Origin of the sequence: Pedobacter alpinus (assembly GCF_042684645.1) — a bacterium.
GTDB classification, from domain to species: Bacteria; Bacteroidota; Bacteroidia; order Sphingobacteriales; family Sphingobacteriaceae; genus Pseudopedobacter; species Pseudopedobacter alpinus.
The window spans coordinates 1-57,671 of sequence record NZ_JBHULV010000015.1; the positions used below are offsets into that span (position 1 = coordinate 1).

The 57,671-nt window shown below is 33.4% G+C and carries 47 protein-coding genes and 1 tRNA gene (1 of these 48 running past the window's edge); 16 read left to right on the forward strand and 32 right to left on the reverse strand.

The annotated features are described in order from the left end of the window. The first annotated feature begins 78 nt into the window (after positions 1 to 78). From ggt to ACFSSE_RS05225, 3 genes are all read left to right on the forward strand, one after another. Positions 79 to 1,755 (forward strand): gamma-glutamyltransferase, encoded by a 1,677-nt coding sequence (gene ggt, locus ACFSSE_RS05215; RefSeq protein ID WP_379042294.1) that lies wholly within the window; start codon positions 79 to 81, stop codon positions 1,753 to 1,755. Between the two features lie 818 nt (positions 1,756 to 2,573). Then, on the forward strand, positions 2,574 to 4,157 hold the full coding sequence (locus ACFSSE_RS05220) for an ice-binding family protein (RefSeq protein WP_379042292.1): 1,584 nt from the start codon (positions 2,574 to 2,576) through the stop codon (positions 4,155 to 4,157). 116 nt (positions 4,158 to 4,273) lie between these two features. Further along, the gene (locus ACFSSE_RS05225) at positions 4,274 to 6,151 is read left to right on the forward strand and encodes an OmpA family protein (RefSeq protein WP_379100778.1); all 1,878 of its coding nucleotides are present in this window, start codon (positions 4,274 to 4,276) and stop codon (positions 6,149 to 6,151) included. A 76-nt stretch (positions 6,152 to 6,227) separates the two neighbouring features. Here the strand turns inward: ACFSSE_RS05225 and ACFSSE_RS05230 are convergent, their stop codons facing one another. The 25 genes from ACFSSE_RS05230 to ACFSSE_RS05350 all read right to left on the reverse strand — a co-directional run bounded on the left by ACFSSE_RS05230 (position 6,228) and on the right by ACFSSE_RS05350 (position 33,033). Next, positions 6,228 to 6,587, reverse strand: coding sequence for a helix-turn-helix domain-containing protein (locus tag ACFSSE_RS05230; RefSeq protein WP_379042289.1), 360 nt, complete (start codon positions 6,585 to 6,587; stop codon positions 6,228 to 6,230). Then, positions 6,571 to 6,882, reverse strand: coding sequence for a type II toxin-antitoxin system HigB family toxin (locus ACFSSE_RS05235; protein ID WP_379042287.1), 312 nt, complete (start codon positions 6,880 to 6,882; stop codon positions 6,571 to 6,573). Before ACFSSE_RS05235 ends, ACFSSE_RS05230 begins: the two co-directional genes overlap by 17 nt. A gap of 55 nt (positions 6,883 to 6,937) precedes the next feature. Continuing rightward, on the reverse strand, positions 6,938 to 8,506 hold the full coding sequence (locus ACFSSE_RS05240) for an N-acyl-D-amino-acid deacylase family protein (RefSeq protein WP_379042285.1): 1,569 nt from the start codon (positions 8,504 to 8,506) through the stop codon (positions 6,938 to 6,940). A 260-nt stretch (positions 8,507 to 8,766) separates the two neighbouring features. After that, positions 8,767 to 10,008, reverse strand: coding sequence for an aminotransferase class I/II-fold pyridoxal phosphate-dependent enzyme (locus ACFSSE_RS05245; RefSeq protein ID WP_379042283.1), 1,242 nt, complete (start codon positions 10,006 to 10,008; stop codon positions 8,767 to 8,769). A gap of 155 nt (positions 10,009 to 10,163) precedes the next feature. Continuing rightward, positions 10,164 to 11,825 carry a cell division protein FtsZ gene (gene ftsZ, locus ACFSSE_RS05250; RefSeq protein WP_379042281.1) on the reverse strand — a complete coding sequence of 554 codons (1,662 nt, stop codon included), beginning with the start codon at positions 11,823 to 11,825 and terminating at the stop codon, positions 10,164 to 10,166. 125 nt (positions 11,826 to 11,950) lie between these two features. Then, positions 11,951 to 13,300 carry a cell division protein FtsA gene (ftsA, locus tag ACFSSE_RS05255; RefSeq protein WP_379042279.1) on the reverse strand — a complete coding sequence of 450 codons (1,350 nt, stop codon included), beginning with the start codon at positions 13,298 to 13,300 and terminating at the stop codon, positions 11,951 to 11,953. 1 nt (position 13,301) lies between these two features. Further along, positions 13,302 to 14,171, reverse strand: coding sequence for a cell division protein FtsQ/DivIB (locus ACFSSE_RS05260; RefSeq protein ID WP_379042277.1), 870 nt, complete (start codon positions 14,169 to 14,171; stop codon positions 13,302 to 13,304). Continuing rightward, a complete protein-coding gene (gene murC, locus ACFSSE_RS05265; RefSeq protein WP_379042296.1) occupies positions 14,164 to 15,519 on the reverse strand; it encodes a UDP-N-acetylmuramate--L-alanine ligase in 1,356 nt (451 codons plus the stop codon). Before murC ends, ACFSSE_RS05260 begins: the two co-directional genes overlap by 8 nt. Continuing rightward, the gene (murG, locus tag ACFSSE_RS05270) at positions 15,519 to 16,622 is read right to left on the reverse strand and encodes an undecaprenyldiphospho-muramoylpentapeptide beta-N-acetylglucosaminyltransferase (protein WP_379042275.1); all 1,104 of its coding nucleotides are present in this window, start codon (positions 16,620 to 16,622) and stop codon (positions 15,519 to 15,521) included. The genes murC and murG overlap by 1 nt, the downstream gene beginning before the upstream one ends. Positions 16,623 to 16,710: 88 nt before the next feature. Beyond that, entirely contained in the window at positions 16,711 to 17,883 is a 1,173-nt protein-coding gene (locus ACFSSE_RS05275) for an FtsW/RodA/SpoVE family cell cycle protein (RefSeq protein WP_379042273.1), read from the reverse strand. A 2-nt stretch (positions 17,884 to 17,885) separates the two neighbouring features. After that, positions 17,886 to 19,280, reverse strand: coding sequence for a UDP-N-acetylmuramoyl-L-alanine--D-glutamate ligase (murD, locus tag ACFSSE_RS05280; protein WP_379042272.1), 1,395 nt, complete (start codon positions 19,278 to 19,280; stop codon positions 17,886 to 17,888). Between the two features lie 57 nt (positions 19,281 to 19,337). Continuing rightward, complete coding sequence (gene mraY / locus ACFSSE_RS05285) at positions 19,338 to 20,636, reverse strand: phospho-N-acetylmuramoyl-pentapeptide-transferase (protein WP_379042270.1); 1,299 nt, start codon at positions 20,634 to 20,636, stop codon at positions 19,338 to 19,340. A gap of 12 nt (positions 20,637 to 20,648) precedes the next feature. After that, positions 20,649 to 22,115, reverse strand: a complete 1,467-nt coding sequence (locus tag ACFSSE_RS05290; protein WP_379042268.1) for a UDP-N-acetylmuramoyl-L-alanyl-D-glutamate--2,6-diaminopimelate ligase — start codon at positions 22,113 to 22,115, stop codon at positions 20,649 to 20,651. A 4-nt stretch (positions 22,116 to 22,119) separates the two neighbouring features. After that, positions 22,120 to 24,222, reverse strand: coding sequence for a penicillin-binding protein (locus ACFSSE_RS05295; RefSeq protein WP_379042266.1), 2,103 nt, complete (start codon positions 24,220 to 24,222; stop codon positions 22,120 to 22,122). Positions 24,223 to 24,225: 3 nt separating this feature from the next. Further along, positions 24,226 to 24,624, reverse strand: a complete 399-nt coding sequence (locus tag ACFSSE_RS05300; protein ID WP_379042264.1) for an FtsL-like putative cell division protein — start codon at positions 24,622 to 24,624, stop codon at positions 24,226 to 24,228. Then, complete coding sequence (gene rsmH, locus ACFSSE_RS05305; protein ID WP_379042262.1) at positions 24,621 to 25,526, reverse strand: 16S rRNA (cytosine(1402)-N(4))-methyltransferase RsmH; 906 nt, start codon at positions 25,524 to 25,526, stop codon at positions 24,621 to 24,623. The genes ACFSSE_RS05300 and rsmH overlap by 4 nt, the downstream gene beginning before the upstream one ends. Beyond that, positions 25,516 to 25,986, reverse strand: coding sequence for a division/cell wall cluster transcriptional repressor MraZ (gene mraZ, locus ACFSSE_RS05310; RefSeq protein WP_379042261.1), 471 nt, complete (start codon positions 25,984 to 25,986; stop codon positions 25,516 to 25,518). The genes rsmH and mraZ overlap by 11 nt, the downstream gene beginning before the upstream one ends. A 535-nt stretch (positions 25,987 to 26,521) precedes the next feature. After that, positions 26,522 to 26,749: a Txe/YoeB family addiction module toxin gene (locus ACFSSE_RS05315; protein ID WP_379042259.1), complete on the reverse strand. Its 228-nt coding sequence runs from the start codon at positions 26,747 to 26,749 to the stop codon at positions 26,522 to 26,524. Beyond that, positions 26,725 to 26,946: a DUF2683 family protein gene (locus ACFSSE_RS05320; protein ID WP_379042257.1), complete on the reverse strand. Its 222-nt coding sequence runs from the start codon at positions 26,944 to 26,946 to the stop codon at positions 26,725 to 26,727. The genes ACFSSE_RS05315 and ACFSSE_RS05320 overlap by 25 nt, the downstream gene beginning before the upstream one ends. A gap of 248 nt (positions 26,947 to 27,194) precedes the next feature. Further along, positions 27,195 to 28,385 (reverse strand): phosphoglycerate kinase, encoded by a 1,191-nt coding sequence (locus ACFSSE_RS05325; RefSeq protein WP_379042255.1) that lies wholly within the window; start codon positions 28,383 to 28,385, stop codon positions 27,195 to 27,197. A gap of 309 nt (positions 28,386 to 28,694) precedes the next feature. Beyond that, positions 28,695 to 30,098 carry a DUF4403 family protein gene (locus ACFSSE_RS05330; RefSeq protein ID WP_379042253.1) on the reverse strand — a complete coding sequence of 468 codons (1,404 nt, stop codon included), beginning with the start codon at positions 30,096 to 30,098 and terminating at the stop codon, positions 28,695 to 28,697. A gap of 77 nt (positions 30,099 to 30,175) precedes the next feature. Beyond that, positions 30,176 to 30,325, reverse strand: coding sequence for a lmo0937 family membrane protein (locus ACFSSE_RS05335; protein ID WP_379042251.1), 150 nt, complete (start codon positions 30,323 to 30,325; stop codon positions 30,176 to 30,178). A gap of 142 nt (positions 30,326 to 30,467) precedes the next feature. After that, positions 30,468 to 31,307 (reverse strand): 2OG-Fe(II) oxygenase, encoded by an 840-nt coding sequence (locus ACFSSE_RS05340; RefSeq protein ID WP_379042249.1) that lies wholly within the window; start codon positions 31,305 to 31,307, stop codon positions 30,468 to 30,470. A 151-nt stretch (positions 31,308 to 31,458) separates the two neighbouring features. Continuing rightward, positions 31,459 to 31,535, reverse strand: a tRNA-Ala gene (locus ACFSSE_RS05345). 346 nt (positions 31,536 to 31,881) lie between these two features. Further along, positions 31,882 to 33,033, reverse strand: coding sequence for a helix-turn-helix domain-containing protein (locus ACFSSE_RS05350; protein ID WP_379047399.1), 1,152 nt, complete (start codon positions 33,031 to 33,033; stop codon positions 31,882 to 31,884). Positions 33,034 to 33,144: 111 nt separating this feature from the next. Between ACFSSE_RS05350 and ACFSSE_RS05355 the strand changes: the two genes are divergently transcribed. The 4 genes from ACFSSE_RS05355 to ACFSSE_RS05370 are packed head-to-tail and all read left to right on the forward strand — an operon-like array spanning position 33,145 to position 43,820. Then, positions 33,145 to 34,041 carry a phage tail protein gene (locus tag ACFSSE_RS05355; protein WP_379047397.1) on the forward strand — a complete coding sequence of 299 codons (897 nt, stop codon included), beginning with the start codon at positions 33,145 to 33,147 and terminating at the stop codon, positions 34,039 to 34,041. Between the two features lie 50 nt (positions 34,042 to 34,091). Next, on the forward strand, positions 34,092 to 42,725 hold the full coding sequence (locus ACFSSE_RS05360; RefSeq protein ID WP_379047394.1) for a LamG-like jellyroll fold domain-containing protein: 8,634 nt from the start codon (positions 34,092 to 34,094) through the stop codon (positions 42,723 to 42,725). A 49-nt stretch (positions 42,726 to 42,774) separates the two neighbouring features. Next, positions 42,775 to 43,692, forward strand: coding sequence for a hypothetical protein (locus ACFSSE_RS05365; RefSeq protein WP_379047391.1), 918 nt, complete (start codon positions 42,775 to 42,777; stop codon positions 43,690 to 43,692). A gap of 2 nt (positions 43,693 to 43,694) precedes the next feature. After that, the gene (locus ACFSSE_RS05370; RefSeq protein WP_379047388.1) at positions 43,695 to 43,820 is read left to right on the forward strand and encodes a hypothetical protein; all 126 of its coding nucleotides are present in this window, start codon (positions 43,695 to 43,697) and stop codon (positions 43,818 to 43,820) included. Positions 43,821 to 43,940: 120 nt separating this feature from the next. Here the strand turns inward: ACFSSE_RS05370 and ACFSSE_RS05375 are convergent, their stop codons facing one another. After that, positions 43,941 to 45,017, reverse strand: coding sequence for an alkene reductase (locus tag ACFSSE_RS05375; RefSeq protein ID WP_379047385.1), 1,077 nt, complete (start codon positions 45,015 to 45,017; stop codon positions 43,941 to 43,943). A 647-nt stretch (positions 45,018 to 45,664) separates the two neighbouring features. Here ACFSSE_RS05375 and ACFSSE_RS05380 point away from each other — a divergent pair. After that, positions 45,665 to 46,024, forward strand: coding sequence for a hypothetical protein (locus ACFSSE_RS05380; protein ID WP_379047382.1), 360 nt, complete (start codon positions 45,665 to 45,667; stop codon positions 46,022 to 46,024). 134 nt (positions 46,025 to 46,158) lie between these two features. Continuing rightward, a complete protein-coding gene (locus ACFSSE_RS05385) occupies positions 46,159 to 46,689 on the forward strand; it encodes a hypothetical protein (RefSeq protein ID WP_379047379.1) in 531 nt (176 codons plus the stop codon). Between the two features lie 124 nt (positions 46,690 to 46,813). Here the strand turns inward: ACFSSE_RS05385 and lpxB are convergent, their stop codons facing one another. From lpxB to surE, 4 genes are all read right to left on the reverse strand, one after another. Continuing rightward, positions 46,814 to 47,923 carry a lipid-A-disaccharide synthase gene (lpxB, locus tag ACFSSE_RS05390; protein WP_379047376.1) on the reverse strand — a complete coding sequence of 370 codons (1,110 nt, stop codon included), beginning with the start codon at positions 47,921 to 47,923 and terminating at the stop codon, positions 46,814 to 46,816. Between the two features lie 118 nt (positions 47,924 to 48,041). Continuing rightward, the gene (locus ACFSSE_RS05395) at positions 48,042 to 49,178 is read right to left on the reverse strand and encodes a PDDEXK nuclease domain-containing protein (protein ID WP_379047373.1); all 1,137 of its coding nucleotides are present in this window, start codon (positions 49,176 to 49,178) and stop codon (positions 48,042 to 48,044) included. A 3-nt stretch (positions 49,179 to 49,181) separates the two neighbouring features. Further along, a complete protein-coding gene (locus ACFSSE_RS05400) occupies positions 49,182 to 49,442 on the reverse strand; it encodes a stationary phase survival protein SurE (protein WP_379047370.1) in 261 nt (86 codons plus the stop codon). Further along, complete coding sequence (gene surE, locus ACFSSE_RS05405) at positions 49,435 to 50,208, reverse strand: 5'/3'-nucleotidase SurE (protein ID WP_379047367.1); 774 nt, start codon at positions 50,206 to 50,208, stop codon at positions 49,435 to 49,437. The genes ACFSSE_RS05400 and surE overlap by 8 nt, the downstream gene beginning before the upstream one ends. Positions 50,209 to 50,236: 28 nt before the next feature. Between surE and ACFSSE_RS05410 the strand changes: the two genes are divergently transcribed. After that, positions 50,237 to 52,027, forward strand: coding sequence for a chloride channel protein (locus tag ACFSSE_RS05410; RefSeq protein WP_379047364.1), 1,791 nt, complete (start codon positions 50,237 to 50,239; stop codon positions 52,025 to 52,027). A 447-nt stretch (positions 52,028 to 52,474) separates the two neighbouring features. Here the strand turns inward: ACFSSE_RS05410 and ACFSSE_RS05415 are convergent, their stop codons facing one another. Both ACFSSE_RS05415 and acs read right to left on the reverse strand, forming a co-directional pair. Further along, the gene (locus ACFSSE_RS05415; RefSeq protein WP_379047361.1) at positions 52,475 to 52,660 is read right to left on the reverse strand and encodes a CsbD family protein; all 186 of its coding nucleotides are present in this window, start codon (positions 52,658 to 52,660) and stop codon (positions 52,475 to 52,477) included. A gap of 208 nt (positions 52,661 to 52,868) precedes the next feature. Beyond that, positions 52,869 to 54,776, reverse strand: a complete 1,908-nt coding sequence (gene acs, locus ACFSSE_RS05420; RefSeq protein WP_379047358.1) for an acetate--CoA ligase — start codon at positions 54,774 to 54,776, stop codon at positions 52,869 to 52,871. A 334-nt stretch (positions 54,777 to 55,110) separates the two neighbouring features. Between acs and rpmB the strand changes: the two genes are divergently transcribed. From rpmB to rimO, 6 genes are all read left to right on the forward strand, one after another. Beyond that, positions 55,111 to 55,344, forward strand: a complete 234-nt coding sequence (gene rpmB, locus ACFSSE_RS05425) for a 50S ribosomal protein L28 (RefSeq protein ID WP_379047355.1) — start codon at positions 55,111 to 55,113, stop codon at positions 55,342 to 55,344. A gap of 27 nt (positions 55,345 to 55,371) precedes the next feature. Further along, complete coding sequence (rpmG, locus tag ACFSSE_RS05430; RefSeq protein WP_379047353.1) at positions 55,372 to 55,554, forward strand: 50S ribosomal protein L33; 183 nt, start codon at positions 55,372 to 55,374, stop codon at positions 55,552 to 55,554. Positions 55,555 to 55,589: 35 nt separating this feature from the next. After that, entirely contained in the window at positions 55,590 to 55,757 is a 168-nt protein-coding gene (locus ACFSSE_RS05435) for a DUF4295 domain-containing protein (RefSeq protein ID WP_379047350.1), read from the forward strand. A 67-nt stretch (positions 55,758 to 55,824) separates the two neighbouring features. Continuing rightward, positions 55,825 to 56,790 carry a signal recognition particle-docking protein FtsY gene (ftsY, locus tag ACFSSE_RS05440; protein WP_379047347.1) on the forward strand — a complete coding sequence of 322 codons (966 nt, stop codon included), beginning with the start codon at positions 55,825 to 55,827 and terminating at the stop codon, positions 56,788 to 56,790. A 78-nt stretch (positions 56,791 to 56,868) separates the two neighbouring features. Then, positions 56,869 to 57,252 (forward strand): GxxExxY protein, encoded by a 384-nt coding sequence (locus ACFSSE_RS05445; protein ID WP_379047344.1) that lies wholly within the window; start codon positions 56,869 to 56,871, stop codon positions 57,250 to 57,252. Between the two features lie 171 nt (positions 57,253 to 57,423). Next, positions 57,424 to 57,671 carry the 5' portion of a 30S ribosomal protein S12 methylthiotransferase RimO gene (gene rimO / locus ACFSSE_RS05450; protein WP_379047341.1) on the forward strand. 1,081 nt of this gene lie beyond the right edge of the window, so 248 of the gene's 1,329 nt are visible here — the first part of the coding sequence; its start codon is at positions 57,424 to 57,426; the stop codon falls past the right edge of the window.

Genomic DNA, 57,671 nt, shown 5'->3' on the forward strand with positions numbered 1-57,671 from the left:
TAACTGTAAATCAATTAGTTAATAATTCCGTTTTACGAAATCGGAAATTGTTCGGACAGATATGATAAATTTATAATAATGAAAAATTTATCACTTTCATTTTGGTTACTGTTAGTAACAATAAATATTGCTTATGCGCTACAAAGTCCAATTCCTGTTTACAAAAAAGGCTTAGTAGTATCTGCCCATCCAGAAGCTTCAAAAGTAGGACTAGAAATTTTAAAATATGGAGGAAATGCAATAGATGCTGCGGTGGCTGTACAATTTGCTTTAGCTGTTGTATATCCAAATGCTGGCAATATTGGTGGTGGAGGGTTTATGGTTTACCGAGATTATAAAGGAGCTACTAGCACCTTAGATTTTAGAGAAAAAGCACCAATTAAAGCTTATAAGGATATGTATCTAGATAATTCTGGTAATCCAATTAAAGAGAAAAGTATTTACGGCAGATTATCATGTGGTGTACCTGGTACTGTTGATGGAATGGTTAATGCTCATTTAAAATATGGTAAACTGAATTGGCAAAATGTTTTGCAACCTGCAATTAACCTTGCTAAAAATGGTTTCTCCGTTACTAAAGACCAGGCAGAAGAATTAAACGGACAAAAAAAAATATTTGAAAAATATAATCCAGAAGGAACAGACTTGGTTAAAAACACTAAATGGGTAGCTGGAGATATACTTAAGCAACCAGAATTAGCACATACCTTAGAATTGATAAAAACAGAAGGCAGGGCAGGCTTTTATGCAGGGGAAATTGCAGCACTTATAGTAAAAGAGACGAACAAAGAGCAAGGAATAATTAGTTTAAAAGATTTAGAAAGCTACCAATCCATTTGGCGAAAACCAATAGTTGGTAAATACAAGGATTATACATTAATTACTATGCCGCCACCTTCAAGTGGAGGAATCGCATTGATGCAATTGCTACATTCAGTTGAGCCTTACCCAATTGCTAAATGGGGGCAAAATAAAGATTCGACAGTAAGGTTATTGGTAGAAGCAGCAAGAAGGGTTTACGCAGATCGTTCTGAATATTTAGGCGACCCAGATTTTTATAAAGTCCCACAAAATGCTTTGCTGAATTATGATTATCAGCAAAAGAGAATGGAAAATATGAATTGGGATAAAGCAACTTTGAGTAGCGATATAAAACCAGGAGAGCTAATAAATGAAAGCGAAGAGACTACTCATTTTTCTATTGTTGATAAAAAAGGAAATGCAGTTTCAATTACAACAACCTTAAATGGTTCTTACGGATCTAAGGTTATAGTTAAAGGTGCTGGATTTTTATTAAACAACGAAATGGACGATTTTTCTGTAAAAGCTGGCAGTCCTAATATGTATGGTGTAACAGGTGGTACTGCGAATGAAATTGAACCCGGTAAAAGAATGCTAAGCTCCATGACACCAACCATAATAGAAAAAGATAAAAAACTGTTTATGGTTTTAGGTACACCTGGTGGTTCAACCATTATCACTTCTGTTTTTCAAACGATTTTAAATGTAATAGAATTTAAACAGGATATGCAAACGGCTGTAAATTCAAAACGCTTTCATCATCAGTGGTTACCTGATGAGGTTTTTACAGAAGAAGATGTTTTTGATGTTGCAACTCAACAAAAGCTAAAAGAAAAAGGCTATGTTCTTACTCTAAGAGGAAACATTGGCAGAGTAGATGCGATATTGAAAACTAAAAAAGGCTATCAAGGCGGCGCTGATCCAAGAGGAGACGACACCACAGCAGGTTATTAAACCGCAACATGTAAATGCAAAAACAGTGTAGTTTGCTCCATCCATGTCAATTTCAAAATCAAATTTCTCGTGTTTTAAAATATCCTTTTTTATAGCCTTAAAACCTTATTCTAATTTTAGGCGTCAAGCGACATCTAATCTCGCTGAAATTTCATCGACATTAAAATTCTCCTTTAAGTTTGATAATGTAACTTTTGAAACTCCTCCATGTGCTTTGTTTAAACCCAGATTACGCATTAGAAATTTGATAAAACAAAATGTCACTTCGAATCTTTTGTAGCCAAAAATCCAGACCAACGTTTGACGGTAAGCATAAACATATTAATAGAGAAATTTTAAACAGGTTCTAATAATCAATAGAAAAATATAGGTGAATTCCTTTCTATCTAAAATAGCTTAATAATCATTTTTAAAAAGTTTATTCATCCAGCAACTATTTCTATACTTATCTCAAACAACCAATAAGATTCAAAATAATGTTTCTAATTTTTTGTTATAATCAGAATTATAATTTAAATAATAATAAATAAACCTACACTTATTCCTAATTAAAGGTCAAAAACCAAATAATAATCTACTTATTGACCTATAAATTAAACTTGAATAAGATGAAGTTTACTATTCATAAATTAAGATTAACTAAATAATTAAATAACCAGACACCATTTAAACAGGGTATTTAAATAGAAAAGTAACTCTTTTTAAACAGATGCTTAATATCAAAATTAAATAAGCACTGGATTTGCATACATGCCAATTTTAAGACCTAACGTTTCTCACAAACGGGAATTAATTACAAACACACTTAACTCAAAATCATGAACAAAAAAACTACTTTAAATTTTGATAGTTTAACACTATTCAAAAACAAAAGTTCATTTAAAACATTCCAAATTATAGGCACATTTTTGCTGTTGTTTGGAATTTTCATTTCAGGCTGTAAAAAAGATGATTACACTGGAGAGATTGTTGGCTTATGCCCAACTGTAACTACTAACCCAGCAAATAAAGCGGTAGATATTGCTGTAAACGATTTAGTTACAGCAACTTTTAACACCGCAATGAACGCCACAAGCATCAGCAAAACTACTTTTCTTATCAATGATGGCAACAACAATATTTCTGGTACTGTTGCGCCAACGGCTAATAACGCAGTTTTTACTTTTAAACCTGATGTTAATTTAGATCCTTTCAAAACTTACACCGGAACCATCACAACTGGCGCTAGAGATACCTTACGTACAGCATTACAAAATAATTTTGTATGGACATTTACCACCTTACCAAGAATTTCCATCACAGGAAGCCCGGCAAATGGAGGTACTTTTACAGGAGCCGGAGACTTTAATCAAGGTTCTAATGTTACCGTAAACGCTACTCCAAATACTGGGTTTATTTTTAAAAACTGGACGAATACTAATAATAGTATCGCATCAACAAATGCCAGCTATCAATTTAAAATGGATGGCAACAGAACATTAACCGCTAACTTTATTCCTGTTGCAGTTGGTAAATTTGCTGTAGTTCTTTCATCTAATCCAATAGCAGGAGGTTCTACTAACGGAACTGGTGCTTATGACCCTAATACACCGGCAACAATTACCGCAATACCAAGTGCAGGATATAGTTTTACAGGATGGAGTGGAGATGTAACTAGTGCTGTAAATCCATTAACTATAAATGTAAATTCTAATAAAAATATAGTAGCAAACTTCACATTAACCCCGGCGGGTAATGGTGTTGGCCCAGGCTTGGTTCAACTTGGATATGCCGGAACTTTTACTTCCTTATCTAAATCTGGAATATCAGCTGTACCATCAGCAAAAGTGGTGGGTAACATTGGTGTAAGTCCAATTACAGGTACTGCAATTGTAGGGTTAAATTGTGCCGATGTAAGTGGAAGTATATTTACTGTTGATGCGGCTGGTCCTCCATGTAGAGTAATTGATCCAATATTTTTAACTACTGCTGTAAGTGATATGGAAACTGCTTATAATACAGCCATGGGATTAGTAGCACCTGCTCCTGTAACAGAATTATCTGCCGGTTTATTAGGCAACGGACAAACTTTAGCACCAGGATTATACAAATGGTCTACAAATGTTTCTATAACAGGCGAATTAAGATTGAACGGAAATGCAAATGACACTTGGGTTTTTCAAATAGATCAGAATTTAATTGCCAATAATGCGGCTAAAATCATACTAGGTCCAAACGTTCAAGCAAAAAACATAATTTGGGTGGTAAAAACTAGTGCATTATTAGGTACTACAGTAGATTTTAGTGGAATTATATTAAGTAAAACGCTAATCTCTGTAAACACAGGCACTCAAGTAAAAGGTAGATTACTAGCGCAAACAGCAATTACTTTACAAGCTGGTACCACAATCATTAATCCTTAATTATTTATTTAACTCCGTAGCTTTTGGTTATGGAGTTATTTACTCACCCTTACATAAAATATAACATGAAACTCAATTATAAATTTATAACTAAAAGCATTGTTTGTTCTTTAACAATGATGTTAGCAATTAACACTGCAAATGCGCAAAACTGGATGTTTGGAGTATCGGCAGCTGGAAATTTAAATTACTTAACAGGAACAACACAAAGGTTAGATAATACTTATTTTGTTCCAACAGCTTTTCATAAAGGCACTGATTTTAGACCGTACGGTTCTATTTTAGCAGAATACAATCCAAAAAAAGTTTTTGGGGCAATATTAAATATTGCTTATGATGGCCGTGGAGGAAAGTTTGATGACGTTATTGCACCTTGCGACTGCCCTGCAACTTTAAACTCTAAGCTTTCTTACGTTGCAATTGAACCTAGCTTACGTGTAAATTTAGGTACTGCTTCTAATTTATTTCTTTTTGCAGGACCAAGAGCTGCCTTTAATTTAAGCAAAGATTATGAGTACACTCAGCTACAGCAACAAGATAGATCAGGAGAATTTAGTGCAGTTAAAAAAACTATATTCTCTGGTCAGGTGGGTTTAGGATATGATTATGCAATTACTAATCCTACAAGCGCAACAAAAGTTGTACTTGCTCCTTTTATATCTTACCATCCATACTTTGGGCAAGACCCCAGAACAATTGAAAGCTTATCAATTTCAACAGTTAGAGCCGGTGTAGCCATTAAACTTGGAAAAGGCTCTAAAATTGAAGCTGTAAAAGACAACTCAGTTATTGTTCCTAATAGAGAGGTTGACTTTACAGTTAGAGCTCCAAAAACAATCCTTTTAAAACGCGAAGTAAGCGAAACTTTACCGTTGTTAAATTATGTGTTTTTTGATGAAGGTTCTACAACTATCCCTAACAGATACATACAATTAAATGCCAATAATGCTTCAAACTTTAAAGAAGATCAGTTACAAAAAGCAGTTAATAGTAACATGACAGGCCGTTCTGCAAGACAATTAAATGTTTACCATAACATACTTAATATTATTGGAGATAGGTTGAGAGCTAATCCTAATTCAAATATTAATTTAAGTGGTGCATCAGCAAATGGCGCTGCAGAGGGTACTTTATTTGCCGAAGAGATTAAACAATATTGGGTTTCTAATTTCGGGATAAATGGCAACAGAATTGCAACTCAGGGTCGTACTAAACCTCTAGTTCCATCCGAACAATTAGGCGGAAGCAAAGAATTAGCTTTATTAAGAGAAGGAGATAGAAGAGTAGATATTACTAGCTCTTCGCCAGAATTGGCATTAGAAGTTGGTGGCGGAATGATGAAACCAGTAATGATAGTTTCTGATTTAGAAGATCCTTTAGATAGCCATTTGATTTTTAACGTAGGCGGAGCAAGTAGTTTATTAAAAACTTATACCATTACTACTAAAGACGAAAATGGTACTACCCAAACTTATGGCCCTTACACCAGAGACAAAGAAAGTGTAGCTGGTAAAACAATACTTGGCGAGCGCAACATGGGTGATTACACCATAACCATGAACGGGACTACTAAAAGCGGAAAAGCCGTTAGTAAAGAAGCTAAAGTGCATTTAATGCGCCAAACAGATATGGGGGCAAAAGGATACCGTTATAGTATTTTGTTCAATTTTGATAAAACAAAAACTATTGCTTCTTATGAGAAATTCTTAAATGAAAGCGTTGTTCCTTTAATTTCTGATGGTTCAACAGTAATTATTCATGGCCATACAGATATGATTGGTAACGAAGATTATAACAACAATTTATCTAACGATAGAGCAATGGAAGCGCAAAGAATCTTAGAAAAAGCCTTAAAAAGTGCTGGTAAAACTAAAGTGAAATTTGAAACTTTTGGCTTTGGAGAAGACCCTAATAAAGCACCATTTGATAACAGCACACCAGAAGAACGTTTTTATAACAGAACAGTAATTATAGATATTGTTCCAACTAACTAATTTCTAATAAAAAAACTGAAGGTTAATTTCAGTAAAATTAGGTTTGATTAAAAAGGCGAGTTTAGGCTCGCCTTTTTTAATAATCAGCTATCAAGCTCTGAGCTGGAATACCTAAAATCTCATTAAGTTTTCTAATCATTGCTAAACTCAGTTTTCTTTTCCCACTCAATATCTCAGATTGCCTGCTTCTAGCTCCTAATATTTCAGTAAGTTCCGATGTGGGTTTCCCTAACTGTTCTAATCTGAATTTGATGGCCTCTATTGGTGATGGGGATGAAATTGGATAATGTTCCTTTTCGTAATGTTCAATCAATAAAGAAAGCACTTCTAACTCGTCATATTCTGCAGTGTTTTGACCTAAATCCTTTTGCAATAAATCATATATATGAGACAAAGCATCTTCATACTCCGTTTCAGTTTTAATTACTTTCAACATATTTTACCTCCTTTACATTAATTTTATCGTAAGCAGCATGAGTGCCTACCCAAACTATAAATACCAATCTTAATTTAAATTCAATATCTACAATTAATCTATAATGATTGCCATTAATATTAAAAACAATTCTTTTTCCTGTAATTACATCTGCTGTTGGGTAATCTTTTATAACATCTTCTGGTTTGCTCCAATCTGATTCAGAAATCTCTAGAAACCATGCTTCTAAATTTGCTTTTGCGGAGGCATGCTTTATAAAAAATGTCACTAAAATTTTCTTTGCAATAACTCTCATCTTTCAAAAACAAATATATTACCATTTTGGTAACAATTCCAATTTTATTTTACGATTATTCCTCATGCCTCAAAGCCACCCCATTCCTCACCCTATTATGCACTCCATTTTCCAAAGTTAGCCTTCCGTTTACCATTACATGTTTAAATCCGGTTGATAAAGCATGAGGTTTTGCATAAGTTGATAAATCAATTACTTTATCAGCATCAAAAACTACAATATCTGCTTTCATCCCTTCTTTAATTAAACCACGGTCTTTAATTTGGAATTTTTGGGCAGGCAAGGAAGTCATTCTTCTAACCGCTTCTTCTAAACTTATTACTTTTTCTTCCCTTACATATTTCCCTAAAACTCGAGCATTAGTGCCATACCCTCTTGGGTGAGGGATTCCTGCGCCAAATTCTCTAATCCCCGCATCAGAGGCTGGCATATTAAAAGGATATTGCATTATATTTTTAACGTCATCTTCACTCATCCCATGAAAAACAGCTCCTGCTCCACCATTTCTCATAATATCCAAAATGGTTTCAACTTCGGCTTTAGCTTTGTGTTTTCTACCTTTCATTAAATTAATTTCTTCTATACTTTTACCATTATATGAAGTGTCTAGAGCGTAATAAGCCACTACAGCATAATTATAATGTTTTAATGTTTTTGATTTCAAACTTGATAGCATTTCTCTAACTACTTTCTCTTTTATTTTAGGATTATTTAATCGGGCAATTAGAGAATCCTGTCCATCTGCCAAAACATCATCTGGCAATAAAGTACTGATGGATGTGTTACTAGCTGTATATGGATATTGATCAATGGTTACATCTAAACCTTTTAACCTTGCTTGCTTTACCAAAGCTAAAGTTTGGTCGCTTTGTCCCCAATTTTGCTTCCCTCCTATTTTAAAATGTGAAATTTGTACTGGAATACCAGCTGCTTCTCCTACTGTTATTGCTTCATTAATAGCTTCTTTAACTTTACCAGATTCGCTTCGCATGTGGGTTGCGTATAATCCGTTATGCGGAGCAACTACTTTAGCTAATTCGATTATCTCATCTGTTTTGGTATAAGTTCCAGGTATATAAATTAAACCAGTAGAAAGTCCCATTGCGCCATCTTGCATTGCTTGACTAACTATGGTTTTCATTTGTTGCAATTCTTGAGGATTTGGTTCTCTGTTTGCTCTTCCTATTACCGCTTTACGCACACTATTATGCCCAATTAAAACACCAACATTAATAGATAAACGAACAGAATCTACATAATTAAGATACTTTTTAATATTAACTTCTGATGAACCGCAATTACCAGTTATTACACTTGTAACACCATCGTAAATAAAACTATTTGCAGTAGGTGTTTTCTCTTCATCGTTTTCAATATGTGTATGCACATCTATAAAACCCGGAGTAAGAAACAATCCATTAACATCAATTACTTGCTTTGCTTTTGCAATAATATTAGGAGAAATTTTAGTTATTAAATTACCTTTTGTAGCAACATCTGCTCTGTACCAACTGTTTCCTGTACCGTCTAATACTTTTGCATTTTTAAAAATAACATCGTATTGCTGGGCTTTTAAACTTAGGTTGAGCAATAAAAAGATGGAAAGTATAAACAGAAATCTCATCGCTAAATATTTATTATGCAATATAAGTTTATATTAAGGCTAAAAGCAAAATTCACAAAGCTTAAGGCTAAAAACTTTTATAATAGAATATTTTTTATTGATTGATTAAGAAATTATTTAATTGTCGAATACTTATATTTTATATTCACACTTTAAATCAAATGATAAAAATAGATTCGTAGTAATAATAGAGCTGAGGTTAAAAATAAAAAAGCGTCTCAAACCTAAATCTGAGACGCTTTTAATTGATAAAGACGCACTTAAACTGTTGCTTCTTTTTTATCTTTATAATAACCTTTTTCAAGTTTATCACGTACTTCGCTAAATGCTGATAATGTTCTATCAACGTCTTCTAAAGTGTGCATAGCAGTAGGGATTAATCTTAACATAATTAAACCTTTTGGTATTACTGGGTAAATAACTATTGAACAGAAAATACCGTAGTTTTCTCTTAAATCCATAGTAATTGCTGTTGCTTCGCTTAATTCGCCTTTTAAGAAAACTGGTGTTACAACAGAATTTGTAGTACCTATATTAAACCCTTTAGCTTTTAAGCCCGATTGTAATGCAGTTGCAATTTCCCAAAGTTTAGCTTTTAACTCTGGTTTGGTTCTTAACATTTCTAATCTCTTTTTTAAACCAATAACCATAGGCATTGGTAAAGATTTAGCAAATGTTTGAGAACGCATATTGTATCTTAAGAAATTTGTTATTTCTTCATTTGATGCAATAAAAGCTCCAATACCAGCCATAGATTTTGCAAAAGTACCAAAGTAAACATCAATTCCTTTTACAACATCTTGCTCTTCATGTGCGCCAGAACCAGTTTTACCCATAGTACCAAAACCATGTGCATCATCAATTAAAATACGGAAACTGTATTTCTCTTTTAATGCAACAATTTCTTTTAGCTTACCTTGCGCACCAGACATCCCAAATACACCTTCAGTAATTACTAAAATACCACCGCCAGTTGTTTCTGCTAATTTGGTAGCTCTTTGCAATTGTTTTTCAAGGCTCTCCATATCGTTATGTAAATAAACATAACGTTTGCCCATGTGTAAACGAACGCCATCAATAATACAAGCATGTGATTCTGCATCGTAAACAATTACATCATTTCTATCAACTAAAGCATCAATGGCAGATAATATACCTTGATACCCAAAATTTAATAAAAAAGCATCTTCAAAACCAGTAAATTCTGCTAAAGATTTTTCTAATTCTTCGTGGTGGTTAGAGTTTCCAGACATCATTCTGGCGCCCATTGGGTAGGCCATTCCGTAATCTAACGCTGCTTGCGCATCTACTGCTCTTACCTCTGGATGATTTGCTAAACCTAAATAATTATTTAAACTCCAAACCAAATGTTCTTTCCCTCTAAAATTCATGTGAGGGGCAATTTCTCCTTCCAATTTAGGAAAAGAAAAATATCCATGGGACCACTTTTGGTGCTGACCTAAAGGCCCCATGTTTTTCGCTATCTTCTCAAAAATATCCAATATTTTATATTATTTTATTTTGCGTTTATTTTAAAAACCTTGCAAATTTACGCTTTTTATAAATGATTAACAAAAAGTGACTTTTGTGGTAATACCTTTTTAACAAGAAAGCCATTCTTTATAAGGAATGGCTTTCTTATTTACATCATGTTCTATTAATCTACATTATCATGTAAAAAAGAGTTATTCGGACGAATTTCAGTTTGTCCATCCTCACTGGTTAATGTAAATCTTGAAACTTGAGATTCTGAGGAATGAGGAACTTCTTTTAGTTGCATCTGCTTTCTTTTGTAAGCGGGTTCATTTTCTAATTCTTGTAAACCAGAAGTAGAGCGCAATTTCATACTTAAGTCTTTTAAACGTAAAATACGTTCTTTAGATTTTCTCAATTGCTCTTCCATAGATTCATCTGTTTTATACTCATCTACACTCGCAATAATTTCTTGTTGAGGTTGTTGAAAAGATTGAACTTCTTCGTTTTCTTCCTCTTCTTCTAAGCTATTTAAAGGAGTAAATACTTCTGGCTCAGAAAATTTTAGGTTAAAACCAAAAGTATCTTCTGCATCGTCAGTTTCTTCTTCCTTTTCTGACTCAAATAATTGATGTTTTACAATTTCTGCCTGAGATTCAATTATTGGTTTTTGAGGAGTTGATTTAAACATATCAGCAAATAAATCTGCTGGAGGAGTTGCTGCTTGCTCTCCTGTTTTATAAACCGGAACTTGAACTCTTTCTTCTCTTACGTCTTCAACTACTGGAGCTGGTTTCTTAGAAAACTCATTAATTGGTCTAATAAGAGGCGTATCGGTAGTTAAAAATTGTTTTTTAGGAGCGCTCTGTTTAGTTTGCTCTCTTTCTTCTAAAGTTTGGAAACCGGTAGCAATAATGGTAACTGATATATTATCTTTCAATTCTGGATCGCTACAGTTACCCCAAATTAAATCGGCAGATAAGCCAGCTTGTTCTTGAATAAAGTCTGTAATAATACTTACTTCATCCATGGTAACTTCTTTATCTCCGGAGCTGATATTTAGTAAAATATATCTAGCACCTTCAATCTCGTTATCTTTTAATAATGGAGAAGCTAAAGCACCTTCAACTGCTTTTAAAGCTCTGTTTTCGCCTTCGGCTGCAAAACTACCCATGATGGCAACACCGCTTTCTTTCATAACGGTACGCACATCTTTAAAATCGACGTTTATGTAACCGGGTACAGTGATAATCTCTGCAATTCCTTTTGCTGCGGTAGTTAAAATATCATCGGCCTGACCAAAAGCTGAGCCTAAAGTTAGGTTACCGAATATTTCACGCAAGCGATCATTTGAAATAACTAGGTAAGAATCTACATATTTTTTTAACTCTTCTAAACCTTCTTCGGCTTGCATTCTTCTGCGTTTACCTTCAAAAGAAAATGGAGTAGTTATAATTGCAACTGTTAGGATATCAAGTTCTTTTGCAGCTTTTGCGATGATTGGACTAGCACCTGTACCTGTACCACCACCCATTCCGGCAGTAATAAAAAGCATACGAGTGTTTGAACCTAACATCTCTTTTACATCGTCAATGTTTTCAATCGCCGAGTTTTTACCCACCTCTGGTATAGAGCCAGCACCCATTCCCTCAGTTAAACTTGCACCTAATTGAACTTTATTAGGTATTGGGCTTAATTCTAAAGCTTGAGCATCTGTATTACAAATAATGAAATCAACACCAGTGATTCCTTGTCTGTACATGTGGTTAACTGCGTTACCTCCGCCACCCCCAACACCAATAACTTTGATGATGGATGATTTTTCTTTTAACATTTCGAACTGCATATCCTTAATAATCAGTTGTTAATTTTTATTATGATCGATTTATATCCTCTTGTAATATTAAATAATTTTCCACATAAGTTATCCACAAATGTTAATTGTGTGGAAAACTTATGTTTTGTTGAAAATTATTTTAAAAAATCTTGATCTGAGATATCGTCTTTGATGAATTTCTTTGTTCCATCTAACAATGCTGCAAACAAACCACGGTTCTTTTTGGCACTTGATTCTTGTGGTGTATCTACAGTTTTCACCACTTGGTTATCTTTATAATACTCAGATTCTACTTTTTCTATTCCTTTTATCAATAAACCAATACCTGTTGCATACATTGGACTTTTTAAATCTTCGTAAACGTTTTTTGGTAAAGTTTCATTTTTAGCTAAATGTTCATTAGGGTAGCCAACACGGCAATCTAAACCTGTAACGTATTCTATTAATTGTGGTAAGTGCTTTAATAATGCACCACCACCAGTTACCACAATACCTCCAATTAAACGCTTTTCATATCCAGAAGATTTAATCTCATAATGCACATGGTCTATAATTTCTTCCATGCGAGCCTCTATAACGTTGGCTAAGTTTTTAACCGAAATTTCTTTTGGCTCTCTTCCACGTAAACCCGGTACGCAAATAATCTCGTTGTCTTTATTTTCTTGTGCTAAAGCCGATCCGAATTTCACTTTTAAAAGTTCTGCTTGGTTACGCATTACCGCACATCCCTCTCTAATATCTTCGGTTACGCTATTACCACCAAATGGAATAACCGCAGTATGACGGATGATGCCTTCATGGAAAATAGCAACATCAGTAGTACCACCACCTATATCAACAAGTACAACACCTGCTTCTTTTTCTTCTTCGCTTAATACAGATTCTGAAGAAGCTAATGGCTCTAAAATTAAATCTTGTGTTTCTAAGTTCCCTTGAACCACACATTTCATAATATTTTTAATAGCAGTTACTTGCCCCGTTATGATATGGAAATTTGCTTCTAAACGAACCCCAGCCATCCCAATTGGGTCTTTAACTCCTGGCTCGTTATCAACAGTAAATTCTTGAGGTAAAACATGTATAATTTCTTCGCCCGGACTCATTGCTAGTTTATACATATCGTCTATCAAGCGGTCAATATCTCTTTTAGAAATTTCGTTGCTTAAATCTTTACGCGTTAAAATTCCGCGGTGTTGCAAACTTTTAATATGCTGCCCTGCAATACCTACGTTTACTATTTTAACATCAACATTTGATTGCGAACTACCCTCTTCTACCGCTTGTAAAATACCTTTTACTGTTTTAGCAATATTAGAGACTACGCCGCGGGTAACCCCAGCAGACTCTGCTTTACCTAAGCCTAAAACTTCAATTTTACCATGCTCGTTTCTACGGCCAATAATGACACATATTTTGGTTGTACCGATATCTAAACCGACTACAATTGACGAACTTTTTGACTGCTTAGTTATACCTTTTTCCATGTCAGCGTATATTTTTTGTTGAATCTTGTATTTCTGTATTAATATTTTGTAGGCTATCTACCTTAATTTGTTTTAGCTTTTGCTTGATGATGGTAGAGTCTCTACGCTCGCAAACAATTTGCCCTTTAAACTTTAAGTTGATAGTGCTATAAGTATCCCAACCTACCATTGGAATTGCTTTTTTATAAAAAATCATCAGGTTTCTAAATTTCTCTTCTAAAAATGAGGCGTCTCCAAAAATGATTTGTTGATTGCCTACCCTTGGTACAAATTCTAAATCTTTTATATCATTTACATATACTTGTACTATTTGATCATTCCATAAAGAATCTGCACTAATATATTTTGCCACTTGATACAAATCTTTAGCGGTTTTAGTTCTTAAAGTATCAACCTTACCACTAAATCCCTCAGTTATTTTACCGTTTGCAACCAATACTCTTGCTGTAAAATGATCAGACAATGGCACTTTTAATCCATTTTGGTCTATATAAAAATCCTGACCCGCCATATTCAATATTCGTACCACAGGTACTCTTTGCTTTATTTCTGCATGGATAATTCCATCCATATCAATAAAAACTTTTGCATACTCTATAAAAGGGTTTGCTTTTAACCTGTTTTCCAAATCTTGGATATTGATATTGCTTAATCTTCTACCAATCAATAATCCGTTCTTGCGGTTTAAAATTTCGTCAACTTCTGCCCTTTCAATAAAAAATTGGTTACCAGGCAAAATCACTTGAACTTTATTGCAAGTATTTTCCGCTTTTTTTACTTCAATAAAACCCATTAAAACCACCAAGCCACTTAAGCTAACTACCCAAGCAAAGCAAATAAAAACAAGTTTCCACTTTATTTTTTTAAGCATTGTTTAGCATATTTTTAAATGGTAAAACAAGCGTATCTATATCTCCCGCACCAACCGTCAAAAGTAGTTCGGGTTTTTGGTTATCTATTAATTTCAATGCTTCCTGTTTTCCACAAACCAAAACTTTCTTTGCATCCATTTTAGCTGCTAAAGTATTGCTGCTAATCCCTTCTATAGGTAATTCTCTGGCTGGGTAAATGTCTAATAGCAATAATTGGTCTGCCGTGTTTAAAACTTCTGCAAAAGCACCTAAAAAATCTCTTGTTCTGGTAAATAAATGAGGCTGAAAAACAACTGTTAATTTTTTGTTTGGATATAAAGACCTAACTGCTAAAAAGCAAGCCCTTAATTCTTCTGGATGATGTGCATAATCATCAATATAAATATGATTTGCTGTTTTCACCTGATATTCAAATCTTCTTTTAACACCAGTAAACGAAGCTAAACCAGCTCTAATTAAACTTTGTTCAATATTCATTTGAAAGGCAATTTCTACTGCCGCAACAGCGTTTTCTACATTGTGTTGCCCAGGTAAGCCTAATTCTAAATCTTTAAGAAGTATATCATTATTTTGGAAATCGAAGAAGAATGTACCATTTTCTATCCTCACGTTTAATGCTTTTGCAATTGCAGTTGTTGATATGCCGTAAGTTTCACCATTGTTTAAAGGCAAGCCCTCTCTATAAATTAACTTCCCACCTTCTTTTACTTGGTTTGCAAAAAGCTTAAAAGATTCATGCAATTGCTCTTCGGCTCCATAAATATCTAAATGATCTGCATCCATAGAAGTTATTGCTGCTATATTTGGATGCAATGTTAAAAAAGAACGATCATACTCATCAGCCTCAACTACCATTACATTGCTTGTGCCAATTAGCAAATTGGTATTGTAATTAGATGAAATGCCACCTAAAAAAGCAGAACAATTTATACCACCAACCTTTAATAAATGAGCCACTAAAGTACTTGTAGTGGTTTTACCATGTGTACCTGCAACCGCAACAGTAAAAGAGTCTTTTGATAGTATCCCTAAAACTTGTGACCTTTTATACAGCTTAAAGCCTTTATTGATAAAGTAATTTAACACTTCGCTATTTTTTGGAATAGCTGGGGTATAAATTATCAAAGTTTCTACCGCATTTTCTTGAAACGATATGGGAATTAAACTGCTATCATCTATATAGCTGATGCAAATACCTTCGGTTGATAAAGCTTCCGTTAATGGGGTTACGGTTTTATCATACCCGCAAACAACAAATCCTTTTAAATGAAAATAACGAGCCAAGCCGCTCATACCAATACCGCCAATCCCGATAAGGTACACTCGTTTAATATCGTTTAAATTCATCATTGGTTTGCTATTTTAATTACTTCTTTAGCTATTTGTTCATCCGCATTAGGCAGGCCTAAAGCTGCTATATTTCTTATCAAATTGTCCATCAATTCTTTATCGCTCAATAGCTTTAAAGTTTGATCTACCAACTCAGACTCTGCATGTTTATCAGCTATTAAAACAGCTGCTTTTTTACTAACCAAAGCGTTTGCATTTTTTGTTTGATGGTCTTCTGCAACATTTGGCGATGGCACTAATATTACTGGTTTATTTACTAAACAAAGTTCAGCAATGGTGCCAGCTCCCGCTCTTGATATAATTACATCACTTGCAGCAAAAGCCAAATCCATACGGTTTAAAAATTCATAAATTCTTATTCCGTTATCTTTTGGTTGATTACCGTATCTTTCTATTATACTTTTGTAATAATACTTACCTGTTTGCCATATTAATTGCACATCTGCACTTTGGAAAGTACTTAAACCTGCCATCATGCTGTTATTTAAAGTACCAGCACCAAGACTACCACCAACAACTAAAACTGTTTTTTTTGTGCTATCCAATTCAAAGAAATCCATTGCTTCTTGTCTTTTTCCAATAACATCAATTGCATTTTCCCTTACTGGGTTACCGGTTTTTATCAATTTATCTGCTTTAAAAAAAGCTTGCATGTTATCAAAAGCTACACAAACTTTCTCGGCATTTTTACCCAAATATTTATTAGTTATACCCGCATAAGAATTTTGTTCTTGTATGAGGTATGGCACTTTTTTAAGTGATGCTGCATACAATAATGGTCCTGATGCATAACCACCAACTCCAACTACCGCATCGGGTTTAAAATTCTTTATAATTGACAAAGATTTTAAAATACTGCCAATTATTTTAAATGGAAGAAACACATTTTTTAACAATGAACTTCTTTGAAAACCCTGAATATCTAAACCTATAATTGAATAACCTGCAGCCGGAACTTTTTCCATCTCCATACGCCCCTTTGCACCAACAAATAAAATTTCTGTTTTATCGTCAATTTTCTTTAACGCATTGGCAATAGCAATAGCAGGGAAGATATGTCCTCCGGTTCCGCCACCACTTATGATTATTCTTTTTGCCATCGCTTAATTTAATTTTGAATGAAAGAATTTTGAATGAATGATTAATCTATTCTATCCTTGAATCATTCTCTCCATCTATCATTATTCCTTACCCCATCGCTGGTATTTCTCCTACAATTATCTTTTCTTCATTACCACTATGGGCTTTGTTATCTTCTATATCTTTACTCACCGATAATATAATACCGAAAGCTACGCTTGTAAATAAAATTGATGTTCCGCCCATGCTCACCAATGGTAATGGCACACCTGTTACTGGAAACAAATTAACTGCAACAGCCATATTTGCTAAGGCTTGTATGGTTAAACTAAAACCTAAACCAGCAGCTAATAATGCACCAAATGCTTTTGGTGCTTGTGTTACAATTTTTATGATTCTATACATGAGTAAAATATACAAAAACACAATTGAAGCGCCGCCAAATGAGCCATATTCTTCAATTATAATTGCAAAAATAAAATCTGAATATGGATGAGGTAAAAAGTTTCGTTGTGTACTATTACCTGGACCTTTACCAAAAAAACCACCAGCTGCAACTGCTATTTTAGCTTGGTTTTGTTGAAACGTTTTATCAGAATTTTGCATTTCTGGATGCAAATAAGATTTTACCCTTGAAATATAAACTCCACGACGTGGACCTAATAAAACCACTACCAACAATAAAATAAGTAATCCGCCGCCAACAACGCTTATTTGTTTAAAGCTAACCCTGCCAATTAATAATACCAAAACACCCACGCCTGCAAGCATCATAGCTGTTGATAAATTGGCGTAAGCTATCAATAAAAATATTGTTCCCATTGGCAATAAAAGCCATAAAACGGTAGTTTTAAAATCCTTAATATTTGTTTGTTGTTTGGTTAAAGTTCTTGCTAAATAGGTAATTAAAGCCAATTTTGCTAAATCGGAAGTTTGAAAAGTTAAACCAGTACCTGGGATAGCTATCCACCTACTTGCCTCGTTAACGTGGCTACCAAAAACAAGGGTGTAAACTAATAAAGGAATGGTTACCACCATTAGAATTTTTGAAATTCCGGCGTAGTAGCGGTAGTTGAGTAAATGCGCAAAATAAATTAATACAAAACCTAAAACTATAAACAGAAAGTGTTTCATCATCAAAGACTCTGACCCTACTCCTTTTTTATAAGCTAAAGTACCTGTAGCACTATAAACCGCTAAAACAGAAATCATAGACAGTAGTATGATGATGAGCCAAATCCATCTATCACCTTTTGTTTGGTTTAGTATTGTATTTATCATTATTAAAGTTCTTTTACTGCTGCTTTAAACTGATTGCCCCTATCTTCGTAATTTTTAAATAAATCAAAACTTGCACAAGCCGGAGACAATAAAACTGTACTTCCTTTTTTAGCCAAATGATAAGCAATTTCTACAGCTTCACTTGCCGAAAAAGTATTTACCATTATCTCAACCTCATCTTCAAAAGCGTTATGCAAAGCTTTATTATCCTTACCTAAGCAAATAATAGCTTTTACTTTTTGCTTTACTAAATCTTTTAACATGTTGTAATCATTTCCTTTATCTACACCACCCATAATTAAAACAACATCTGTATTAATACTTTCTAAGGCATACCAAACAGAATTTACATTTGTTGCCTTAGAATCGTTAATAAAAGTAATACCCGATATATTGGCTACAAATTCTAACCGGTGTTCGATATTTTTGTAGCTTCCCATGCTTTCGCGGATGGTACCTTCTCTTAGTTCAAGAATTTTAGCAGCTATACCAGAAGCCATAGAGTTGTAAGTGTTGTGCTTACCTTGCAGAGCTAGGTCGTTAATTGTCATATCGAATTGGTGGGTATTAGTGAGATTTATCATTAGATTTTCGGCGTTTAAATAAGCTCCATTTTCTACTTTATGTTCAATAGAAAAAGGGTGTTTTTGACTTTTAATATCGGCCGTAGCCATATAATTTTTTATTTCGGCATCGTCATCGCAATAAATAAAATGATCTGCCGAAGTTTGATTTTGCGTTATCCTAAATTTAGATTTTACATAATTAGCCATTTGGTAATCATATCTATCTAAATGATCTGGAGTGATGTTTAATAAGATGGCGATGTCTGCTTTGAAGGCAAACATATCATCCAACATAAAACTACTCAGCTCTAAAACGTAAGTATCAAAATTTTCTTGAGCAACTTGTTTTGCAAAGCTGTTACCAATATTGCCAGCTAAACCAACGTTTAAACCTGCTGCTTTTAAAATATGGTAGGTTAATAAAGTTGTAGTGGTTTTACCGTTTGAACCAGTAATGCACACCAACTTTGCTGTGGTGTAGCGAGCAGCAAATTCTATCTCTGATATAATTGGAACACTTAATGCCTTTAATTTTTGAATAATGGCAACTTTATCTGCAATTCCTGGGCTTTTTATAACCTCGTTTGCATTTAAAATTAATTCTTCTGTATGTTTTTCAGATTCAAAAGGAATAGCATATTTTTTCAGTTCTGCTTGGTAATCCTCTTTAATGATTCCGAAATCAGACACAAAAACATCAAAGCCTTTTTGCTGCGCCAAAATAGCTGCACCAACTCCGCTTTCGCCTGCGCCTAATATGACGAGCCTCACCCCAGCCCTCTCCAAAGGAGAGGGAGCGCTGTGTGGAATATTTTGGGGATTACTATTCATGTCTTGATTCTTGTGCCTTGATTCTTGTGTCTTGATTCTTGTGTCTTGATTTTAATCTTATCTCAATTTCAGTGTTACAATGGTTATGATGGCCAATATGATTCCTACTATCCAAAAACGACTTACAATTTTAGATTCGTGGTATCCTTTCTTTTGAAAATGATGGTGCAATGGCGACATTAAGAAAACACGCCTACCTTCTCCGTGTTTTTTGCGGGTGTATTTAAACCAGCTTACTTGTATAATTACTGATAGGTTTTCTATTAAAAACACACCACATAAAATAGGTATCAATAATTCTTTACGAATCATAATGGCAAATACAGCGATGATACCACCAATGGTTAAACTACCAGTATCGCCCATAAAAACCTGAGCTGGATAAGCATTATACCATAAAAAACCAATACAAGCACCCACAAAAGCAGCCGCAAAAATCACCAGCTCGCCTGAATTTGGGATATATATAATCTTTAAATAATCGGCTATGATGGTGTTACCAGAAACGTATGCTAATAGTGCTAACGTAATACCAATAATAGCGGAAGTTCCTGTGGCTAAACCATCAATACCATCCGTAATATTTGCCCCATTTGATACCGCAGTTATAATAACAATAACAAACAGCAGAAAAACCACCAATGAGTACTTTTGATAATCGTCTCCTAAAAATTTTAAAACTTTAGCGTAGTCAAACTCATTGTTTTTATAAAAAGGAATATTTGTAATGGTTGATTTTACATCTTTAGCGTAATAAACTCCATTACTCTTTTCTACCCTAATTAAACGTTCGCCTTTTTCATTAATAATTTCTTCTTTAAAGCCACCAACAGGTAATTTTTCATTTTTAACAATTGACGGAACTTCGCTAATGGTTTGACGCACCAAAATACCAGGGTGAAAAAACATGGTCCAACCTACCACTAAAGACAAACCTACCTGACCAACAATTTTAAACCTACCTGCTAAACCTTCTTTGTTCTTTTTGAATACTTTAATATAATCATCTAAGAAACCAATACAACCCATCCAAACGGTGGTAACAATCATTAAAATGATATAAATATTTTCTAACCTTGCTAAAAGTATAGTTGGTATAAGTACGCCAGCAATAATTATTAAGCCCCCCATTGTAGGCGTACCTTGCTTTTGAACTTGCCCGTCTAAACCTAAGTTTCTTACTGTTTCGCCAACTTGTTTATACCTTAAATAATTTATTAAGCGGTTCCCGTAAACGGTAGTTATCACCAATGAAAGAATCATAGCCATACCAGCTCTAAAAGAGATAAATTGAAAAACACCCGCCCCTGGAAAGTCGAATTGTTTGTCTAAATAATTGAAAAGATGGTATAACATATTCCCTTTAAATTAATTTGAACCTAATTGGATAAAACAATCAGCTAGTATTTCTTTATCGTCAAAATGAGTTCTTACTCCGTTTACTTCTTGATACTTTTCATGTCCTTTACCGGCAATTAAAATAATATCACCAGGTTTAGCTAAATGGCAAGCAGTTCTTATCGCCTCTTTTCTATCAGTAATTGAAAGCACCTTTTTTTGGTTAACTGGCGACACACCAACCTGCATTTCTTTAATTATTTGCTCAGGATTTTCTGTTCGAGGATTATCAGAAGTTAAAATCACTTTATCGCTCCAATCGCAAGCAGTTTGCGCCATTAATGGGCGTTTGGTTTTGTCTCTATCGCCACCGCAACCAATTATGGTAATTACAGTTTCAGTTTTAGACCTAATGTTATCAACTGTACTTAATACGTTCTCAATCGCATCTGGTGTATGTGCATAATCAACAATGCCAATAATACCATTTGGAGAAATGATGTAATCAAATCTTCCTTCGGCGCCGTTAAGCTTACTTAAAATGGTAAGTACTTTTGTTTTATCTTGATCTAGCAATAAAGCAGCACCATAAACTGCCAATAAATTTGAAGCGTTAAAGCTGCCAACTAGTTTAAAATAAACCTCTTGATTATCAATATCTAAGTGTAAACCCGAAAACTGATTTTCTATGATTTTTGCTTTAAAATCTGCAAGGGTTTTTAAACCGTAAGTTTTTTTATGAGCAGCTGTATTTTGCAACATGACCATCCCGTTTTTATCATCAGTATTGGTTAATGCAAAAGCCGATTTATTTAAACCATCAAAAAATGCTTTTTTAGCTTTAATGTAGTTATCAAACGTTAAGTGAAAATCAAGGTGATCATGAGTAATATTGGTAAAAATTCCTCCTGTAAAAGTTAAACCTTCTATACGGTGTTGTGCAATTGCATGAGAGCTTACTTCCATAAAACAATAATCGCAACCTAAAATCACCATGTCATTTAATAAAATATTTAATGCAATTGGGTCTGGTGTGGTATGTGTTGATGGAATTATTTTATCGTTAATTTGATTTTCAACCGTAGAAATTAAGCCTACTTTAAAACCTAATTCTCTAAATAATTTATAAAGTAATGTAGCAACTGTGGTTTTGCCATTTGTACCTGTAATACCTACTAATTTTATTTTTTTTGATGGTTGCTGATAAAAATTAGCAGCCATAATACCTAACGCTTTTCCGGCATCAGCAACTTTAACATATATAATACTATCTTCAAAAGCATTTGGCAAAGTATCACATACAATAACTTTAGCACCTTTATCAATAGCTGTTTTTATAAAAAGATGCCCATCAGATACAGTTCCTTTTATAGCTACAAACAAACTGCCTTCAGCTACTTTTCTCGAATCAAAATGCACAGCAGTAACCTCTACATCTGTAGAACCTACCACATGCTCTAAAGCAACTCCGTATAATATATCTTTTAATACTGCCACTTAATTATTCTAATTCTATTAATATTCTTGTTCCTTTATAAATTGGTGTTCCAGCTATTAAAGACTGTGTTTTAACCTCTCCTTTTCCTTTTACAACTGGCGATAAACCTGAATTTCCTAAAACATATAAAGCATCTTTTAAACCCATGCCTTCCACATTAGGAACTAAACCTTTATTCATTTTCACCTCTTTATACGCTATGCCACTATTGGTATCAATACCTAATTCTTCTTGATTGTTAGAAGCCAATAATGCCTTTACGCCAAAAGCTTTGTAAACATTTTGGGTAGATTTTTTATACTTTCCTTTCACCTCTGGCATTCTTGTATTACCTACTAACTGTGGTATTTTGCTTTGGTTATCCATTTCTAAATCGCTACCAAAAACAACATCGGCAACTTCTCTAAAAACTGGCCCAGCAACAGATGCTGCATAATAAGAACCTTTTGTTGGGTTTTGCACTACAACAATCATTGAATATTTTGGGTTATCAGCAGGAAAGTAGCCACAAAAAGAAGCTTGATATTTCCTTTTGCCCTTGTATCCATTTGCCCCATCGGCAACTTGCGCTGTACCTGTTTTACCTGCAATTTTATATAGCGGATTATTGATGGTACTTGCTGTACCTTCTTCAACCACACCTTCTAACATTTCTTTTAACAGGTTTAAAGTATTATCAGAACAAATTTTATCTTTAATTACGCGAGCTTTAAAAAGCTCAACTGTATTACCTAACCTTCTAATTTCATGTACAAATAATGGCGCTATCATTTTACCATTATTAGCAACCGCATTATAAAGCGTTAAAATTTGGATTGGAGTCATTTTTAACTCGTAACCATAAGCCATTTGTGGCAGGGTTAAACCGCTCCACGATTTGCTTTTTGTAGTTTTAATTAATGGCGTTCCCTCTCCTGATATTTGTAAACCTAATTTTTCGCCTAAATGCAAATCATGTAGTTTGCTGGTAAACTCATCAGGATTATCTTTGTAATTTTTATAAATCTGTTTTACAATTGCAACGTTAGATGATCTTTCAAAAGCCACTTTCATGGGTATAACACCCTCATTTTCATGATCTCTTATAGTGTGACGGTAAAGCTTATAATTGCCACCTTCTGTGTCCATAATATCATTTACTCCAAATTTACCGTCGTCCATAGCCACCATATATGATGCTAATTTGAAGGTAGAACCAGGTTCTGCGCTCTGTGCAATTGCATAATTGTAGGTTTCTTTATATTCGTCTTCTCCTACTTTGGTAAAATTTGCAATGGCTTTAATTTCACCCGTTTTCACTTCCATTACCAACACACAACCAAAATCTGCAGCAGATTTTATCAATTGCTTTTTCAAAGCATTTTGAGCCAAATCTTGCATATTAACATCAATGGTTGAGATGATATCGGCACCAGCTTTTGGAGCAATTTCTGCATCATCATTAACAGGCATCCAAACACCACCAGCAATTCTTTGAACTAATCTTTTACCACTTTCACCATTAATATAATCCCCGTAAGCACCTTCAAGGCCCACAGTGGTATTAGATTTCATGTTATAGTAACCAATAGTTCTGTATGCTAAATCTCTAAAAGGCAAAATCCTTTTATTCTCCTGCACAGCAATCATCCCACCTTTATATCTCCCTAAATTGAATATTGGGAACTTTTTAAGTGCTTTTAAATCTTGATAACTGATATTTCTTTTTACTAAAAAATAACGCTGTTTATCTTGCCTTGCATTTCTTAAAGCTCTTGAATATTCACTCTCAGATTTATCTTTAAAATAATTAGATAGCTTAGCTGCTAAAGAATCTACTTTACTGTAAAAAACATCGTTATCTTCTATTCCACCAGCCATAAGATCCATTCTGATATCATACTCAGGAACAGATGTAGCTAACAAACTGCCATCAATAGAATAAATATTTCCTCTTGATGCTTCAACCTCGGCATATTTTGTACTTAGGCTATCAGCCATTGCTCTGTACTTATCTCCTTGTACCACTTGCACATGAAGCATTTTTGCAACTACAGCTACAGCAAAAAGTATGATGAGCCCAAAGGCTGCATACGCTCTTAAAAGAATATTGGTTCTGATATTCATTTTCTAATTTGCTTTTAACTTAATTGGTGGCTGTACTGATACTTTTAAACCAAGCAACGAGTCCACTTTTAATATTACTTCTGTTTGGCGGCTTTTAAACATTAAATCTGCTTTAAGCGTTTTAAAATCCCAGCTCAACTCTTTTACTTCTTTATTTAAACCATCAATTTTTCTGATGTTGTTTTCTGCACTATGTCTGTTGCCAATGTAAACCATGCCTAAAAAGGCTAAAAACAATAAAAACGGCAGTGCCTCTGTGGCAGATTCTTTTGAGAAAGCCTTTTTAGATAATAAAACCGTGAAAAAATTAGGTGCAGCTTCTGGCATTTGCTTTTGCGGAGCTATTGCTGGCTCTGCAAGCTTTTTTTCTGCTTCTATTTCTGACTTTAAACGGTTTGTCATTTCTTTACTGCTATTCTTAATCTTGCACTTCTAGCTCTATTATTTATTTTTATTTCTTCTTCTGTTGCAGTAATTGATTTTTTAACTACTAAATCAAATGGCTTTATTTCATTACCGAAAAAATCTTTTTCTACCATACCAGAGAACTTTCCTTTGGCCATAAAATTTTTAACTAACCTGTCTTCTAAAGAATGGTAAGACATTACCACTAATCTTCCTCCTGGCGCTAAAGCATCTACTGTTTGTTCTAAAAACTCTCTTAAAGCTTCCATTTCTTGGTTTACTTCTATGCGTAAAGCCTGAAAAACTTGAGCTAAATATTTATTCTCTTTTCCTTTTGGCGTATTTTTAGCTATTGCCGATTTTAAATCGTTAATGGTTTGTATAGGATTTACCAACCTTGCAGTAACGATAGTTTGTGCTAAAGTTTTTGCATTTTGGATTTCACCATAAATGCCAAAAATTTTATGCAGTGCATCTTCTGCATACTCGTTAATTACTTGTTTTGCACTTAATGTAGCTGCTTGGTCCATACGCATATCCAAGTCGGCATCAAAGCGAGTAGAAAAACCACGTTCTGGCACATCAAACTGATGTGATGAAACCCCTAAATCTGCCAGGATTCCATTTACCGGAAATAAATCTTGCGCCCTTAAGTTATTTTTTAGGTATCTGAAGTTTTGATCTATAAACACAAACCTATCATCATCAATGATGTTGTTTTGCGCATCAGCGTCTTGATCAAAGGCAACCAAAATGCCATCTTCTCCTAAATTTTTTATAATTTCTTTAGAATGCCCGCCACCGCCAAAAGTAACGTCAACATAAACACCATCTGGCTTTATAGCCAAAGCATCTATACATTCTTTTAACATTACAGGTACGTGGTAATTATTCTCCATCTACTTTCCCTCCTTTGTTTCCCATTACCTCTTCAGCCAAGTTTGCAAAGTTTAGTGGTTCATCATCCAATGTGGTATCGTAAGTAGCTTTATCCCAAACTTCTATTTTATCAAACTGGCAAGACAAAACAACTTCTGTGTTTATACCGGCATATTCTAATAAGCTTTTTGGCAACAAAACCCTACCCGAAGCATCTAAAGTTAAAACTGTTGCTCCTCTGGTGAAATATCTGATAAACTCTCTGGTTTTTTTCTCAAAGGAGTTTAGCAATGCTAATTGCCTAGTAATTTTATCCCACTCGGCTTTGGTGTAAATGGTTAAATGTTTTTCAAAACCACGGTGTACTACTAAACCTTCTGTCTCGGCTAATGGCAATTGCTTTTTTAAACCGGAAGGAACCATTAAGCGGCCTTTCGCGTCAAGCTTACAATCAAATTCACCAATTAGATGAGATACCATTAGACTTTACACAATTTATTAGTGTAAAAGTACAGAATGTATCCACTTTTTCCCACTTTTTACCACAAAAAGTTTTCAACAGTTTAAAAATGGGTTTAAAGGTATTTTAACGTATTTTTTCGAGTTTAAAATGGAGATAAAAATGTATAAAAGTTTAGAAATAAAATTATAATAGACTAAAATACAACAAGATAAGCGATTTTTAATGTCTGGTGGGAAAGAGAGAGTGAAAAGCAGTATTTTAAGATATAAAGTGGGAGAAAAAAGATAATCTTATCTAGTTAAAGATCAGAAAAGGATTGTTTTTTATAAAATGGTCTCACAACTCTGATGAAAATTATACCCACAAATTTTAAGAGGATGAAAATTTATCAATACAAATATTTTAAGCCTAAAACCAAAAAAAGAGACAAGTAAAGCCTCATCGCTTTTTTGAAATTAAAAAATTTGCATTGAACCAATAGTTAAGGTTTTCACAATGTTATTTATTGCTGTAATGCCCTATGGCAGAAATTACCTCAACAAATACTGTATCTTAGTTTATTGAATAAATCATACGATTTTTTTTATTGATACGCCGAGACCAGAAACCTTGAAGGTTGTGTCTTAACTGTTCGGGTTGGCTAACTCCAGTTGTTGGATGCTCTGAAAGCTCCAATAAAATTATTTCAATTTTTTTTATGTTTGATTTATTACCAGACTTATAATGCTGAATAACATCTTTTTTTGCGTTGGCACTTATCGTAACCCTAAACTTCCCCATACATCATTAGGATCAATTTCAAATCGCTCTTTACTAGCGGCAGACTCTTTAACCATTTTAACAAATTCAGGATCATAAGGGCTTTCTTCTTCCACCATCTCAATCCCTTTTTTCTCTTCAACACCTACTTTTATTAACTCTAAAAGTGCTTTTCCGTAATTGCTCCGTTCGTTTATTTTTAAGGTTATTGTTGTCATATTTTTGATATTTAAACACTTAGAATAAGTAGTTAAACAAATATAGTAAAGTTTAGTAATACTATTAGCGCTATCAAAGTAGTTTTGTTCTTTTGTATTATTTAAATTTTAAGGCATTTTACAAATATTTATTTCAACTGTAAGCTTAATTAACACCATTGGTATCAGATTATAAACATAGATTACAAAACCAAAAAAGCGACAAGGAAAACCTCATCGCTTTTTAAGTAAAATTAGAATGATATTAATTAATCCATTATGGCTTTTACACCTGGCAATTCTTTACCTTCCATATATTCTAATAACGCACCACCACCGGTAGAAACGTAACTCACTTGTTCTTCCATATTAAATTTGGCAACTGCTGCTGCAGAATCTCCGCCACCAATTAATGAAAAAGCACCATTTTCGGTTGCTTCTACTACTGCTTCTGCAACAGATTTTGTACCTTTTTCAAATTTAGACATTTCAAAAACACCCATTGGCCCATTCCATAAAATGGTTTTTGACTTTTTAATAATTTCTGAGAATTTTTTTATGGTATCATCACCAATATCTAAGCCCATCCAACTATCCTTAATATGGTCATTATAAGCGTTACCAGTTTCAGCATCGTTAGAAAAAGCATCTGCAATTACAGAATCTGTAGGTATTAATAATTTAACCCCTTTTTCGTTTGCTTTCTTAATCAATTCTCTAGCTAACTCTAATTTATCTTCTTCTACCAAAGATTTACCGATGCTACCACCGTTGGCTTTAACAAATGTATAAGTCATTCCGCCGCCAATGAGTAAATTATCTACTTTATCTAATAGTTTTTCTATCAAAAGTATTTTATCAGAAACCTTAGCACCACCCATTATTGCCGTAAAAGGACGAGCAGGATCATTTAACACTTTCTCTGCATTAGCCAACTCAGAACCCATTAAGTAACCAACATATTTTGCGTTTGGAAAAAACTGAGCTATGATAGCTGTTGAGGCATGCGCTCTGTGAGCAGTACCAAAAGCATCATTCACGTAAACATCGCCTAATTTTGATAATTTTTCTGCAAAGGCTATATCTCCTTTTTCTTCTTCTTTATAAAAACGAAGATTTTCTAACAACAAAACTCCGCCGATAGCTAAATTTTGTGCCTTTTGAATTGCCTGCTCTCCAATACAATCATCAGCAAATTCAACAGTTGTTCCTGTTAATTCTGATAAATGTTTTACGATATGTTTTAAAGAATACTTATCGGTTGGGCCATCTTTAGGTCTTCCTAAGTGCGACATTAAAATTACGCTGCCACCATCTTTTAGTATTTTTTTAATGGTTGGCATAGCTGCCGTCATTCTCTTATCGTCGGTTATATTATATTCTGCATCTAAAGGCACATTAAAATCTACTCTTATTAATGCTTTCTTTCCAGAAAAACTGATATCGTCTATTGTTTTCATTATTTTTTGAATTGAAATGCTAAGCTAAAGTTTTAAGGTTGAAATTGAAAACAATTTTGGGGATTAGTGTAAAAAATACACTATGAATAAATATTTAAAAAGGAGTCGAATCTTAGAGCCTGTTTAAATTTGTATTGTAAAAATGTTTATAGATTATTTTTGAGCGAAACAAGGCAAATTTTGTAGAAATAGCCGGAAGCTATCCAGAAAAATTTAACGAAGTTGCAGCCAAAAATAAGCATAAACAAATTATTAGATAAATTATTAAACAGGCTCTTAAAGAAACGAATTTTAAAATTTGATTTGTATTTATTCTAAACCATCAATAGTAACCTTAACTTTACCAGAGGCAACAACCATTGCAACTATTGCATTTGGGGTTAAAATCACCTTATTTGGTGTAATTGCGCCCAAAGTACCGTTGACTTTCACACCTTTTATGGGTTGGTAATTGTTAAGGTAATTGGCCATTGTTTTTTCTCCATCTGCTAATTGATCTGCAATTGAAAAACGACAAGCATCACTCATTTTTTTAAGGATTAAACCATGTGCTAACCAGTTTCCTACTTTAAGTAATTTACTTTTAGAATCTAAAACAAAATCTACCTGATCTAAGTAAATTTCTTTCTTTGCAGCGTCATAAGCAGGAATTCCAGTTAGATAGAAATCTCCGTTTACAGATCCGCTTAAATTTAAAGCAACAATCATTCTCCCTTCTTTGCCCCATAAATCAACTTTATTTACTGTTACTGAACGGCTGCCAGATTCAAATTTTTGACCGGCAAAGTTCTTAGTCACAACTGCAGACGCATAACTGTATGGTGCAAATGCGGCAACATTGGCGCTAAATTGATCTGGCATTTTATCAACAGCTTTTAAAGCAATTGTATTTCTATCAAAAACCATTGAAGGCTTGCGTCCAATGGCAGTTTCTAAATAGGTTTTTAACCCCATATTTACTGTTATTTTTTGGTTGGCGACCACTGCTTTAGATGCATAAACCTCCACTGGCTGCATGGCAAACCACGATTCGTATTCTTCATTCACCTTAGTTGGCTGACTAAAACTTGTTAAAGCATCTAATACATAAGGTTTAATGTCTAAAGATTGAGCTATGGCATCATCTACCAGTTTAGCTAAGGTTGGTTTAAAAATATTTAAAGCCGGATTAATTAAATAAGTAATTGGGATTGATTTTCCGGCAACACTAACCGAAGGAGATTCTTTCCATTGAATGCTTTGAATGGTAGTTGCTGTAGTAATTTTCCAATCTTTTAAACCTACTAAAGAGTTTAATCTAACAGTTCCGTTTAAATAGAAATCTTTAACATCTGTAATATCTAAACCAAAAGATTGTACACCGTATTTTACTTTTCCATTAATTTTCAAAGGTAAATCCATTACTATCTTACCGTTTTGCTCACTAATAATAATGTTTGATGCTTTAACAACTTTCATCATTAAATTATCTCCATCTAAACTATTGTCTTCATAAATTATCCCGTTAAGGTATTTATTACTTTGATTTTGCAAATCTTTAACAGCTATTTCAACTGGCATATTTATAAAAGAAAGCTGTTTTTCGTAAACTACTTCTGTTGATGAATAATCTGGCAAAGGTTTAAGTGCTTGCACTTGCTTTGAAGTACTACAAGACGTAAAGTATAAACCTGATACTATAATAAACAAGCCTTTAATAATATTTTGATTCATGATTTTAAAATTTGCACAAAGATATTAGGTATTTGTGTATTTTATGTGGGAAGGAAAAATTTTGGAAATATTTTAATTTAAATAGGTTTTGATAGAAATTTAATAATTAATGCAAATACAGCTAAAATTATCAATATGTGAATCATTATTCCGGCAGCAAAAACAAACACTCCCAGTATCCAGCCCACAATAAAGATTATTGCCAATATGTTCAGTATTATCCTCATTTTTTATTTATCTTTTTAGGGATAAACAAAGGCTATGCCATATAAAAACTATTTCTAAATTATTTGATTGTAGGTAAATGGTTTAGAATTTTTTATTGAAAAAAAATTAAATGTATATCCTAGTCCGTTCAAAATTTATAAACTAGCCTTTTTGACCTTTTATTATTTTACCAATAATTGGGGGTAATAAATCTTTAACCAAAATTTTCACCTTTTCTTTAGTGGTTAGTTTAAAAGCTATATTATCTGTTGCATTGTTTTTTCTTTCTTTAAAAAGCGTATTGTGTTTTTCTAAATTCTGGTTAATTTCTGAGGCTGGCCTGCCGTTAGAATAATAGTATAAAGCTAAAGATTTACGGCTCATTCCCTCTGGACAATTTAATGCGTCTGGATGCCCATGATAAGAAAAATCTGTTGTCGAGAATATTGCCATTGTATTAAATACTGGTAATATCTTTTTCTCACATTTTTCCATGTTTTTGTCCCAAAGCTCAAAATAACCTCCGTATTCCTCCTTCCAATCTTTATTTAAATAAACCAAAACATTTATTCTTCTGTCTAAATGTAATTGCGGATGCTTATTAAAATCAGCATGTACTTTTAACAAACCTCCTTTTTTTATCTCATGCTGTCCGCCACCAAAAAAATAAGGATCACCTATTAAAGGTTCTTTAATACCTGTTAATATCTGTAAAAAATTTATGAAAGGTTCTGAATTTAAAAAGTGCATGAAGCTTTTTGTCTTAGGTCCAAAGTTAGATTCGCCTTTACCGGCCAGTTTAATTTGCTTTTGATCGTTAAAGCTAATGCTGTCTTTTTTAGAAAGATCTGGAAATTCCTCTAAAATTTCTTCTAAAAGTTGGGGATTAAAAAAATTATCGAAAGTTGCACTCGGAAATGGGTTAGCGTTTAAATAATTGCTTTGTGCATTCGTAGCTATTTCAATTAAATTTTGATTTGAGATATTTAAAAAACTTTCCATAGAGTATATTTAATTTTTAAAATAAATATACGAATTGGTTATTAAACCACAAGTTTATAGATAATTAAACCTTAAATTAATTTTACTTTAGATATGGTTAAGTTTAAACATAAAAAAACCTTTCAACTTAGCGTTGAAAGGTTTTTAAAATTGGTGGAGAATATCGGATTCGAACCGATCACCTCTTCACTGCCAGCGAAGCGCTCTAGCCAAATGAGCTAATCCCCCTTATTAATTCTGTAAACTTCATCCCTTTCAAGCTTAGCGAAGCGCTTTAGCCAAATGAGCTAATCCCCCTTTTATATTTTTTTTAAATTTTCATTCCAACAAATTTTTCATTCCAACCAACCATCCCTTTCAAGCCTAGCGAAGCGCTCTAGCCAAATGAGCTAATCCCCCTTTTATATTTTTTTTAAATTTTCATTCCAACAAATTTTTCATTCCAACCAACCATCCCTTTCAAGCCTAGCGAAGCGCTCTAGCCAAATGAGCTAATCCCCCTCTTTATGTTGAGAATGCAAATATGTAAAATTCTGAGCTGATTCAATAATAAAAATTTGATTCTTTTATTTATTCAACTATTAATTGGTGTATAATCCTTAACACTACCAACGGCATTAGAACCCTTACCTGAAAAATTACTCACAGAAACACCTACAAATTTTTTAAAGTTTTTTGAAAACGTAAATCGAGAATTAAATAAACATTGTTTCCCTAAAGAATCTACAGTGTATTTATCTAAGTAGCCATTACTTATTAAAGATAAAGCGTAATTTATTTTAATAAGATTGCTGTAATCGTTAATGGTATAATTGCAATAGTATTTGAATATAAAATCTAAATGCCGTTTTGGAATTTTTAATTCTTTGGCTAAAGTTTCTGCGTTTAACGTTGTTTTAGAAATTAAAGGGGTAGATTTTTGTAGCGACTTGATTTCCATAACAACAAAATCAATTTTATTAATAATTGTGTTATAAACAATCATGTCTTTGTCTTCAATTGCTTTTAATGATTTATGATTCCATATTTCAAAATCTTGAGGTTCATTTAATTGAATATTTTTTAACAAAGAATGCTCTCCAAATATAATTACCGGATTTTTAAACATGTACAAAAGAATAATAAACCAAATTAATGATGAATACCTATAAAAGGTATCTAAATTCATTTGAGTGGATAAATCTTTAAAAGAAAAGCAGTTGGAATAAATAACCAATAGAAAAACTAAAGTAACCATCAAAAACAACCAAGTTCTTTTAACCTTATAACTTATCCTATCCATTATTGACTGTTTTTTTCTGAATAAAAACTGTTTAATTGCATAGAGTATCACCGCAAAATAACCTACAGAATAGGCTAAATAAACAAAACGATTAACTCGAAAATCATTAATCACGAAATTTAACAGAATTAATAATGTAGGAAAAATAAAATGTAATAACTCTTTCTTCAAATTTCCTTTATCATAAATAAGTCTGATAAAAAATAAGTAATAAATAGGAATGATATAAAAAGCTAGTATGGGTTTGATTTTTAATGGGCAATACACCATATTTGTAAAGCCTAAAATTTCTATCGCATAAAGAAAGCGTTGTAAACCAACCACTAGTAAAATCACTAAAAAATACCCGTTTTTTTTAAGATTTGATTGCGTATTAAATAGCATTACCAAAACTACAAAAAGGCACAAAAAACCAACTAATAGAGATAATACGTTTAAAAACATGTGTCAAATATGCGAAATATGTTTCGAATATAGCAAATATACTCAGGCAATTCATTTAGCCATAACCTTTATGCTTTACTTGCGTAAGAGTTAAAAAAAAACCAAATTGTTATGAAAAAAATATACTTTTCTTTCTTAGTTATGTTAGCGCTTTTTACATCAGTAAATGTAACCGCTCAAACAAATGTCACTTCTTCTGGAATGTCTATACAAGGGATTGCCCGAGATGAAAATAATGCCGCAATTGCCAATATAGACCAATTAGCATTGGTGTTTACTGTATATTATTTAAACTCTGCCAATGCAGAGCAATTAATTTTAACAAAAACCGCTAATGTAAAAACAGATAACTTTGGAGTTTTTTCTTATGTTTTAGATATAGACCAAAGTCAATATGGGCTAATTAGCTCTCAATCTGCGTATTTAAAAGTTGTACAAGGTAGTGTGGTTTTCTCTAATGAAAAATTGCAGGCAGTTCCTTATGCTATTTTTGCTCAAAACGGCGTACCTACAGGGTCTATTATGCCATTTATAGGTACGGTAGCGCCAAATGGCTGGTTACTTTGCGATGGAAGTGCAATTCCTATCAATACAGTCACTGCGAATCTAAGAACGCTTTTAGGTTCTACTACTACTCCTAACCTAAAGGGAATATTCTTACGTGGAACCGGTACTGCTTCAGCTGGGCATATTGGACCAGCTTTAAAAACAGTGCAACAGGATGATTTTTTAAGCCATTTACACGGGGTTGATATAAATACCGATCCTGCTGGTTTGCATAATCATGCGATAGCAAGAAAATCAAACAACAATAGAGACGCTTATGACCCTAACGATGCAAATAAAGCTGAATCCTCAGCTGTTACAACTGACAGAGCTAATTTAGGTAATTTCGCAACAGGAAATGAAGGGTCTCATGCTCATAGGGTTAATGGGGTTACTAATTCCTTTGGAGGTACAGAAACCCGCCCAATCAATTACGGGGTGAACTACATCATCAAAATATAATTCTACTAGGTTTTTGCCTAGTTTTTTATTATCCAAATAAAATTATCATCATGAAGAATTATATTGTTTTACTATGCCTAATGGCATTAAGTTGCAGCACCTTATTGGCGCAGGAACAAAAAGGAGTGGCTACTGTAATTGGTGCAGCTGCTTCGCAAAAAGATAATTTGAACCACACATTAACTACCCCAATAAAAGGTGTAAATAAAAGTATTACCATTCAACATGTGGGAGTTCAGGTGGGAATGCCATACATGGGGGTAATTAATGCTCCACATGGTTTAACTCCTTCTCAAAATTATACCAAAGATTTAGGTTTCCCTTGGGGGATTCGATACAGATACAATACCTTTTCGGAAGATGCTTTTACGGTGTCTAAAGGCTATTTCAGTGACCGAATAGAACTCAATTGGGATATCAAACAGAACCGGGAGAAAATTGTAAGCATATCGGTTTATAGAACAGAAGATATTGATAGCCAAAATCCAAACTGGGGAAGTGCTTTAAGAACATTACCTTCCGATGCCGGAACTTTTGTGGATAATAATGTGGAGGGTGGCAAATTATATCGCTACAAAGTAGCAGCAAGAGGGGTTGAAATTGAAGGTTTAGAAATTCCTTACAGTACCTTTATAACAGGCATAGGCTACAGAAACCCAACCGGTGTAATTACTGGTAATGTAAGTTTTACTGGTGGAAATCCGGTAAAAGATGTATTGGTAGTGGCAAACCCTACAGGTACCTCATTAAAATTCGGAAGTTCTTTAAAAGTACCCGCAGCAGGTTACATTTCTGTACCTAGGTTACATAATAGCCTTAAAGATTCCATCACTTTACAAGCATGGGTAAAATCAGAAAAAGATTTATCGACATGGGATCAACAACTTGTTATTTACAAATTAGAAAGTAATGCTAATGAATCTTTATCTTTTAACATATTTGCTGGTGGCGGCAGTTATATAGATTTAATTTTAGGAAATTCAAGAGTTGCTATTTTTGGTTATTACCCAAGTGGCGAAATAGATAATAGTGGGAATGACATTTTAGTTCCCATAAACAACATGAACACCGATTTTACTCATTTTAGTGCGGTAATTAGAGACAATAAAGGTGTAGATTTTTACATTAACGGCCGCTTAATTGATGCTGCTTACAGGACTAAAATGAACAGTATTCTTGCCCTAAAAGGATTAGCTCCATTAAGAATTGATATTAATAATTTACCCGTTAGGTTAAATACTTCTGCAAGTGGGCAACCTCAAACATGGTCTCATTTTAAAATGGGAGGAGGAATTTCACAATACTTAGATGAGTTTAGAGTTTGGGAAACTGCATTAACTCCTGCTCAAATAAAACGAGATTATCGTCGCTACCTAAAAGGTAATGAAGCATTTTTGAATACCTACATCAGTGCAAACGAAAAAATTGGTGATTATGCTTATGATTTAGCACATACGGGTTTTAATTTTCATGGTAATAATGCCAAACTAAGCAACCCTTTATTATCAGCGGCCAATACGCCAACGTTTGATAATAGCGGAACTAACATCCCAACCAATACACAATTAGGTATTTTGGGTGTAACAGATGAATTTGGAAATTATGTGATATCAGCCGTACCATACAAAGGCAACGGAGATTCATTTACCATTATTCCTTCGTTGGGCAAGCATGAGTTTAACCCTAAACAACAATTGGCTTTTATTGGTGTAGGCTCTACAGTAGTTAATAAAGTAGATTTTATTGATAAATCGTCTTTTGTATTTAAAGGAATTGCAGTTTATGATAGTAGAGATGTTTTTCCTAAAACTTCAGATGCTCCCATAACGGGCGATATTAAAGAAAATGAAGCTTACAATGCCTACGTAAAAGGTAATGTTAAATATCAAAAAGGAGAATATTGGGCAGTAAAAGACGCCAGTGGGAAAATAACACAGCTGAATAGATATGCACCAATTCCGGTTGCAGGGGCAAACGTATTTATTGATAATATACAAGCCATTGATGCCTTTAATATACCTATCCAAACAGATATTAATGGACGGTTTACCATTGAAGTGCCTATAGGGCAACATGCAATTAGTATAAGTAAAAGCGGACATACTTTTGATTTTGAAGGCAGGTATCCTGCAAGAAATATTTCTGTAGTAAACGGAATAACTACTACTACAAATACCTACCAAGACTTTTTTGAGGACCGAGAAGAACCTATTACGTTTATTGACAACACTAAAGTTACGGTAGTGGGTAGGGTTGTAGGCGGAACAGTACAAGCAGATAAAGAAATTGGATTTGGTGCAGATGGTAAAAAAACTTATGCTTATAAAGATGCAAACGGCATAAGCAGAACAACAGTTTACACTTCTGAAAACAATATTGGTACAGCAAATTTAACGCTTGGTTACCTACCTACTGGTGCAACTAGCGTAACGCCAGAATATAAAACTAGTTTTAGAACCAATGCTGAAACAGGAGAATATCGCGTAGCATTATTACCATTAAATTATATTTTATCTAAAAATGATTTAACATTTACCAGTGGTAAAAACCCCGATAATATCCCAATTTTAGACGCTGATAGAACCATTAATTTTACTGCTATTAATGGATTAAGATATCCGACGTTTGTTCAAGGAAAAGATACCATTACTGGTAAACCTTATCAAGAAGTATTAAAATTTACTCATGTTGCAGCACCAATTCATAAGGTGTTAAGCCAAACTTCTGATCAAACTATGGTTAGTAATGGTATCACCTATACCATAGCACCAACTCAAGCAACGCCTATTTACACCCAATTTTTAAATTATAGCATTGAGGTACAAGGGCAAGAAATTTATAAAAATTACGATAAGAGTTTAACCAATCCCGTAGTAAGTACGGTGCCGGTAGAAGGCGGTGAATTGGTGCCCACCAATAATTTAGCGTTAGCAGAAAGTGAAAAAATTGAAGTTTCTTCCAAAGATCCTAGTATTTTGATTTATAGTTTTCAAGGAGGAACACCAAATACCGATATAGGAACAGGTTTTAAAAGAACAATTGATTTAAAATTTAGAACAAACGGTATTGATTATCCTGTACTTAATTATAAAACAGATGGTATTTTATTAGGTGGTGTGAGTGATGGTTCGCAAACATTTGTAACCGCAGGACCAGAAATACCTGATATTATATTAAGAGACCCTCCCGGCTCTGGTAGTTCTGCAACTATAGAAAAAGGTTCTTCTTTTAGTTTTACTAAAGAAACTACAACAACAGGCACCTCTGGAACCGACTTTAGCTCAACCATATCTGCTGGAACCACATTAACATTGTCGGGTGGTTTAGTGCCACTACCAGAAATTACAACTGAAGCTACAGCTGATGCTACAGCAGGAATGACTTCTACCAGTTCAACTACAGATGGGAAAAGTGTGAGCACTACGTATTCATTTAGTCAAACTATTTCTACAAGCGATGACCCAGACTGGATTGGAAGCGATGCCGATATTTATATTGGAACTTCGGCCAATCAATTTTATGGGACTTATAACGATTTAGTAGTCACAACAGAGAGGAATACTGTGCCCATTGCTGTAACTTATATGAATGGTGCAGTTAAAACGAATACAAACCTATATCCTAAGGTGAATAAAGCTATGTACTTTAGCGACTCGCCAGAGAAAACAACATTTGTATATACACAGCGTAATATTTTAACCGAGCTTATACCTAATTATTTAGATATTATTGCCCAAATTAATGCAGGAACACTTAAAGAAAATCAAAATGGTGTACTTACAAAAAGTGCTTACAATTCATCCATTAACCTTTGGAGAAAAATAATTTTAAATAACGAGTTACAAAAATACCAAGCTTTTAAAGATAAAGACCAATTGAGAGCTTCGTTAAATAGTATTATTGAGAGCTTAAAAGACCCTGTAACTAAAAAATTATCTCCTTCTGATAAAGCACTTCAAGACTTACTAAATAAAACTTTTTTCGAAAACATTTCTTTTGATGCCGGTATAGGCGAAATAACAAAAGGGCTGGGTATTGGGCGTTTAAGTTCTACTTCCTATGCTTATGAAGTGCAAGTAGATGAAGCCTTTATTGTTGCATCTGGACTTACGGTTAATGATTCTGGTTTTGCTATGGAAAGTACAACTACTACGGGGTCTGGCTCTGGCAGTGCAGATACGGATGATGATGAAGAAACTACTACCATTACTTATACCTTAAAGGATAATGATGCAAATAACCTATTAAGTGTAGATGTTATAAATGCTTTTGATGGCAATGGCCCCATTTTTATCACCAAAGGTGGGCAAACATCATGTCCTTATGAGGGACCAGAATTATCACATTTCTACAACCCAACACATCCAAATGTTACTAACCCATCAGCCACTATTGTTGATCTTCCTGCAGCTAGTCAAATGCAGTTATCTTTACCAACTGTAGCGATAGAAAAACCAGAAATAACCGTAAACGTTGCGAATGTAGTGGGGATTTTTGACGGGAGAAATGCAGAATTTGTGCTTCAGTTGCGCAATACAAGTACAGTAAATAAAGACGCTACTTTTAAGCTTTACATAGACCAAAGTACAAATCCGGATAATGCGGCAATTAATATAGAACCTAACGGTACTTTTATTACTATTCCGGCTGGTAAAACGGTGCCATACACCATGACCCTTAAAAAGGTAAAACAAGATCAGTTTAATTATAAAAACATCAAAGTAATACTAGAGTCTAGTTGTGATGGAGATGCAACAAGTAGTGTTTTGGTATCAGCTACTTTTGTTCCTGCTTGTTCGCCGGTTGCTATTATGGCGCCGTCAAATAACTGGCTATTAAACAAAAATACGGCTATAGACGGTGCAACAACCAAACCTGTAAATATAAAACTTGGCGATTATAATACCAGTTTTGCTAGTTTCCAAAAAATAAGTTTAGAATATAGGTTAAAAGGAACACCTAACTGGATTGGCTTAAGAACATATTATAAAACGCAACAAGACTTTAATACAGCTTTGGCTGGAGGCGATACCAATATAGAATTAATTGTTGGTGCCGAATTAAATTATGCTTGGGACATTGCAGGTTTAGGTTTAGCAAATGGAAATTATGAATTAAGAGCCCGTACAAGTTGCAACAACCAAACTGCTTTTGAATCTACAGTTATAGAAGGAAAAGTTGATTTAACTTCGCCAGTTTTATTTGGTACGCCAACACCAAAAACCGGAATTTTAGGTTTAGGTGATGATATCACTTTAAGGTTTAACGAACCAATTAAAACAAATGGTACGGTAACAAAATTTGAATTTTTGGTTCAAAAAAATCAAAGCCCGGTAAAACACGAGGTTTCTTTGGCTTTCGATGGTTCAAACAATACCGCAACAATTAATAAACCTGCTATTACAAGTGGCGATTTTAGTATTGAGTTTTGGTTAAAAAATACTACCACAGCTGCAACGGCAGTTCTTTTAAACCAAAACAATGGGATTAAAATAGAATTGAATGGTATGGCTTTAAAGTATACCATAGGTGGACAAAGCATCCAAACAAACATTACTAAAGACAACACATTTAACCATTATACACTTTCCTATGATGCAACAGCAAATAAGCTCACTATTATTGAAAATGATAAAGAGCTAAAAACACAAGCTGTAACTGGGAAATTAAATTTAAATAATGAAAATGCAATTGTTTTAGGTGGAAATACCTTTAAAGGAAACCTTCACGATTTAAGGTTTTGGAAACGAGGAATTACTAGAGAAGAATCAGCAGCTAATATGAGTGCTTCATTAAACGGTAATGAAACCAATCTTATTGGCTATTGGCCAATTAATGAAGGAAGCGGAATAATTGCTAACGATTTATCCCGATACAAACATTTGGTGATTGCCAACACCAACTGGGATATTAGCCCAAAAGGTACGGCTTACAATTTTGATGGAACCAATTACATTACATTAGCTGATGCTGCCAAAGTAATTATCTCTAAAGAAATGGACGCTACACTTTCATTTTGGATGAAAACTGGTCAAACCAGTGTGGCTACTTTATTATCAAATGGTAAAGGAGATGCTAATGATGCTGTTGAAAGTAATGGATACAGAAACAAATGGGCATTAACTTTAAATGCTAGCGGTTTTATTGAATTACATGCAGAAGCTAAAACTTATCCATTTGGCACCATCAAAGTAAATAACAACAGCTGGCACCATGTTGCTTTAAGTTTAACCAGAAATGGCTCTATCAGAATGTATATTGACGGCAACCAAGTACAGTCTTTTGCGGCTACAGATTTGGGAGGCTTTACATCAAGCAATATTTTTGTTGGTGCTAGAGGTAAAATTAGTCCTTTAAGTATAGATCAAAACTATGTGGGTTTAATGGATGAATTACGTTTCTGGGAATCGGCCCGCACTGGCGATCAAATAAAAGCAGACCAATACCATGAAGTAGATTTTAACAGTACCGGATTAATATTATATGCTAATTTTAATAAACCAGAAGTAACAAATGCTTTTGGCCCAAAATACTATTATCCATTAAATACTACGGAGAAGGCGAGTAGTTACGCTTTATTAAATAATAAGCCATTGGCGTTTACTGATGAAACACCTGCAATTAAACCATTTAAACCAACAGAGTCAATTGTGGTTAATGCGGTTATAAACGGTGATCAAATTACTTTAAATCCGCAAATTAAAGATTGGTCTAGTGTGGAAGGTAAGATAGCCAACATTACGGTTTCTAATTTGAATGACATGGCAGATAACAGGCAAGAATCGCCAATAACTTGGACAGCATTCATCAATAAAAATCCCGTTAAATGGTTTATTGAAGGCCATAGTGATGTGGTAAATTTAATAAAAAGAACTAATGAGAGTTTATCTTTTGATATTACCATCATAAATAAAGGCGGTACTATTTTACCTTATACCATTGATTTACCAAGTTGGTTAACTTTATCATCAAATTCTGGAAATATAGCGGCAAACTCTAAAACTACATTAATAGCAACTGTAAATACAGATTTAGCTGTTGGCGATTATAACACCATGTTATCTTTAGCTACAAATTACGGCTATAATGAAAAAATACAACTAGATTTAAGAGTACTTGAAAAAGAACCTAATTTAGTAGTTGACCCTAAAAAGTTTAGCCAATCAATGAATATTATTGGTAGAGTAAAGCTTGGAGATATTTTTACTGATGATATTTACGATAAAGTAGTAGCAACCGTTAACGGCGAAATTAGGGGAGTTACAAGTGTAGTTTATGATGCTAGTTTTAAAGAGCACTTTGTTTTCCTTACCGTTTACAGCAATGCGTTTAGCGGTGAAGATGTTTCGTTCTATATTTGGGATGCATCTGACGGAAAATTAAAAGAAGCTGTTTTAAACACCAATTTCACTATTCCGTATGTTCCTGATCAAATTATTGGAACCTATACCAACCCGGCAATTTTTAATAATACGGCCGTTACTGGGCAACAAATTGCCTTAAATGAAGGTTGGACATGGACTTCTTTTAACGTTACAGATGCTAGATTTAACAATTTGAATTCTTTAACAAGTAGTCTTAATTTAAAAACTTCGGACTTAATAAAATCTAATGCCCCTGCATTGTTTGATGCTTATGAAACTAATATAGCTAATCCTACATTAAGCGGTTGGAGCGGAACGGTATCTGGAAATGGTGGCATATCAAGCACTAAAATGTATAAGGTTAAATTAACCACGGCTCAAAATTTTAATATAAAAGGAGTGCCTGTTGATTTAAATACTTGGTCTTTTGATTTGTTGCAAAACTGGAACTGGTTGCCTTTTGTGGTATCCAAAAACATCCCAATTGCAGATGCTTTGGCCAATTTAAATGCAAGTGATGGCGATTTAATTAAATCACAATCTTTATTCGCTATTTATAGCCCACTAACCGGCTGGAAAGGTTCATTAACCTATTTAAAAGCAGGCGAAGGCTATATGTTAAATACAGTTTTACCGCAAAGGTTTACCTATCCAGAGTATTTGAACAGGTTAAACACCAAAACAAATGCTACAGGCGGAGTAATAAAAGTAAACAGTACAGCAGGTAAAACAAGTGTAACAAGTTCTGTTGCCGAGCCAGCTGTAACTAATACTTTATTGGATAAAAACTATGCTCAGTTTGCAAGTAATATGAGCGCTGTAGTTAAACTTCCAGAAGGTTATGAAGACCTATCTTTCTACAATGATTTAGGTCAATTAAGAGGCAACAGCCAAACTCAAAATATTGGAGGAGTTAATTTAGCCTTTATTACTATTTTTGGCGATAAACAAGAGAAATTAACCGCTTATTTAGGTAAAGGAAGCAATGCTCAAGTTACTTCTAAAACAATAAGTTTTTCTCCCGATGCAATTTTGGGCAGTATTGCTAAACCGGTAATTATTGATTTCTTAACAGAGAAAATAAATGTTTATCCAAACCCATTTATTAATGATTTTGAAATTTTGATAAACACCAAAGAAGCAGGCGACGCTAAAATTCTTATTCATAATATGCTAAACCAAAAAGTGTATGAAAGTGACGCCAAAATAAACGCTGGAAATAATGTTTTAAAAGTACAGCCAAACTTAGCAGCTGGGGTTTATTTATTGAAACTACAAATTGCTGATAAAGTGATTTATCAAAAAATTATAAAAAACTAAAACCATTTCTGTAGCCTGTTAATTTAGGCTACAGAATTAAATTATTGATATGAAAAAGACAGCATTCTTTTACTTTCTATTCTTTACCCTTTGCCAAAGCTTATTTGCACAAGCACCAAATTGGACAGTTAAAGAAAATGATTACCAGTACACCATGACGTTTGTAGCAAAACTAAATGCAGATGGCAAACAACTCATTACAGCAAATGATAAAGTTGCGGCCTTTGTTGGGAATACTTGCCGTGGAGTTAGTGGAGTTACGTATGTTGCTAATGAGAAAAACTATTATGCATTTTTAACAGTTTTTTCTAACCAGCAGGGCGAAACCATTAGTTTTAAACTTTATGATAGCGCAGGTGATAAAACAAAATCGGTAACCAAAACAATTCCTTTTGTTGTAAATGAACATAGAGGCAATTTGTTTCAGTCTTACAGCATTGCAGAACCAGCGCTAAACAATCAATCAGAAATTCTTTCTTTTAATTTTTTAGATATGACAAGCTTATCTTCAATAATTAGCAGTGGAAATGTGAATATCAATATATCTGAAAGTTATCCTTTAAATAACCTAAAACCTGTTTTTACATTAAGCAAGGGGGCAAATCTTTACAAAAACAAAGTTTTACAAAAATCGGGAGAAGTAACTGATAATTTTTTAGCTGCTATAACCTATGAAGTTTTATCTGAAGATGAATCTAATTTAAAAAGCTATAAAGTGAATGTTGGGCAACAAGCAGACCCTACTCTATTTTATAAAAAAGATGCAGTTTGTTATGCCCGTGGCGCAATAAAAGTAGTATCTAAAAAAGAAGGTGCTACTGTGCAAGTAAGTAGTAATGGCAAAACGGTTGCCACCAAACAAATAGTAAATGGCGAAGCGCAATTTTCAGATTTAAATGCAGGGTCTTACATTGCAACTTTAGGCAATGATTTCAAAGTGATAAACATTACAATTAAATACAACTAAAGATGAAAAACATAAATAGAAGCTTAAAAATTGTTGCCTGTTTAATGGTGTTATTTTTCTTTTTAGGATGTAAAAAAGAAAGTACTTGTAAAAATGTGGTTCAAGGAGATTGGGAATTGGTGCCTTAAAATTGGTTTATAACTATCAAACCTTAATCCATTAAAAAATCGGTTCAGAAAAACTGAACCGATTTTTTCTTTAACCAAATTTAACAAAAACTGATTTACTTATCAAATCTTTATCAAAACCTATTTCATAAACGGGTAATCAGTATATCCTTTTTCTCCCGGAGTATAAAAAGTGTCCATATCAGGTTGGTTTAATTTAGCATCAGCTTTAAAGCGTTCTTCTAAATCTGGGTTAGCAATATAAGTTTTCCCAAAAGCTATTAAATCTGCTGTGTTTTCTTCCAAAGCTTTCTCGGCACTTTCCTTATCAAAATTGCCGCAAAGTATCAATGTACCTTCATAGTTTTCTCTTATGTTTTCTAAAACATTTTGAGGTAAAGGTGTTGAACCCATTGCAGAATGATCTAATAAATGAATATAACCCACGCCCAGTTTATTCAATTCTTTAGACAAATAATCATAGGTTTCTTCCATTTCTGGGTAAGCGCTCATATCATTAAAAGCTCCATTTGGAGACAACCTCACTCCTACTTTTTCCGCACCAATAGCTTCAATAGTCTGTTCAACAATATCTAATAAAAATTTAGACCTTGTATGAATACTTCCGCCAAAATCATCTTTACGATAATTGCTATTTGGATTTAAAAATTGCTCTACCAAATAACCATTTGCACCATGAATTTCTACCCCATCAAAACCCGCTTCAATAGCTAATTTAGCAGCATCAACATATTCTGTAATGGCTTCCTCAACTTCATTGGTCGTCATTTCTTCTGGCAAATCGTTCTCTTTCATTCCCTCAGCATCGGTGAACATTTGACCTTCTGCTATAATTGCAGATGGAGCTAATACTTTTGCGCCATCTGGCAAATTTAAATGATGCGCTACCCTACCGCAGTGCATTAATTGTAAAAATATCTTACTACCCTTATCATGCACTTCTTTAGTTACTAATTTCCAACCATCAACGTGGTGTTGGTTATACATAGCCGGTATTCTTGGGTAGCCGATACCATTTGGTGATGGTGATGTTCCTTCGGTAATAATTAAACCTGCGCCAGCTCTTTGTCCGTAATAGGTTGCCATTAATTCATTCGGAGTGTTATTTTCTACGGCTCTAGAGCGTGTCATAGGAGCCATAACCATATGGTTTTTTAATTGGAGTTTACCCAACTGAATAGATTCAAAAAGTTTCATGTAATTATTGTTTTAGATGTTTAAACAAACAACAACTAAGCCATATGTTAATTTTTGATAATCATTTATTGGTAAAGAAAATTTTGAATTGTTTTTTAGGGTTTTTAACATACTTTCCACTAAACTCCTTTCCACTCCGCTCAGAAATGCAATCCAAGGTATCGTTTCAATCGTTAACCTGTCGGCCATTTTTAAGCTATGGATTATAACTTTAACATCATCTAAAAAACTGACTTTTATTTATATTTTTCTATTTTCTGCATCATTCACATTATCATCAAGAATAAGATCAATTTCTCAAACTTTTTTTGTCAATTTAATTTATTATTCTACATTTAAGAACATAGAGTCCAGCTAACTTTAAGCTATTGAAGTTAGACATATTGTTTCTATTAATAGTTGTTCTTTTAATACTATTATTAATATTTATACTAAAATAGAACCACTTAAAGCGTTTCTATTTTGATATTACTTGTGTCTCTTTATAGTTTAATAACTGAGACGTATATTCTACTAAACCTTCTAGTCAAGGTCTTTTTTTTAGAATGTTTTGACAACAATTTTAATTCTAACTGCAAGTCAAACATTATATGTTCCTAATCTTTTGCAGTAACAATTCTTTTTGTTCAATTTTAAAAACAAATTTTATGTCAAATCAAATAAATGTAATTATCACCAATGATAATTACAGTAACAATCATGAACTTTTAGGACACTATAGAAATGGTATTTTAGTTATTCATATAACAACAACCATTCCTGAGGTCATATGTATTTCAGTAGATCATCACTCTGTTAACATTGTTGATATAGCAAAATGTCTTAACCTACTTAGGAAAAAGCTATGTAATTGTGAAATGCTGATTAATAACGCAACTGTTATGAGGTATTATAGTAATGCTCAGAGTTTTTGTTTATTTGGAAAATCAGAAGGTGACTTAGCAAATGAATGTATTAAAGAAATACATTTTCATATCACCTATTCCTTACACAAGCTCAATTTTTAGATTGAGTCTTTTCTATTTTCTCGCTAATAAGCAAAAAATAATACTTATTAGCGAGATTATTGATTAAATAGGTTTAATTTCCAAAAATCACAGCAAAATATATTAGTTTTGTGTTTGAAAACTGCAAATAACTTATGAGTAAGATAAAATTATTCTTTCTGTTGAATCTAGTGATAATTTCTTCATTTTCCTTCGCTCAAGAAACTAGTTTTTGGCCAAATCAACTTGGTTTAACTGTAAAGCAAATGAAAAAAAATATAGGTGAAGAGTTCAATATCACTAAGATTTCAGAGGATTCTAATACTATTAATATAAATAAAGCTTTTATACTTAACCGAGAAGCTCAGATATTAGCTCAAGGATATAATGGTCATGTATATATTATTACTCTGTCATTTTCTTCGTTTAAACAAGATTTATTTAAAGATCTCAATATTCATTTTACCAAAAAATATGGAAAACCAATACATCCTTTTAAGAATGAAATGTATAACGATGAAGTTGCTGATGGCAAAAAGGTAACTTTTTGGGATCTGAAAAAATATACAATTATGCTAAGCCTCTCCAATTTTGGTTTATCAATCCAGTATTTAGACACGGAATTATATAAAGAAAGACAAAAGGAATTTTCTAAGCAATTAGACCAAGAAAAAAATAAGCTTTAACAGTAAGTTATTATTCAAAGCAGTTTGATCTCCATCAATTAGATAAAAAAGCTGAACTATAAGTAAGCTACATTCCAATCAGGGTCTCTCTTTCGAGGACCCTGATTGGTTTTTAACAGAAAAATCAATTTCCCGTAAGATATTGATAAATCAACTTGGCCGTTTTTTCAGATGCCCCCGGTTTTCCCATAATCTCAGCTAATTGCTGGTAATTGTTCAGCATAACAGAACGTTGGGTACCCGATGTAATTTGTTTCAAATTTTCTGAAATCAAATCAGTATTGCAATCTTCTTGTATTAATTCTTTCACCACTTCCCTATCCATAATTAAGTTTACCAAAGAAATAAACCTAATATTAACAAGCAACCGAGCAATACCAATAGATATTTTACTGCCTTTATATAAAACCACTTGCGGAATATTAAGCAAAGCAGTTTCTAAAGTTGCAGTTCCTGATGTTACTAAGGCAGCTTCAGCGTTCAATAATAAATCGTAAGTGGCGTTAAAAACTATAGGAATATTTAATGTTTGTAAATATTCTTGATAAAATTCCTTGTTAAATGATGGCGCACCAGCAATAACAAATTGATGGTTTGGAAATTTATCCACCACGCTTAACATATCTGGCAAAATATATTTAAGTTCTTGTTTTCTACTTCCCGGCAACAACGCAATAATAGGTTTTTCTGTAAGCTGATAATCCTTTTTAAAATTTAGGTTAGGTTTAAAAGCTTCAATAGCATCTAGTAATGGGTTGCCAACGTAATCTACCTGCATTCCCCATTTATTGTAAAAATCTACCTCGAAAGGTAAAATACAGAACATTTTATCTACGTCACGCTTTATTTTGAGAACTCTTTTTTGGTTCCAAGCCCACACTTTTGGCGAAATATAATAACATACTTTTATGCCCTGTGCTTTAGCAAATTTGGCTATTTTAAGATTAAAGCCGGGGAAATCGATCAAAATCAAAACATCTGGCTGGTATTGTAAAACATCTGTTTTACATTTAGCCATGTTTTTTAATATGGTTCTTAAATTAATTGCCACTTCTAAAAAACCCATAAAAGCCATATCGGCGTAATGCTTTACTAAAGTACCGCCTTGCGCTTGCATTAAATCGCCACCGTAAAATCTAAATTCAACTTCGTTATCCACCTCTTTTAATGTTTTCATCAGGTTAGATCCGTGTAAATCTCCTGAAGCTTCGCCGGCTATGATGTAGTATTTCATGGTTTTAGTATTGAGTAATGAGTATTTAGTAATGAGACATTTTTTAAAAGTATAGACTTTTTGGATAGCTTACGTTAAGGATTGAAGCGGCATCCTATTTATTTGTCATCTCTACTTATCAAATTTTAGATTCAAACAGTTCTGTCAATTGATTGATTTTTTCAACTAAAACCTTTTTATCAATCAATTTAGTTTCATAATCAGCAATAATAGCGGGACTCATGTTTCTAGCTAAAGAATATTCTACCACTTCGGTATCTTTTCCTTTACACAACAAAATTCCAATACTAGGTTTTTCATGAGGTCTTCTTACATCCCTATCTAAAGCTTCTAAATAAAAATTAAGTTTCCCTAAAAATTCAGGTGCAAAATCTTCGATTTTTAGTTCGAACAGAATCAGACATTCTAAATCTCTGTGATAAAACAACAAATCTGTATAGTAATCTTTATTTCCTATTTGCAAGCGATATTGATTACCCATATAAGTAAAGCCTTTACCAACCTCTAAAATAAACTTTTGAAGATTTTGAATAATTGCTTTCTCAAAATCCTTCTCATTATGATTTTCTGGAAGATTAAGAAACTCGAAAATATATGGATCTTTAAAAAGGTTGTTTGTTATTTGAGCAATACTGTTTGTGTTTTTTAAATTTTGCTGTTTTGATAGCATAGTTCTTTCAAAAGTTGCAGTTTTAATTTGTCTTCTTAGTTGTTCTTTACTCCAACTTTCTTTTTCAGACATTAAAGTGTAAAACAGAATTTCTTCTGCTTTTTTGTTGCTCGAAAATATCTCTAAATGGTTTGTCCAAGAAATTTTTAACAGTAGATTTTTCAGAAATAAATCATGCTTTTCTAATTGTGTCGCTGTCGGCGACACTTTTATATCTTCCTTAAAATCAGAATTTTCCAAAAGTGTCGCCGCTGGCGACACTTTTGAATTACTTATCGAAACCCATAATAAAAAGCATTCAGAATTTACACCGTAGGTTTCATAAAATTGCCTCATTCTATACAAACCTCTTCTATTAAAACCCGATAATTCTGGATAATAGGATAAGATAAATTTAGCCAATTGATTAACAGTGTCTTCTCCCCAATTAGCACTTTCAATTTTTTCAGAAACAATTTTGCCCACATTGAAATACAACAGTACCAATTCTGCATTTATTTTTGCATAAACACGCCTTTTTGCTTCTTGAATAAGATGCAAAATAGGCTCAAATTCTAAATATCCTGATTGATTCTGTGGTTCCATTTCCTACTTATTAAACTTATAGAAAAAGAAAATAAATGCGCAGATAAAAGTTGCAGATATTACTCCTTTAGCAGTAAGTTCCATGTCTTTTTTATAGGCATATTTTAATAAAAGCATGTTTATAGCAACACAACCTATGTACAGCAAATCGTCTTTTCGCAAAAAAATTATATTTTTTTTGATCACCTCGACTATAAAAAATGCTACCGCCGGAAAAAACAATCCAGCACCTAAACCCAGCCAAACAGTATCTTTCTTAAACATCAAATGTCCATTGGTTAAGTGAAGAAATAGCATGGTGCGCCGTCATATCAAACTGAACCGGGACAACAGAAACGTAATGATTATTTAAGGCCCAAACATCGGAATCTTCGCCTTTATCATTATTTTGAAAAACACCTGTTAACCAGTAATAATTGCGTTTGTAAGGGTCTTGGCGCTCTTCAAAGTCTTCTGCCCATTTAGCATTTGCTTGTCGGCATATTTTAATGCCTTTAATAGGTTGGCTATTGTTAGGGAAATTTACATTTAATAAAGTGCCTTGTTGCAATCCGTTTTTCATTACTTGCAAGCAAATTTCTTTGATGTATTTTTTGCAATCTTCAAAATTGGCATCCCAAGTATAATCATCTAAAGAAAAACCAATAGAAGGAATACTTTCTATAGCACCTTCTACCGCTGCCGACATGGTACCAGAATAAATTACATTAATAGAATTGTTTAAACCATGGTTAATACCTGATATACACAAATCGGGCTTTTGACCTTTAAAAACTTTATTTACAGCCAATTTAACACAATCTACCGGTGTGCCAGAACATTTGTACATTTCTACACCTTCGTATAAATTCACTTTATCTAAACGTAAAGGTTTGCCAATGGTAATTGCATGTCCCATTCCAGATTGCGGACTATCTGGTGCTACAACAGTAACATCACCTAATTCTTTTGCCACTTCTATTAACGCTTTAATGCCTGGCGCAGTAATTCCGTCATCATTTACCACTAAAATTCTTGGTTTCTTACTCATTGGTATTTATTTTGTATAATTTTAAATTATGCTTAAAAACATTACTTATAGAAATACAAAGTTAAAAAAGCTAAGGACAAAATTTAGGAGCATTGTTGAAGAGCAAAAAAACAAAAATTTCACGGTAATAATTCTAAGTATTTTAGTTGGATTAACAGTTGGTTTAGCGGCTATTTTAATTAAACAAATTACTTACGGAATAGAAAATTATGCAGTTAGTTTTTTTCCGGGTTATATGCTTTTTTTAACACCCTTAGTTGGTTTGCTTTTGGTAACTATTTTAAACCATACAGCTTTTAAAAAGCTGAGCTACTTTAAAGGGATGCGCAGCGTAATTGATGCTATAGAAAACCATCAATCTTACATCAAATTCAAACTTATTTACACCAAAGTAATTAGTGCCGGCATTACCATTGGTTTTGGAGGTAGCTCTGGAATGGAGTCGGCTGTAATAACATCTGGTGCTTCCATTGGTTCTAACTTAGGCAAAAAATTGGGTTTGCCTTATCAATTAAGAACATTATTGATTGGTTGCGGTACAGCTTCTGGCATATCAGCCATGTATAATGCACCTATTGGTGGGTTTTTATTTGCTCTTGAAGTTGTAATGCCCAGTTTTAGTGCTTCATTATTAGTCCCTTTATTGATTTCATCTGCTACAGGTAAAATTCTATTTGAACTAATTATGGGCGAAAACTTACGTTTTGATGCTCATATTGATAATTTTTCTTACCATAGTTTACCTTATGTTTTAATTATTGGCGTTGCAGGAATGTTAACTGCTAATTATATGGTTAAATCTTATAGTTTTTGTTATCGGCATTTAGCCCGATTAGGAAACCCTTACGTAATTGCTTTAACTGGAGGCGCAATTTTAGGCGCACTTATTTATTTTTTCCCTCCGCTATATGGTGAAGGTTATGTTTCTATCAATAAACTTTTACACGGCGAAGAACCATTATTATGGAATAATTCTGTACTTGCAAATTCTATTTTTCAGCCTTTTAACGGGATCATATTACTGTTTATTTTACTGCTTTTAAGGCCAATTACTACAGGTTTAAGTTTGGCCGCTGGTGGCGAAGGAGGCTATTTTGCACCTTCTTTGGTGGCTGGCGGTTTAATGGGCTATTTAATTTTTAAGGCTGTTTTTTTAATATCCGGAGATGTGTTGGGTTTAGCTCCAAATACATTTATTTTTCTCGGTATGGCTGCAACTTTTGCTTGCGTAATGCGGGCACCAGTAACTGCTATTTTTTTAATTGCAGATACGACACAAAGCTATGCCATTATAGTACCCTTGATGATTGTAACCGCGATAGCTTACGCTTTTAAAAGTTACTTCGAGCAAAGAAATCCGTTAATAAAAGTTGGGCATAGCACCCTAAAAATGGAGAAATTTATTGTCAACCACATCAATTTGAATGATATTATTGACCCCGTTAATAACTTTGTAAACGAAAACGCAACCTTAAGAAATATTATTGAACATTTTTCTGTACATGAACATGCAGTTGTTCCAGTAATAGATGATAATAGCAATATAAAAGGTATTATAGAATTAAAAAAACTACGCACCTTGCTAAAAGATTTTGAAGCTTATGATATTAGAACTGCTACCGAAATAATGGAAACTAATTTTGAGATTGTAAACTTCACCAACCTACGGAAAATACTTTTGGATAATCCTTCATTAATTAAGGAGCAATACATATTGGTTAAGAAAAATGATACTGTATCAGCTTATGTATCTAAATACAAACTTTTACTAATTTATAATCAGTATTTAAGCAACCCCGATTTGTTGTTTGGTAAGTAGTTGTAGGCGTTTTACAAGGCTTTACACTACCCCGGTGGTTATGTGTTTTTATCCTAAACGAATAAAGAATATCATTACCATCCCTAAAGCAAATTATCTCTTCATTTCAATTTTTAATTATGGGAATATTACAAGTTTTGATGTAGGACTAAAATTCAATGTAAAAGAAAAAAGGAAACGATGGGCGTTTCCTTTTTTACTAAACCTAAACCTAAACGTATGAAATGTCTTTTATGCAAAGACATTTAATCATTATCAAAGTGAATGCCAAAAAATTATTTTCTGCTGTTTTATTTTAAAATATTTAGCTCACAATTGTGTTTCGCAGATAAAAAAATTTCACCCTTAAGTTTAAAGGATTCAAATTTTTTACATTCCAAAAAAATGGTCACAAAAAAACCTCAAAACTATTACAGTTTTGAGGTTTTTTTTAAGAATTATATTTTCTTATAAACCTTTAATCCAATCAACAACTTCGTCTCTTGTTTTGCCAGTTTTATTCTGAATTTTACCTAAGGTTTCATCAGCTTTTCCTTCTTCGTAAAGTAAATCGTCATCGGTTAAATCTGCGTAAGCTTGTTTTGCTTTTCCTTTAACTTCGTTCCACGTTCCTTTAAATTCTAACTTATCCATGATGTTTTATTTTAAATGTTTAATAATAGATTAACTGTTTAGGTTAACCCAAGCATCATGCCAGTTTTTTAAGCAGTAAGATAAGAAGAAGCAAGAATCAAGAACAATTCACGAGTCTTTACTCTCGTTTTAAGAAACAATACATAGATAACCAAGAATCAAGAGTCGTTCAAATCTTCACTCTTGATTCTAGCATCTTAACTCTATTTTAAAGCTTTCCAGTTATAATTTCATCTACAACCGTTGGGTCTAAAAGTGTTGAAGTATCTCCTACACTTCCCATATCGCCTTCAGCAATTTTCCTTAAAATCCTTCTCATAATTTTACCAGAACGCGTTTTAGGCAAACCTTTCACAAACTGTATTTTATCCGGTCTTGCAATTGCACCAATAATTCTGCTCACCGTCATTGCAATATCTTTACGAGTTAATTCCTCATCTTCAGATTCTTTATTTAAAATCACGTAAGCATAAATCCCTTGCCCCTTAATTTCATGTGGATAACCCACCACCGCAGATTCTACCACATCAGTAAACATATTAATTGCATTTTCTACTTCCGCAGTTCCAATTCTATGTCCCGATACATTAATTACATCATCTACCCTACCCGTAATTCTGTAATAACCATCTTCATCTCTTAAACAACCATCACCTGTAAAGTACATATTCTCGTAAGTAGAAAAATAAGTTTGGCGACAGCGTTCATGGTCTCCGTAAGTGGTACGTAACATTCCCGGCCATGGAAACTTAATACAAAGATTTCCTGAAACGCCATTCCCTTCTATCACTTTCCCGTTTTCATCAACTAAAACTGGCTGAACTCCTGGTAAAGGAAGGGTAGCATAACAAGGTTTTGTAGGAGTAACATTTGCAATTGGAGAAATTAAAATCCCACCGTTTTCTGTTTGCCACCAAGTATCAACAATTGGGCATTTACCTTTCCCAATATGATCATTATACCAATGCCAAGCTTCTTCATTTATAGGTTCGCCAACAGATCCCAACACTTTTAAAGACGATAAATCTTTATCCTTCACATAATCTAAACCAGATTGCATTAAAGAACGAATAGCTGTTGGCGCTGTGTATAAAACATTTACTTTAAATTTATCTACAATGTCCCAAAATCTACCTGCATCTGGGTAAGTTGGTACACCTTCAAACATTAAAGTAGTAGCTCCTTGTGCTAACGGACCGTAAATTATATACGAATGTCCAGTTATCCAACCAATATCTGCTGTACAGAAATAAACATCTTTTGGTTGGTATTGAAAAACATTTTGGAAAGTATAAGCTGCATAAACCATATAGCCAGCTGTTGTATGAACAACTCCTTTAGGTTTACCAGTTGAACCTGATGTATAAAGAACAAACAATTCATCTTCGGCATCCATTTCTTCTGGTTCGCAATCTATCAAACCTAAAGTTTCTACTTTATTTATCTCATCTTGCCACCATTTATCACGCCCTTTAATCATTGATATTGGTGTACGAGTTCTTGTTAAAACAATTACCGTTTTTACTGATGGGCATTGTACCAAAGCATCGTCAATCACATTTTTTAATGGAATATCTTTTGTACCTCTAAAACCACCATCGGCAGTAATTACCATTTCACACTGGGCGTCTTTAATTCTATCTGCAATTGATTGAGCAGAAAAACCTCCAAAAACAACTGAATGTATAGCACCAATTCTTGCACAAGCCAAAACTGCAATAGCTAGCTCAGGAATCATAGGCATATATATACATACCCTATCTCCCTTTTTTACACCATTATTTTTTAAAACATTGGCAAAAAGGCAAACCTTTTGGTGCAATTGTTTATAAGTTAATATTCTGTGATGTTCTGACGGGTCATTAGGTTCCCATATAATTGCAGGTTGGTCGCCTCTATCAGCTAAATGTCTATCTAAACAGTTTTCGGTAATGTTAAGTTTTGCACCTTTAAACCATTCAATATTCGGCCCTTTAAAATCCCAGTCTAAAACTTTGTCCCACTTTTTCCTCCAAGTAAAGTTTTCTGCAATTTCTGCCCAAAACTCTTCAGGCTGTTCAACACTTTTTTGATACGCTAATTTATATTCCTCAAAAGATGCAATATTAAAATTCATGAAATTATATAATTTGGGTTTGAGCGATGAATTTAGGAGTTTTATTTTAAAAAAAACATTTTTTTGTTGCAATAACACATCAATTAAACTTAAGTTTGGGTAAAAGACGACTAATAATTGGCATCACATATAGCTAATTTGAGTTTCTAATTCACAAATTAAAATCAAAAAATGATAAGTGAAAATCACAAAAAACTGCTGTAAAACGACCTAAACAAACATTGTTAATATAATTTTATTTTTTCTTAAAAACCTTTGCGGTTTTAAAAGATTTTTGTGATATTTGCAAACTCTTTGTAAAACTGAGCTTTAATAGAAAACAACATATACAGTCATGTCAAGAATTTGTGATTTAACAGGAAAAGCAACAATGGTAGGTAATAGAGTTTCGCACTCTAACTCAAAAACAAAACGTAAGTTTTATCCAAACTTACAGATGAAACGTTTTTACCTTCCAGATGAAGACCGTTGGATAACTTTAAAGGTTTCAACGTCTGCAATCAAAACAATTAACAAAATCGGTATAACCGAAGCTATCACAAGATTCATTAATAAAGGATCTATTTAATTTAAAGAATTCAATACCGCTTAAATAATGGCTAAGAAAGGAAACAGAGTTCAGGTAATTTTAGAATGTACCGAACATAAGGAAAGTGGAATGCCTGGAACTTCTAGATATATCACTACAAAAAATCGTAAAAACACTCCTGAGAGACTGGAAGTTAAGAAATTTAACGCAGTACTTAGAAAAGTTACTCTACACAAAGAAATTAAGTAATTGTTAGCTATTCTGTAGCATAAAAAAATTAAAACATGGCAAAGAAAGTAGTTGCAACACTAAAAACCGGTACTGGTAAAGAATACTCTAAAGTTATAACAATGGTAAAATCACCAAAAACTGGTGCTTACTCATTTAAAGAAACTATTGCTCACAATGATCACATTAAAGATGCGATTACTGTAGCAAAAGAAAGCGTATAATTGAGTTCAAATATTAAAATATTTAGCCGTCCTATTGGGATGGCTTTTTTTGTTTAATTTTATCACTATGGGATTATTTGATTTCTTCAAGAAGAAAGAAAAAACCGCCGAAGAGCAAGAAGCTTTAGACAAAGGTTTAGAAAAAACTAAGGATAACTTTTTTACTAAAATTAACAAAGCTGTAATTGGAAAATCAACAGTAGATGATGATGTTTTAGACGATTTAGAAGAGATTTTAGTTAATGCAGATGTTGGCGTAAGTACTACATTAAAGGTTGTTGATAGGGTTCAAAAAAGAGTTGCTAAAGACAAATACATAAACACATCTGAACTTAATAATATTTTAAGGGAAGAAGTACAGGCTTTGTTAGAAGAGAACAACAGTACCGATTTTGAAAACTTTAATTATACCGATCATAAACCTTATGTAATTATGGTTGTTGGTGTAAATGGTGTAGGTAAAACTACAACTATTGGGAAATTAGCCTATCAATTAAAACAAGCCGGACAAAAAGTAGTGATTGGTGCTGCCGATACTTTTAGAGCAGCCGCTGTTGAACAAATTCAACTATGGGGTAAAAGAGCTGATGTTAGAGTGGTTTCGCAAGGCATGAATGCAGATCCTGCCTCTGTTGCTTTCGATACTTTACAATCTGCGGTGGCAAATAATGAAGATGTGGCTATTATTGATACTGCCGGCCGTTTACATAATAAAATTGGGTTAATGAATGAGTTAACCAAAATTAAAAATGTTATGCAAAAAGTGGTTCCTGGTGCACCACATGAAATTCTTTTAGTATTGGATGCTTCTACTGGCCAAAATGCAATTGAACAATGCAAACAATTTACCCAAGCCACTGATGTAAATGCTTTAGCACTTACAAAACTAGACGGAACTGCTAAAGGTGGTGTAGTAATCGGAATTTCAGATCAGTTTAAAATTCCGGTTAAATATATTGGTGTTGGAGAAAAAATGACCGACTTGCAATTGTTTAATAAAAAAGAGTTTGTGGATAGTTTGTTTGGAGGATAAGATTTTTTGGTTGATTTCACAGATTTTACCGACAATTTTTATAATGTTGGGTTTTGGGTTGTTGCTAAATAATTTAAAATGGAAATAGAAACTAATGCTAATAATGATCCTTTAACTTATAAAATTATCAGTTGTTGCTATGAGGTTCATAAAGAATTAGGTCCGGGTTATTTAGAGAAAATTTATTCTAAAGCATTAATTATACAATTAGAAAGTGAAGGTTTAAAATTTGAGTGTGAGAAAGAATTCTATGTATATTTCAAAAATAAATTCATTGGAACATTCCGATGCGATTTCTACATAGAAGGCAAAGTTATACTCGAAATAAAAGCAGTTACCGGTATTCAACCAAAACTATTTCAAACACAATTACTCTCTTATTTAAAAGCCAGCAAAAGTAAAACCGGTCTTCTTGTGAATTTCGGAAATTCTAGTTGTGAAGTTAAAAGACTATCAAATTAACAACACAAAATCATAACTAACAATACAAGAATCTGTGAAATCCTGAAATCAACGTAATCACCCAACAAAAAAAAGAATCAGTGAAATCCAATAATCAATGTAATCACCCAACAACAAAAAGAATCGGTGGAATCCTAAAATCTATGGAATCACACCAAAAAAATATAAAGCATGAAAGTAAAACCCAATAAGTCTATAATTACACCCCCTCGCGTTAACGTTATCACATTAGGTTGCTCAAAAAACACGTACGATTCTGAAGTGTTAATGGGACAATTAAAAGGAAATCAAATAGATGTAGTACATGAGGCAAATAATGTACTGGCAAATGATATTGTAGTAATTAACACTTGCGGCTTTATTGATAACGCTAAACAGGAATCTATTGACACTATATTACAATACAGCGAATTAAAAGA

Excerpts from the sequence above, each read along its gene's own strand:
- ACFSSE_RS05240 (WP_379042285.1), bottom strand. The coding sequence starts at position 8,506 with ATGAGATTTCTGTTTATACTTTCCATCTTTTTATTGCTCAACCTAAGT.
- surE (WP_379047367.1), bottom strand. The coding sequence starts at position 50,208 with ATGAGTAAGAAACCAAGAATTTTAGTGGTAAATGATGACGGAATTACT.
- rpmB (WP_379047355.1), top strand. The coding sequence starts at position 55,111 with ATGTCAAGAATTTGTGATTTAACAGGAAAAGCAACAATGGTAGGTAAT.
- ACFSSE_RS05320 (WP_379042257.1), bottom strand. The coding sequence starts at position 26,946 with ATGACAACAATAACCTTAAAAATAAACGAACGGAGCAATTACGGAAAA.
- ACFSSE_RS05340 (WP_379042249.1), bottom strand. The coding sequence starts at position 31,307 with ATGGAAAGTTTTTTAAATATCTCAAATCAAAATTTAATTGAAATAGCT.
- ACFSSE_RS05300 (WP_379042264.1), bottom strand. The coding sequence starts at position 24,624 with ATGACAAACCGTTTAAAGTCAGAAATAGAAGCAGAAAAAAAGCTTGCA.
- ACFSSE_RS05375 (WP_379047385.1), bottom strand. The coding sequence starts at position 45,017 with ATGAAACTTTTTGAATCTATTCAGTTGGGTAAACTCCAATTAAAAAAC.
- ggt (WP_379042294.1), top strand. The coding sequence starts at position 79 with ATGAAAAATTTATCACTTTCATTTTGGTTACTGTTAGTAACAATAAAT.
- ftsY (WP_379047347.1), top strand. The coding sequence starts at position 55,825 with ATGGGATTATTTGATTTCTTCAAGAAGAAAGAAAAAACCGCCGAAGAG.
- ACFSSE_RS05445 (WP_379047344.1), top strand. The coding sequence starts at position 56,869 with ATGGAAATAGAAACTAATGCTAATAATGATCCTTTAACTTATAAAATT.
- ACFSSE_RS05365 (WP_379047391.1), top strand. The coding sequence starts at position 42,775 with ATGAAAAAGACAGCATTCTTTTACTTTCTATTCTTTACCCTTTGCCAA.
- ACFSSE_RS05360 (WP_379047394.1), top strand. The coding sequence starts at position 34,092 with ATGAAGAATTATATTGTTTTACTATGCCTAATGGCATTAAGTTGCAGC.
- rpmG (WP_379047353.1), top strand. The coding sequence starts at position 55,372 with ATGGCTAAGAAAGGAAACAGAGTTCAGGTAATTTTAGAATGTACCGAA.
- ACFSSE_RS05370 (WP_379047388.1), top strand. The coding sequence starts at position 43,695 with ATGAAAAACATAAATAGAAGCTTAAAAATTGTTGCCTGTTTAATGGTG.
- mraY (WP_379042270.1), bottom strand. The coding sequence starts at position 20,636 with ATGTTATACCATCTTTTCAATTATTTAGACAAACAATTCGACTTTCCA.
- ACFSSE_RS05225 (WP_379100778.1), top strand. The coding sequence starts at position 4,274 with ATGATGTTAGCAATTAACACTGCAAATGCGCAAAACTGGATGTTTGGA.
- mraZ (WP_379042261.1), bottom strand. The coding sequence starts at position 25,986 with ATGGTATCTCATCTAATTGGTGAATTTGATTGTAAGCTTGACGCGAAA.
- murD (WP_379042272.1), bottom strand. The coding sequence starts at position 19,280 with ATGAATAGTAATCCCCAAAATATTCCACACAGCGCTCCCTCTCCTTTG.
- lpxB (WP_379047376.1), bottom strand. The coding sequence starts at position 47,923 with ATGAAATACTACATCATAGCCGGCGAAGCTTCAGGAGATTTACACGGA.
- ACFSSE_RS05395 (WP_379047373.1), bottom strand. The coding sequence starts at position 49,178 with ATGGAACCACAGAATCAATCAGGATATTTAGAATTTGAGCCTATTTTG.
- ACFSSE_RS05315 (WP_379042259.1), bottom strand. The coding sequence starts at position 26,749 with ATGGGGAAGTTTAGGGTTACGATAAGTGCCAACGCAAAAAAAGATGTT.
- ACFSSE_RS05410 (WP_379047364.1), top strand. The coding sequence starts at position 50,237 with ATGCTTAAAAACATTACTTATAGAAATACAAAGTTAAAAAAGCTAAGG.
- rsmH (WP_379042262.1), bottom strand. The coding sequence starts at position 25,526 with ATGGAGAATAATTACCACGTACCTGTAATGTTAAAAGAATGTATAGAT.
- ACFSSE_RS05235 (WP_379042287.1), bottom strand. The coding sequence starts at position 6,882 with ATGAGAGTTATTGCAAAGAAAATTTTAGTGACATTTTTTATAAAGCAT.
- acs (WP_379047358.1), bottom strand. The coding sequence starts at position 54,776 with ATGAATTTTAATATTGCATCTTTTGAGGAATATAAATTAGCGTATCAA.
- ACFSSE_RS05385 (WP_379047379.1), top strand. The coding sequence starts at position 46,159 with ATGAGTAAGATAAAATTATTCTTTCTGTTGAATCTAGTGATAATTTCT.
- ACFSSE_RS05435 (WP_379047350.1), top strand. The coding sequence starts at position 55,590 with ATGGCAAAGAAAGTAGTTGCAACACTAAAAACCGGTACTGGTAAAGAA.
- ACFSSE_RS05415 (WP_379047361.1), bottom strand. The coding sequence starts at position 52,660 with ATGGATAAGTTAGAATTTAAAGGAACGTGGAACGAAGTTAAAGGAAAA.
- ACFSSE_RS05350 (WP_379047399.1), bottom strand. The coding sequence starts at position 33,033 with ATGTTTTTAAACGTATTATCTCTATTAGTTGGTTTTTTGTGCCTTTTT.
- ACFSSE_RS05380 (WP_379047382.1), top strand. The coding sequence starts at position 45,665 with ATGTCAAATCAAATAAATGTAATTATCACCAATGATAATTACAGTAAC.
- murC (WP_379042296.1), bottom strand. The coding sequence starts at position 15,519 with ATGAATTTAAACGATATTAAACGAGTGTACCTTATCGGGATTGGCGGT.
- ftsZ (WP_379042281.1), bottom strand. The coding sequence starts at position 11,825 with ATGCAGTTCGAAATGTTAAAAGAAAAATCATCCATCATCAAAGTTATT.
- ACFSSE_RS05400 (WP_379047370.1), bottom strand. The coding sequence starts at position 49,442 with ATGTTTAAGAAAGATACTGTTTGGCTGGGTTTAGGTGCTGGATTGTTT.
- ftsA (WP_379042279.1), bottom strand. The coding sequence starts at position 13,300 with ATGGAAAAAGGTATAACTAAGCAGTCAAAAAGTTCGTCAATTGTAGTC.
- ACFSSE_RS05330 (WP_379042253.1), bottom strand. The coding sequence starts at position 30,098 with ATGAATCAAAATATTATTAAAGGCTTGTTTATTATAGTATCAGGTTTA.
- ACFSSE_RS05325 (WP_379042255.1), bottom strand. The coding sequence starts at position 28,385 with ATGAAAACAATAGACGATATCAGTTTTTCTGGAAAGAAAGCATTAATA.
- ACFSSE_RS05260 (WP_379042277.1), bottom strand. The coding sequence starts at position 14,171 with ATGCTTAAAAAAATAAAGTGGAAACTTGTTTTTATTTGCTTTGCTTGG.
- ACFSSE_RS05295 (WP_379042266.1), bottom strand. The coding sequence starts at position 24,222 with ATGAATATCAGAACCAATATTCTTTTAAGAGCGTATGCAGCCTTTGGG.
- ACFSSE_RS05275 (WP_379042273.1), bottom strand. The coding sequence starts at position 17,883 with ATGATAAATACAATACTAAACCAAACAAAAGGTGATAGATGGATTTGG.
- ACFSSE_RS05220 (WP_379042292.1), top strand. The coding sequence starts at position 2,574 with ATGAACAAAAAAACTACTTTAAATTTTGATAGTTTAACACTATTCAAA.
- ACFSSE_RS05335 (WP_379042251.1), bottom strand. The coding sequence starts at position 30,325 with ATGAGGATAATACTGAACATATTGGCAATAATCTTTATTGTGGGCTGG.
- murG (WP_379042275.1), bottom strand. The coding sequence starts at position 16,622 with ATGGCAAAAAGAATAATCATAAGTGGTGGCGGAACCGGAGGACATATC.
- ACFSSE_RS05230 (WP_379042289.1), bottom strand. The coding sequence starts at position 6,587 with ATGTTGAAAGTAATTAAAACTGAAACGGAGTATGAAGATGCTTTGTCT.
- ACFSSE_RS05355 (WP_379047397.1), top strand. The coding sequence starts at position 33,145 with ATGAAAAAAATATACTTTTCTTTCTTAGTTATGTTAGCGCTTTTTACA.